40 protein-coding genes and 1 riboswitch are annotated in these 57,671 nt (G+C 45.0%); of the genes, 12 read left to right on the forward strand and 28 right to left on the reverse strand.

Going from position 1 to position 57,671, the window contains the following annotated elements; translation table 11 throughout:
* Positions 1–554 precede the first annotated feature (554 nt).
* From HQ39_RS07535 to HQ39_RS09285, 11 genes are all read right to left on the reverse strand, one after another.
* Positions 555–4,649: a cobaltochelatase subunit CobN gene (locus tag HQ39_RS07535; protein ID WP_036865162.1), complete on the reverse strand. Its 4,095-nt coding sequence runs from the start codon at positions 4,647–4,649 to the stop codon at positions 555–557.
* 212 nt (positions 4,650–4,861) lie between these two features.
* Positions 4,862–6,169: a DUF4374 domain-containing protein gene (locus HQ39_RS07540; protein WP_036865165.1), complete on the reverse strand. Its 1,308-nt coding sequence runs from the start codon at positions 6,167–6,169 to the stop codon at positions 4,862–4,864.
* Positions 6,170–6,208: 39 nt separating this feature from the next.
* Positions 6,209–8,608 carry a TonB-dependent receptor gene (locus tag HQ39_RS07545; protein WP_160216118.1) on the reverse strand — a complete coding sequence of 800 codons (2,400 nt, stop codon included), beginning with the start codon at positions 8,606–8,608 and terminating at the stop codon, positions 6,209–6,211.
* A 439-nt stretch (positions 8,609–9,047) separates the two neighbouring features.
* A riboswitch (cobalamin riboswitch) is annotated at positions 9,048–9,294 on the reverse strand.
* A gap of 111 nt (positions 9,295–9,405) precedes the next feature.
* A complete protein-coding gene (locus tag HQ39_RS07550) occupies positions 9,406–11,367 on the reverse strand; it encodes a DUF4954 family protein (protein ID WP_036865170.1) in 1,962 nt (653 codons plus the stop codon).
* A 740-nt stretch (positions 11,368–12,107) separates the two neighbouring features.
* Complete coding sequence (locus HQ39_RS07555; RefSeq protein WP_052079534.1) at positions 12,108–12,542, reverse strand: GtrA family protein; 435 nt, start codon at positions 12,540–12,542, stop codon at positions 12,108–12,110.
* Between the two features lie 3 nt (positions 12,543–12,545).
* On the reverse strand, positions 12,546–14,807 hold the full coding sequence (locus tag HQ39_RS07560) for a GH92 family glycosyl hydrolase (RefSeq protein WP_036865171.1): 2,262 nt from the start codon (positions 14,805–14,807) through the stop codon (positions 12,546–12,548).
* Positions 14,808–16,058, reverse strand: coding sequence for an ABC transporter permease (locus HQ39_RS07565; protein WP_036865174.1), 1,251 nt, complete (start codon positions 16,056–16,058; stop codon positions 14,808–14,810).
* Between the two features lie 101 nt (positions 16,059–16,159).
* Entirely contained in the window at positions 16,160–17,380 is a 1,221-nt protein-coding gene (locus HQ39_RS07570) for a tetratricopeptide repeat protein (RefSeq protein ID WP_036865176.1), read from the reverse strand.
* An 88-nt stretch (positions 17,381–17,468) separates the two neighbouring features.
* Positions 17,469–19,985 carry a DNA gyrase subunit A gene (gyrA, locus tag HQ39_RS07575; protein WP_036865178.1) on the reverse strand — a complete coding sequence of 839 codons (2,517 nt, stop codon included), beginning with the start codon at positions 19,983–19,985 and terminating at the stop codon, positions 17,469–17,471.
* Between the two features lie 436 nt (positions 19,986–20,421).
* Positions 20,422–23,055: a carboxypeptidase-like regulatory domain-containing protein gene (locus HQ39_RS07580; RefSeq protein ID WP_036865179.1), complete on the reverse strand. Its 2,634-nt coding sequence runs from the start codon at positions 23,053–23,055 to the stop codon at positions 20,422–20,424.
* 36 nt (positions 23,056–23,091) lie between these two features.
* Positions 23,092–23,928, reverse strand: a complete 837-nt coding sequence (locus tag HQ39_RS09285) for a GLPGLI family protein (protein ID WP_052079535.1) — start codon at positions 23,926–23,928, stop codon at positions 23,092–23,094.
* A 558-nt stretch (positions 23,929–24,486) separates the two neighbouring features.
* On the opposite strand from HQ39_RS09285, the gene HQ39_RS07590 reads away from it, so the two are divergent.
* Positions 24,487–25,515, forward strand: coding sequence for a patatin-like phospholipase family protein (locus HQ39_RS07590; protein ID WP_036865181.1), 1,029 nt, complete (start codon positions 24,487–24,489; stop codon positions 25,513–25,515).
* 54 nt (positions 25,516–25,569) lie between these two features.
* Here the strand turns inward: HQ39_RS07590 and HQ39_RS07595 are convergent, their stop codons facing one another.
* The 5 genes from HQ39_RS07595 to HQ39_RS07615 all read right to left on the reverse strand — a co-directional run bounded on the left by HQ39_RS07595 (position 25,570) and on the right by HQ39_RS07615 (position 30,798).
* Positions 25,570–26,160, reverse strand: coding sequence for a histidine phosphatase family protein (locus HQ39_RS07595; protein ID WP_052079536.1), 591 nt, complete (start codon positions 26,158–26,160; stop codon positions 25,570–25,572).
* Positions 26,161–26,175: 15 nt separating this feature from the next.
* Entirely contained in the window at positions 26,176–26,991 is an 816-nt protein-coding gene (locus tag HQ39_RS07600; RefSeq protein ID WP_036789231.1) for an ABC transporter ATP-binding protein, read from the reverse strand.
* A gap of 25 nt (positions 26,992–27,016) precedes the next feature.
* Positions 27,017–27,826: a nucleoside triphosphate pyrophosphohydrolase gene (gene mazG, locus HQ39_RS07605; protein ID WP_036845400.1), complete on the reverse strand. Its 810-nt coding sequence runs from the start codon at positions 27,824–27,826 to the stop codon at positions 27,017–27,019.
* Positions 27,827–27,838: 12 nt separating this feature from the next.
* On the reverse strand, positions 27,839–29,758 hold the full coding sequence (locus tag HQ39_RS07610) for a cytochrome c biogenesis protein CcdA (RefSeq protein ID WP_410524598.1): 1,920 nt from the start codon (positions 29,756–29,758) through the stop codon (positions 27,839–27,841).
* A gap of 92 nt (positions 29,759–29,850) precedes the next feature.
* A complete protein-coding gene (locus HQ39_RS07615; RefSeq protein ID WP_052079537.1) occupies positions 29,851–30,798 on the reverse strand; it encodes a pseudouridine synthase in 948 nt (315 codons plus the stop codon).
* Positions 30,799–31,675: 877 nt separating this feature from the next.
* Here HQ39_RS07615 and HQ39_RS07620 point away from each other — a divergent pair.
* The 7 genes from HQ39_RS07620 (at position 31,676) to HQ39_RS07650 (ending at position 37,843) form a co-directional block, all read left to right on the forward strand.
* On the forward strand, positions 31,676–32,536 hold the full coding sequence (locus HQ39_RS07620; RefSeq protein WP_081965413.1) for a phytoene/squalene synthase family protein: 861 nt from the start codon (positions 31,676–31,678) through the stop codon (positions 32,534–32,536).
* Positions 32,533–33,096: an isopentenyl-diphosphate Delta-isomerase gene (gene idi / locus HQ39_RS07625; protein WP_036865186.1), complete on the forward strand. Its 564-nt coding sequence runs from the start codon at positions 32,533–32,535 to the stop codon at positions 33,094–33,096. The genes HQ39_RS07620 and idi overlap by 4 nt, the downstream gene beginning before the upstream one ends.
* A 139-nt stretch (positions 33,097–33,235) precedes the next feature.
* Positions 33,236–33,874: a carotenoid biosynthesis protein gene (locus HQ39_RS07630; RefSeq protein WP_081965414.1), complete on the forward strand. Its 639-nt coding sequence runs from the start codon at positions 33,236–33,238 to the stop codon at positions 33,872–33,874.
* 1 nt (position 33,875) lies between these two features.
* Positions 33,876–34,493 carry a lysophospholipid acyltransferase family protein gene (locus HQ39_RS07635; protein WP_036865188.1) on the forward strand — a complete coding sequence of 206 codons (618 nt, stop codon included), beginning with the start codon at positions 33,876–33,878 and terminating at the stop codon, positions 34,491–34,493.
* Positions 34,490–35,599, forward strand: a complete 1,110-nt coding sequence (locus tag HQ39_RS07640) for a glycosyltransferase (protein ID WP_036865189.1) — start codon at positions 34,490–34,492, stop codon at positions 35,597–35,599. The genes HQ39_RS07635 and HQ39_RS07640 overlap by 4 nt, the downstream gene beginning before the upstream one ends.
* A 13-nt stretch (positions 35,600–35,612) precedes the next feature.
* The gene (locus HQ39_RS07645) at positions 35,613–36,356 is read left to right on the forward strand and encodes a hypothetical protein (protein WP_036865191.1); all 744 of its coding nucleotides are present in this window, start codon (positions 35,613–35,615) and stop codon (positions 36,354–36,356) included.
* Positions 36,353–37,843 carry a phytoene desaturase family protein gene (locus HQ39_RS07650; RefSeq protein ID WP_036865193.1) on the forward strand — a complete coding sequence of 497 codons (1,491 nt, stop codon included), beginning with the start codon at positions 36,353–36,355 and terminating at the stop codon, positions 37,841–37,843. Before HQ39_RS07645 ends, HQ39_RS07650 begins: the two co-directional genes overlap by 4 nt.
* Before the next feature lie 346 nt (positions 37,844–38,189).
* Here HQ39_RS07650 and HQ39_RS07655 read toward each other — a convergent pair whose 3' ends face one another.
* Positions 38,190–38,804 (reverse strand): DUF417 family protein, encoded by a 615-nt coding sequence (locus tag HQ39_RS07655; RefSeq protein WP_152565540.1) that lies wholly within the window; start codon positions 38,802–38,804, stop codon positions 38,190–38,192.
* Positions 38,805–38,954: 150 nt separating this feature from the next.
* Entirely contained in the window at positions 38,955–39,794 is an 840-nt protein-coding gene (locus HQ39_RS07660) for a helix-turn-helix domain-containing protein (RefSeq protein ID WP_081965415.1), read from the reverse strand.
* A 261-nt stretch (positions 39,795–40,055) separates the two neighbouring features.
* On the opposite strand from HQ39_RS07660, the gene HQ39_RS07665 reads away from it, so the two are divergent.
* The 4 genes from HQ39_RS07665 to HQ39_RS07680 all read left to right on the forward strand — a co-directional run bounded on the left by HQ39_RS07665 (position 40,056) and on the right by HQ39_RS07680 (position 45,109).
* The gene (locus tag HQ39_RS07665; protein WP_036865195.1) at positions 40,056–41,147 is read left to right on the forward strand and encodes a hypothetical protein; all 1,092 of its coding nucleotides are present in this window, start codon (positions 40,056–40,058) and stop codon (positions 41,145–41,147) included.
* A 157-nt stretch (positions 41,148–41,304) separates the two neighbouring features.
* A complete protein-coding gene (locus HQ39_RS07670) occupies positions 41,305–41,844 on the forward strand; it encodes a pyruvoyl-dependent arginine decarboxylase (RefSeq protein WP_036789254.1) in 540 nt (179 codons plus the stop codon).
* Positions 41,845–41,987: 143 nt separating this feature from the next.
* Positions 41,988–42,827, forward strand: a complete 840-nt coding sequence (gene nfo / locus HQ39_RS07675) for a deoxyribonuclease IV (RefSeq protein WP_036865198.1) — start codon at positions 41,988–41,990, stop codon at positions 42,825–42,827.
* A gap of 14 nt (positions 42,828–42,841) precedes the next feature.
* Positions 42,842–45,109 (forward strand): GH92 family glycosyl hydrolase, encoded by a 2,268-nt coding sequence (locus HQ39_RS07680; protein ID WP_036865200.1) that lies wholly within the window; start codon positions 42,842–42,844, stop codon positions 45,107–45,109.
* 4 nt (positions 45,110–45,113) lie between these two features.
* Here the strand turns inward: HQ39_RS07680 and HQ39_RS07685 are convergent, their stop codons facing one another.
* The 10 genes from HQ39_RS07685 to rsmH all read right to left on the reverse strand — a co-directional run bounded on the left by HQ39_RS07685 (position 45,114) and on the right by rsmH (position 57,511).
* On the reverse strand, positions 45,114–45,866 hold the full coding sequence (locus HQ39_RS07685) for a cell division protein FtsQ/DivIB (RefSeq protein ID WP_036865202.1): 753 nt from the start codon (positions 45,864–45,866) through the stop codon (positions 45,114–45,116).
* A gap of 6 nt (positions 45,867–45,872) precedes the next feature.
* A complete protein-coding gene (murC, locus tag HQ39_RS07690; RefSeq protein WP_036865204.1) occupies positions 45,873–47,291 on the reverse strand; it encodes a UDP-N-acetylmuramate--L-alanine ligase in 1,419 nt (472 codons plus the stop codon).
* Positions 47,288–48,403, reverse strand: a complete 1,116-nt coding sequence (gene murG, locus HQ39_RS07695; protein ID WP_036865206.1) for an undecaprenyldiphospho-muramoylpentapeptide beta-N-acetylglucosaminyltransferase — start codon at positions 48,401–48,403, stop codon at positions 47,288–47,290. The genes murC and murG overlap by 4 nt, the downstream gene beginning before the upstream one ends.
* The gene (locus HQ39_RS07700) at positions 48,400–49,728 is read right to left on the reverse strand and encodes an FtsW/RodA/SpoVE family cell cycle protein (RefSeq protein WP_036865208.1); all 1,329 of its coding nucleotides are present in this window, start codon (positions 49,726–49,728) and stop codon (positions 48,400–48,402) included. Before HQ39_RS07700 ends, murG begins: the two co-directional genes overlap by 4 nt.
* Before the next feature lie 9 nt (positions 49,729–49,737).
* Positions 49,738–51,102, reverse strand: a complete 1,365-nt coding sequence (gene murD / locus HQ39_RS07705; protein WP_036865210.1) for a UDP-N-acetylmuramoyl-L-alanine--D-glutamate ligase — start codon at positions 51,100–51,102, stop codon at positions 49,738–49,740.
* Complete coding sequence (gene mraY, locus HQ39_RS07710) at positions 51,099–52,361, reverse strand: phospho-N-acetylmuramoyl-pentapeptide-transferase (protein WP_036865212.1); 1,263 nt, start codon at positions 52,359–52,361, stop codon at positions 51,099–51,101. Before mraY ends, murD begins: the two co-directional genes overlap by 4 nt.
* 33 nt (positions 52,362–52,394) lie before the next feature.
* On the reverse strand, positions 52,395–53,852 hold the full coding sequence (locus HQ39_RS07715; RefSeq protein ID WP_036865213.1) for a UDP-N-acetylmuramoyl-L-alanyl-D-glutamate--2,6-diaminopimelate ligase: 1,458 nt from the start codon (positions 53,850–53,852) through the stop codon (positions 52,395–52,397).
* Between the two features lie 63 nt (positions 53,853–53,915).
* A complete protein-coding gene (locus HQ39_RS07720; protein ID WP_052079539.1) occupies positions 53,916–56,156 on the reverse strand; it encodes a penicillin-binding protein in 2,241 nt (746 codons plus the stop codon).
* Between the two features lie 27 nt (positions 56,157–56,183).
* The gene (locus tag HQ39_RS07725) at positions 56,184–56,522 is read right to left on the reverse strand and encodes an FtsL-like putative cell division protein (protein ID WP_036789272.1); all 339 of its coding nucleotides are present in this window, start codon (positions 56,520–56,522) and stop codon (positions 56,184–56,186) included.
* A gap of 32 nt (positions 56,523–56,554) precedes the next feature.
* Entirely contained in the window at positions 56,555–57,511 is a 957-nt protein-coding gene (rsmH, locus tag HQ39_RS07730; protein ID WP_036865215.1) for a 16S rRNA (cytosine(1402)-N(4))-methyltransferase RsmH, read from the reverse strand.
* Positions 57,512–57,671: the final 160 nt, after the last annotated feature.

Below are 57,671 nucleotides of genomic sequence, written 5' to 3' on the forward strand. Positions count from 1 at the left end.
AAAATTTTCATGCGGACGAAAAAATATCTGCGTGCGCAGAAAAAGTATTTTCTTTAGCATAAGAGTTGTGGCGATCCGGGCATAAAAATATATTTTCATAGGCAGGAAAATATATTTTTATACGAATGGGAAATATTTTTTATGCTTGCGGACATATTTTTGGCTGCGCACAAAAATATATTTTTGTGCGAATGGGAGGAGGTTTTTGTGCGGAAAGGAGGAGGTTTTTGTGCGAAAGAGAGGAGATTTTTGTGCGAAAGGGAGAAGATTTTTGTGCGAATGGGAGGAGGTTTTGTGCGAATGGGAGGAGATTTTTGTGCGTATGGAAGGGATTTTTTGTGCGTATGGAGATTTTTTTCACGGGTATGAAAGTTTTTCTCTCTCGGCAGGCAGTTTTTTTTGACTTGCGCCGAGGTGTAAGTTTTGTCCGTTTTCAGGGTATGACGGTTGGGCTTTTCATGGGATCTTTCGGGAGAAAAAAAAGAGACCTCGAAGGGGTCTGTTCGAGGTCTCTTTGGGGTTCGGATCGGCTCGGTGCCGCTCTCGGATGTTGCTTATCGGCGTCTTTTCTTTATCACGACAAGAATAAAGAAGAAGAGCAGGATGGCTCCGATGGCGATGACGATGCTGTTGGTGAGGATGGTCTTTGTGTCCGAGAGGTGAGAGTGGGTGAGGTTTTCTCGTTGCAGCCGGACACTCTCTTTGTCTGCTTCGGGAACGGCGGCGGCATTTTTCATCTTGGAGAGCGCGTTGTTGTAGCTCTTTGCCTCGTCCGGACGGAGCTGTTGTGCAATATACTCCTGCAGCTTGGGGTTGGTGGCAGAGAATCCGCTGCCGGCGGATCCGAACTCTTTGACCAACCCGGCATGCAGCTCTGCAAGATGCGCCACCTTGTCCGGCGAGGCTTTCCACATACCCTTGCGGCTGCTTTCGAGCATGATGGCTGTGATCTCTTGGAATGATGCCGGATTTATCTCTTTGAAAAACTCGTTCGTGCCGAGATTGTGAACATCTTTCACGTACATCTCGTACATCTCGTCCCATAGTTCGTTGTCTATCACATCGGGCTTGGTGGCACTCCAGCCGAATGTGTTGGAGACGACATCGAGCACGCCTTGAGCACTGCTCGCACCGCCTTTGAGGGTCTCTTTCACGAAGTTCGGATTGAGTATGGTGGCACGTGCTTCCACTCCGATGGCTTCTTTCAACTCCTGTATGCGGATGTTGTTGCGGTTGCGATAGTCGGCAAAGACAGCGTCCGGATCTTTCCCCGTCACGCTGCGGATGGCTGCGTTGATCCCTCCCATGAACTCATAGACATGATCGAGGCTCAACGCTCCCCAGGTATTGTTCTGACGAGGCTGAACCACCAGATCGGCATCATGCAGCACAGCCCTGAAGAGGTGTTCGTTGAATGCTCCCCACTCCTCCTCTGTTCCATACATTGCTCCCATATTGTTGATATAGGCATTGGCGATCTCCTCATCGGAAGACCAGCGATCGCTACTTGCAATGACCTCCTTGATCTTGGTGCCGTACATGCCATTGAGTCCTCCGAAGACGCGCTTGGTGGAAAGCTCCCGTGCCTCTTGCGGAGAGACGCCCTGCTCCACCAACAGACGCTCGACCTCGACGGAAGAAGACTTCACCTTGTTTTCATAGCCTTCATCCTTGGCTTCGGCTGCCATCTCCACCGCACGAGTGATATACATCAGACGAGATGCGGCAAGGTCGCGGAACTGTCCGGATGTCTGTACCACTATGTCTATACGGGGACGTCCAAGCTCGGAAGCAGGAATGAGCCTGAGATCCGTTACCCGTCCGTGAGAGTCCCTCACAGGCTCCACGCCCAACATATAAAGAGCCTGGGCAATGGTAGTACCTTCGCTTTCGATAAACTCTCCGCTCCAGAACGTGAAGCTCACCTTCCTCGGATAGTCTCCGTGCTGTTTCTTGTATCGGGCAAGAGTGGCATTGACCAGAGAGATACCATCTTCCCAAGCCTTCTCGGTGGGAGTGGCTTCGGCATTCACGGAGTAGAGATTCCTGCCCGTCGGGACGGCAGACGGATTGGCGATGGCATCACCTCCGGAAGAGGGAGCATTGTATCCGCCGGCAAGAGCATTCAATACTCCTTTTAGCTCGGCTTCGGGACTCTCTTCCAATGCGTTCTTATACTTTGTCACATCGTAGAGAGTACGCTCCGCCTCAACAATGGCAAAAGCTTTCTCTCTCTCCTCCTTAGTATGTTGGCGCACCTCTTTCGGCATACGTCCTCCCCCCATTGCTCGCTTGGGCGGTGCCAATAGTGTATGTGCCTCACGGATTTCAGCCGGAGAGACTCCGATAACACTGCTAACGAAAAGAGAATCGACAGCTCTGCCGGAAAGGATCTGCCGAACGACCGACTTTGCAGGAGCGAGATAATGCTCCGTAAAATAGACGTTGCTGCGGAGCTTTTCCGTATCCACCTTGCCGGAGAGGCGGTCTATGCGTGCAATACTGTAAGCAATGGGATCCGCACTCATCGCCATGACGGTGGTAAGAATCTTCTCTTTGGAATAAGGTACGCCGGTGATGTACAGCTCGCCATTTACTTTCTCATTGGCAATCTCCTCGGCAAAGTTGTCTATCTGCTCTATCTCTTCCTGAGTATAAGGCTTGGCAGGAATGCTGTCCAAACGGAGGTAGCGGTGTATTCCAAGTGCCATGGCACTCTCTTTTACCGCTATCGAAGCTTTGTCTTTAGGATCGGGGGACTTGAAGTAAGCGCGTATCTTGCCTTGAAGATCCGCCAGCTGCCCTCTCGTATTGCTCTCCATGAACGGCGGCATAAGGTATGAGGTTATGGCTGCGTAGGTGCGGCGTTTGGCTATGATGCACTCTCCGATGTTTGCTATGGTGTAGTAATAGAAGTGGGGAACTGAGCCGATAAGACGATCACTCCAGTCTGCACTGCTGAGAGCAACCTGCTTCTCCGGTGTAAATTCAAGGCTGCCATGTGTACCGAAATGCAAAACAGCATCTGCCTTGAAGCCATGCTGCATCCAGAGGTATGAGGCAATATAAGGGTGTGGAGGTGGAGACTTTGCTCCGTGAACGATGGCAAACGCATCGTCGCCCACGGCTGCCATTGGTTGTGGAAGCAGCGCAACGTTTCCAAAGTCGAGTCTAGCCACTGCAATGGCAGGCTCTCCATCTGCTTCAGTACTCATATAGCTTCCCGGAGCTTCGCCGTAAAGGTCTGTTACTTCTTTGTACTTCTCCGGGAATATGGAGCTTTTCACCCACTCTTCATAGAGAGACTTTTTGATGAGAGCCGGATTGCCCTTTTGGAGAAACTCCTGCTGTACTCCCTCTGCATAAGGATCAAGGATAACGCCTTGAGACATGAGCATTCGTCCAAGCTCTTCCGGTGTTTCGGGAAGATTCTCTACCTTATACCCCTCTGCTCTCAAACGCAAAAGGAGATTGTGAAGAGATGGAATGGTTTCGAGGGACTGCGCTAAAAGTGTCTGCTGTCCGGCTCCTTTGAAGAAGTAGATGGCGAGCTTCTTTTCTGAGTTTTTCTTGCCCTTGAGAGCTATTGTCCGGGAGACAATATCGGTAAAAGTGCGAAGTCTGTCCGGTATGGTTTTGAAGAGATAAAAGCCTTCTCTGTTTTTCTCCTGTGCAATCAGAGCATAAGGGTAAACAGCTCCGTCTATCTCCGGCATCACCACTCCCTGTCCCAATATACCGCCAACGAGTCCCATCGGATTAGCCATCCAATCTTCTTCCAACTCCAAGCTGGTAAGAGGTGTAAACAGTGGGATATTGGTCTCTTTGAGCCACTCTACCACTTCGTCCCCTTCTCCCATGGAAAGACGACCCATTGCCGTGTAAATGACAGCATCAGGATTGGCAGACTTTAGCATCTCCAGCCTTTTGTCTTTGGCAAAAATAGGATAGACATTATGCCCTGCGTTTCTCATGGAGACGATGATGCTGTCGAGGTGTTGCTTGTTTCCTCTGAAAGGATTGTGCAAGCCGATGACGAGAGCCACTCGCTTTGCACCCTCTTTGTACAAGCCTTTTTTCCTGGTGTAGGCATCGTACTCGTCTATCGTAAAGAAGTGCACACCCTCTTCAAGATCAAAGAAAACTTCCTCTATACTCTCGGTAGGCGGTTCAGGATCCGTGACTCGGAAACTCTTTCGGTCTATATACTTCCGGACATAGCTTGCCATGTTTTGGTAATTGACCATGTTTCCCGCAGAGAGATAAGCCGAAATGGTAGCACAGTGAATACTATCCATGCTGCACATTTCGTTCCTGCTATCGGTGGAAGCGTGCATAATGATAGGGACACCCTTACTTGCCAAACGTTGCAAAGCATCACGCTCCTCCGCAGAAAGCCGAAGCCCCATACCATTGCAGATGATAAAGTCGTACCCTTTAAGCTTGTCCACATCCTCCTGCTCGTAAGCATCGAAGTGTATCATCGGGTTTTTATTCGACAAAGCTATATCCGTCGCCCTGTATGTCTTGAATGCGTAAAGAGCTATACGGGTAGGAGAGAGATACCTTGCCCAGATGAACCAACCGGCTGCAACAAAAAGAAGCAAAACCACCGAAGTTATCAGAGAGATCTTTACTGTTGACTTCATATTGTAATCTGTAAAGAAAAAAGTATTAGCTACGCATCATATCCGTAGCAAAAAGTAATTATATGGGAGTAAATGTATGGATTATCTCCTTCAAAAAGAAAAAAGACACCATGTCATCCTCTTTATTCTTTCCACGACTGTTTTCACAGCCGGAAATCTAAAAGCAAAGATGACATGGTATCTCCTATTGATGATGTGTTAAATAAAGGATCTTACTCCTTTGTGAGCTTATAAAGGCGTACGGGGCGGTATTGATTCTTCACACTCATGACCTTCTCTACCTTACCTGCCTTATCTACGGAGTAAAGTCCGTTGAACTTACCTTCTTCTCTGTTTGGTACGCAGACAAACAGCTTACCATCTACCACGCTGAAGACATTCATACGTGAAGAGATATTGGATGCCGGTATAGGAAGTTGTTTGTAGGTCATTGTTGCCGGATCGAGTTCGTAATACTCCATCTCTATCTTATCTGTATTTTTTGTTCCAAACCTGTAGTCGGTTTTGGAAATATGAAGATAGATCTTTTCGTTATAAGCAATCATAGATTGTGCTATGCGATGGTTGCCGAATGTTTTTTGAATATCGAACTCCCAGTTGTCATCAAACTCGGTAGCTCCCGCCTTTATGCGGAAAACTTTCGAGTCTCCTTGAACTCCTCGTCCATTCCATCCCCAAGAGAGGTAGTAGATATTACCCTTTTCGTCTATGCTTGTAGGTGAGTTTTCTGCCTGCACAATACCCACGTTGCGAACACCTTTATAAGAAATAATCTTCTCTACCTTTTTAGTGGCAATATCGGCAACAGCTACATAATAACTGTCGTACTCTTCGCCAATTTCGTTGAAAGACTTACCATTGAGAAATACCACGCTGACAAAGAGCTTACCTGCTCTTGCATCTATCGAGAATGAGCCGGTACGAACAAGGTTATTCCCTTTTTCGTCCACATACTTGGCATCCGGCTTGAATGCTTTGATAGCTTCATTAAAGTCTATTTCACCTGTCAGCTGCATGGTGTAAGGGTTGAAAATGCTTATTACCCTTGGCTTGTCTTCTCTGCTGTAAAATGCAGTGTTTTTATCCAAAAAGCCAAGGCGCTTAGGGTAAAAGCTTCCTTTCACTATCGTCAAGCTCTCATCTATCACAACTTCCTTCTTGTCATTGAGAGTCAAACGGAATACACCGGGAGTGGCAGACATCCCTTTTTTATCCTTTGCCATGGCAAAGAAATACTTTCCCAATGAGTGGTGCCCTGCGGAGGTGGAAGGATCCGAGTTGGTAAACAGATCTGTTTTAGCTATGAGATCATAAGTCTCTGTCGTACCCAACACTTTTGTCGGATCAAACGCATAGAAGCGGGTAATGTCCGCATTGGATGCATCCTCTGCCGATAAAATGTACGGAATAGCTTCTTGCTCGTCTCCATTGTTCGGTTTGTCCGGACCTTGGGTATTACAAGCGGTAAATGCAAAAAGGCACATGGTTAGAAGTGCCAAAGAAATTTTCCTAAAGTTCATCATAATGTGTGTTTAATTTTAATGTGGTTGTATATCTATTCATCTTATCAGATAGACCATCTTAGCCCAAATACTTCGTCCGGCATTCTGCATCTTGAAATGGTTATACACCTCTCTGTCGAAGAGGTTACGTATTTCCAAACCCAGTTTGATACGATGCTTTCTGATTTCGGTATCGTAAGATGCTCCAATGGTATGTACATGTTGATTGGGAATAATTCTGTTCGTATTGATCTTAGACTCTCCGAAAAGACCCAGAAATCCATCCGGTTCAAAACGTCGCTCTATAAAATCGAGATAATATTGGTGTACATAGCTGTACTGCCAGTATGTTTTCAGGGTATTGTTCCGCTTTCCAAAAAGACTTTTGAACGCATACTCTATCCCAAGATTGGCATAGAAAAATGGTGTATTGCTTATTCTCGCATCTTTGTAGTGATTATCATTCTGCACATTGTTCATGGATCCATTGTATCGGAACTCGTTGTAGGTCAGATTCCCATGCACTTTTACTGCATCAAATAACCTGATATATCCATCCATTTCCAAGCCAAAACCTTTGACACTCTGTAAATTTAAGAACTGTCCTTGATATTGGTTGATCTCCTTCATCTTGATAAGATTTTCCGTATGCCTGAAATAGGAGTTCAACTCAAAATTATACTGTCCCGGCTTGTGCCACTTCAGACCGATGTTGAAATTCTTACTCTGTTCCGGGGCAAGCTTGAGATTGGGTACTATAAATGAATTATCTCCAAAGATCTCCGCCCTGTCCGGCATCCGGTAGGTCTTTTCAAAAGATGATCTTAATAGGAATCTCGGTGTAATATCATACTTTCCGGAAAGAGAAAGACTCACTCCTTTATTAAATACGGCAGGTTCGTTATAGGTATCATCATGCGTTTGAGCCGTGATGAGTTTGGCTTGAAGTATCGTATTTAGCCTTCCATTCCACCATGTTCCAGAGTGTCCCAGTCCGGTGATTAAACGATCGTAACGATACTTACCCAAGTATGAAGGAGCGTCATAATCATCTCTGATAAATCGGACATGATTGTACATCACATTCAGTGTCAGGTTTTGTTCCGAAGTGAGAGCAAGATTCAGAAGAGATCTTAGTATGGTATTGTAGCTGTTACTCTCCAGTCCCACTTTACCCGGTATGGATTTCTGCCCTCCCGACATCTCTCCACTGGAAGCAACGCCCTTATGCGGAACTCCGCGCCAATCGTAATAGGTGTTTCTCAGAGTATCCACCATATTGTTGTTGATATGGCTATAAACTCCGAACAGGGTAGCATTGAGCTTGCCTTCAAACAGGCTCTTACGATAGGTCAAAGAGGGTATCAGTTTGGCATGCTCTCTTCTAAAGGCCTGTCCATAAGGCTGATTGCGTGTAGTAAAGTCATTCTGAATATCGTGGTGTAGACCGAAAGATGTCAGCCTGAACTGTATCAGATCCGCCCAACTTAGCTGTTCCACATTCACAAATCCTTCCGCATGGTACTGCTTGAATCCATTATGAAAAAGTCTTGCCTCTATAAGCATATTTCGTCCGGTGGCCTCATCCGTGATGGGAAGATTTTTTACCGGATAGTCGTTCTTAGCCAAATTGCCGAAAGCATACACTCCAACGGAGATATGCCTGCCCATTCTTCTCATGGCATTAAGAGTCGCAATATTGGAACCAAAGCTACCTATATTATAAGACAACTCGACTTCCGAGCTTTGAGGGGTCTTACTGACCAGATTGATAGCCCCTCCGAGGGCATCTATCCCTATTTCGGTTGGTAGCACACCCTTATAAACCTCTATGCGCTCTACGGCATTGACCGGAATTTTTGTGAGTCCGAAGCTGGAGCCGAGGTAGTCTATCGGGATACCGTCCCGCATCAGTTTTATAGACCTGCCACTGAAACCATTGATGGTGATCTCATTTCTTGCCCCGACATCTCCCGTATTACGAAGACGCACTCCGGGACTTGCATTAAGAAGATTCTGGATATTCGTTGCCTTTTCGTGGAATTGAGAGACATCTATCACTTCGGTTTTTATGGGATCCAATCTCAAACGATCCGTCTTGCGAACAGCAGTAACGGCAACCTCTCCCAATACTCCTGTCTTGGTGTTGAAGTAGAAGTGTTGCAGTTTATTGGTCTGCCCTACGGTTACCACAGCTTTTTCCCTATCTCCTCCAGGCAGTTGAGCCACAACGGTATAAGTACCGGGAACGACAGGAGAGAAGATATATCTGCCGGATTTATTGGTCTTCACCTGTTTTCCCACAGGTTCAAGCCGGACATCTATACCCTTCGTAGGATTACCATCAAGATACACCACACCGTGCAGAGCTACGGATTTACCCTGCGCCAAAAGAGGTAAAGCAAAAAAAATAGCGACCAGCACCGGTAACACTAAAGCCAAATATCTTTTTGTCATACTGTCATTCATACCAAACCATATACCCACACGCAATCCTGCAAACTAAGAGAAGTCGGGATTAGGCGTTGTGGAGCCAAATCCTCGACCTTCTCTTATTCTGTTTTCGAGGTATAAACCTCTTCTTTACGAGCTGCTCCTTCCTGTCAAAAGAACCAACTACACGTACAAATAATTAACGACTAAAAAAAGGGGGCCTACAAGGAGTATCACACTTGTTGTAGGCACCCGCGACTAAAGAAGTAGAAAAATAATTGAATGACCGTTAGTGTTGGTCCATCAATGGTGTATATATGAATTACGTGTGCGTATATAAAAAATTATCCCCGACGGACTAACCACAGCCTATCGGGGACCAACACTAACATTATCAAACAAAAAACTACTGTTTCTTATGCGTAACTATGTCTTTGTTTGATGTAGGCCCGTCTCCCGCAGGTGTCCATCAGTCGTAAAAGGCAGGTCTTCTGACTCTCTACACTCCATTTGCATCCTTCCCAGAGATAGCCTCGTCTCGAACGTCTTTACGTTTCAGGCATCTACCAGTGGTTTCTCTGCAAACTGTGATGCTATCCGAAGATAAAACATCAAGTAGATTACAGCAGCGGGTACTGTTCCGGATTCTCACCGGATTCCCTTTTAATCAATTGAGAGTTCCCAATTGAACCATCTACGTTGCAAATATACGATAGATATTTTAATTCTGCAACCCCTCTCCTTCTTTTTTATCCGACACACTGTTTTTCCTTACTAAAAGAAGGATATAAAGAGGGTTCATAGAGCATTTACACTACTATTCACAAGGATTTAAGCCGTTGGATGGTCTCGTTTCCCAAAGCTTCTTTTCGCCGGATATGGTCTAATACTTCCTGCACAAAAGGATTATCCTCCACGCTGCTCTCCCCTCTTTCGGCATCCGGGACAGAAGAGAAATATATGCGTGAAGCGATATTGTACTCTTTACAGGCATCCGCATAGAGCATTCTATCCAAAGAGAGAACCGCCTGCATCCACTCCTCCACCACTTTTATCAGGAACGGCACGGTGAGCACCTCCTTTTCCGAGAGTCCGTACCACTCTCTGAGCAGATTGTAAGACCAGTCCCACTCCAGATCATAATAGGAAGCGTGCAGATGCTCAAAAGCCCTATTGAGATCCGCAGGCGTTTTATAGAGACCACTGCGAATATTTTCCAATATCTCCTGCACCAATCTTTGAGGAGCTATCAGTCCGCAAAGATCCACCCATTCGCCCAGCCCGGTATCATGATCCGGCTTCAGCACCTCATCTACCTCCGCTCCATTTTTCGGGATACGCTCCTGCAACCGTTGTATAAGGGAGTTTCCGATAAACTTTACAATACCCATGCGATAAGCTTCGAGCCCTTTTTCCAGAGCAGCCGAGCGAATATTTATATTCCTATATATATAGGTCTTGCCATGCTCACCGATGTAGCTTCTCAGTTCACTCAGTTTCCGATGACCATTTACCATTTTAGAAATGGTGTACGGACTGAGAAGATTAAAGTTGATACAGTCCAACCGCCCCTCCTGTTCCCGTTTGTCTCGTGCAGGCCACTTCTTTGCATCGCGGATTGTACCCACACTTCTAAGGTTGGCACCGGGGACAAGATAGGTTTCATCGTTGTTCTCTATCACATAAGAAAAGGGGAAGTCTGACGTATCGACGTGGTGCACGTGTCGCCCCATAATGAGACTGAAAGGACCTATACGCGATGGCCAAAGGATGTAAGAGTCGCTCGTCGTTTTGGATCCACGCTCTATCACGCCCTGATGAATAGGACCAAGCTTATACAAGTGATTGCTCTGGTTGGAGCCCGAGCCGGCATTAAGGAAAGAGACATGCCCGGCTATAAGCAGACTGCTCTTGTGCATAGAGACCGTGTAAGGCCCTGCAAACACAGCGCACGACTCGCCATTTTCGAGCTGACAATTGGCAAAGAAAAGAGAGTCATGTGCGGAATAAAGGTGATCTATCCGGGTACTCTGCCCTATGAAACAGCGTTGTATCGTGGCCCCTCCGCTCATACTCGAACCCGAAGAGGCTATAAACTCTTTTGCCATAACACTGTGTCCGATATAGACGGGTGCATCCGGTCTGCTGTTCACACTGCACTCCTCCACATACGTGGCACCTTCTATCACTGCTCCGGCTCCGATGCGGGCATTCAGGATACTCCCCGTATGCTTGATCCGGACACCATCTTCTATCTTCCCTCTACTGCTCCGCCGTTGTGCTGCATAGGTTGCGAACAGCTCGTGAAGCCGGCTGCGAAGCAGACTGTCTCTCGTTGCCGTCACCGCCATCAGGTAAGCCGTGTGGGAGGTGAGCAGATCACACAAAATCACCTCCGTTCCTCCCGTTTCCCTGAGCACACTCACAGGCAAGCCGTTCCCGAAAGAGCTCTCCCCTTTCATGGCTATGATATTGACATTCTTTATCGTCACATCATTACCTATATCGTACTTGGAGATACACTCATGCACGTTTTCTATACAGACTCTGTCTCCTATGGTGCAGTCGTGAATAAGGGCATTGCGGATACCATTCGGGATATGGAAACCATGTTCGGAAGATCTAAACCCGGACAGATCCCCTATCCGACACTCCCCGATAAAGGTTACACTCCGACAGCGATCCGGCAAAAAGTTCTCCGATACCGTAATCTTATCCCAATCCTCCGAAGTACATCCATTCCGCAACAGCACTTCTATCTCACTCTGTGTAAGATGCCTCATAGCTTTCTCTGTTTATATCTTGTTCGGAGCACTTGTTTTACCGATACTCTTCATCGGTAAGACTCTCCGAAAAATGGTTTGGCAGTCCTGCAACAAAGATATTAAAGCGGAATGTAAAGTACAAAAAACTACTCATCCAGATCCTGAATAAAAAGGAACCTCAGAGGAACTTTTATATAAAAATGAAGGCTCGAAAAACTTTCCGGACAGGGCGAAAAAATTTTTGCCTGCTCGTCAGAAAAGAGGAGATAAAATCATAAACATATGAATAACAATCAGATACTAAAAATCTCAAATTCGGAAAAAATTTTTCCTTCGTCCGTTTCATCGCCCTTTTTCGCGTTAATAGAGGTGAATTTTATCCCGATCTCGTGTAAACATTTCCTAATAAAGAAAAGCTCCTAAAAACCATCATCTTGCGCTCAAAAACAGGTAAAAATCTCACTATCAACACTATGAATAAAATTTCTAAACGTGTTAAGTGAATCCGGTAAACGTGTTTAATGAAATCAATAAACGTGTTTACTGAAAAATTAAACACGTTAAGCCGAAACGTTTAGTACGTTCACTCTTTTTTCTCAATAATACAGCCAATAAATGTAAACAAAAAGACCCCAAATTAACATTTTGCTCACCCTCTCAAAACAAGAGGAGAGAGCGAAAAAATCAATCGGGGTTTTGGAGGTGTTTTTCGGGATGGAATATATAAAAATCGCTATGCAGTTTTTCTTTCAAATTCACTACTCCATTCTCCGAGAATAGGTAATGAATTTGTTCAATAAGAAATTGAAAGTCGTGAAGACACCCATAGAGGCCAGCTGATTCACGAAAATATATTTCGGCGTAACGAGTCTGATGAGATCACACCAAGCCTCCCACGCATTGAAGGAGTGGAATGCAAAAAACTGTATGACGTAACAGAAGCCGAAAATGGAAACGAAAGAGACAAGCCTCTTTACACTCATCCGGCTGGAGAAAGTCCATCGGCTGTTCCAGATAAATCCATTGATAAGCCCGGCCAAATAGCCCAATGCATTGGCTATGGAGGGCGACCAGATCAGAATTTCCTGAACAATCCAGATGACTCCGGCTGTTAGGACAGTATTAGACGCCCCTACAACACTATACTTGAGTAGCTGGGCAAAGAAAGGTCTGTGAAGTATGGTTTTTCCCATCTCTTATTTAGGCATTTTGAATGATGGCGGAGGAGTCTCTGTACCCCATGTATAGTTGGGTTCAGGTCCCATTGTAAACTCAAGTGTACCGCCATCGGCTATATCTTCATGTGTAAACCATGGCTGCAAAAGCGGACGTCCATTCAGGCGCACACTCTTGATGTATTTGTTCTTCAAGGAGGCACTTCTGGCATGAATGACCAGCTTTTTCCCGATACTCAAAGAGACTTCGGCATACTTGACCATGGGCGTACCTATGACATAGACCGGAAGACCGACCGGCATAGGATAAAAGCCCAACATGGAGAAGACAATGAAAGCAGACATACCGCCCCCGTCTTCATCTCCCGGCATTCCCATGAGATCGTTTCTGAACCATTCGTGTATGATGGTGCGGATAAGTTTTTGTGTTCTCCACGGCTGACCTGCATAGTTGTAGAGGTAAGGAACATGGAGAGACGGCTCGTTGGACATGGAGAACTGCCCTATGTTGGCGGTGTGATCGGGGAGACGATGGAAAAAGTTGAACTTCCATCCCGTCATCGGAGTCTGTAATGTGCTGTCGAGAGCAGCAATCATCCGATCTTTTCCTCCCATCAGGTCTATAAGGTCTGCCACATTAAAAGGAAGATCCCAGCGGTACACCCATCCGTTATTCTCGCCATAATAGGCACGCGCACCCTGTCCTCCGGAAAATGTATAGTCGAACGGCATGATAAAGTCGCCGTTCTGATCTTTGGGGTGAAAGAAGTTGGTGGCAGGATTGAAGACATTTCTGTATCCGAGAGAAAGGCGATAGTGCTCTTCCGCTTCCTCTGTCTTGCCGAGCATTTCCGCTATCCGTCCAAGGCACCAATAGTCATAAGCCGTACCCAAGGTTACGGCAATCGCCTGCCTGTTTTCCCATGAATGCACCTCCGGAGCACTTTCTTTCACTCCTTCGGGTAGTGCCGGGAAGTAGCCATGCTGCCTATAAAACGCATCCAGTTCGCCTGCCGGCTTATCGCTCCAAGGAGCAAGAGTCTTCTCTTGTATCGCTTTGCGTGCAGCCTCATACCCTTTGCCAAGATCGAAATCATTGAGTCCTTTGGCATAAGCATCCGCCAAAACCGCCACACCATGGTTACTGTTCATCCGTCTGCTATCTCCCGTTATTTCCGGGAATGTCGCAAGCCAACCGTTGGAGTCCTCATCGGACATTCTGAGAAAACTGCGTATCATCTGCAGCTCCTTTACCGGATCGATCAACAGACGCAGAGGGTGTGTGGCTCTGTAAGTGTCCCAGATCCAATCGTCCGTATAATACGGACTGCCGTGATCGGGATGCACTTGTTTATCGACACCGGAATAGTAGTAGCCATCCTCTGAAATATTGATCATTCTCTCGTATGTGCGATAGAGAGAAGTATAGAAAAGACGAGCTTCGTTCTCGCTTTCTGCTGTGATCTTAATCTTTTCCAATGCTTCGTTCCAAATGGCTCGTCCTCTCTTTTCAAGCGGACGACTCTCAAAGGAGACGATCTCACGCTGTAAGTTTTTCCGTGCCTGTTCGTGAGAGATATAGGAAACCCCATAACGCATACACAGCTTGTTGCCGACCGGTTTGTGGAAAGTAAGAGCTACGGCAGAGCGTCTCCCCTCTTCTATCCCCTGATAGTTTGCGATATTGGTGTTGAACTCAGCATAGATGTAGAGTGTCGTGATGCTGTCCTGAAGCACTTGCGTTCCCTGTATGGCGTGCTCACAAGTCTGCTCGAATCTTCCACTGTGAGACATTAAAGAGAGATAGATATCTTCCCTTTCCTTTGGAAGTGAGAAAGTGTATAGCGCAGACTGATGAGATGGAACGAACCCAACCTCTATGTTCTCTTGTCCCAACTCCAAAGCAACCTGATAGCTATACGGCTTGCACTCCTCTCTATCGTAGGTATAAAGGACAGGGCGAACGGAAAGATGCGGTTCGTCCAGTGTCGGAGAGAGTGAGTATGCCACCGCTCCACGGTGAGAGGTGAGCATGAGTGGTAGTCCCTCGAAAGTAAGATCGGTATAGTCCGACCGGTTTGGCGTCATCCGCATCATGCTATTGGGCAGATGCACCATAGGATAGGTAGGAATAAGGAGATGGCTGATATTACCCATATATGGATTGACGTAGTCCACAGGATCGTGTTGTACTTCTTCTACTCTTTCTCCTGTATTACAAGAGAAAACAGATAAAGAGAAGACAGAGAGCAGAAGCAGAGATATGAAACAAGAGGTTTTCATTTAGTCGAAACGTATGCCCTTTGAGGGTTTGATGTTGATGATGATTGTTGTAGGAAGATATACGATCAGATACAGCACCAAAAGAGAAATAATATTTGGCAATATGAGATTGTACCAGTTGATCTCTACCGGAACGTATGACATATAATACTGTGTGGAGTCCAGCTTCAGAATAGAAAAGCGAAGCTGCAAAAAAGCTAAAAGAAGAGCAAAGATATTACCGGCTAAAACACCCAACAGTATAATACGAAGACCTACGGTGTGGAAAATCTTCCGAAGAGTCCGGTTTCTCATTCCTACTGCTTTGAGTGTGGAGATAGCCTGAACCTTATCCAGTATAAGGACTATAATGCCTGAAACCATCGTGGTAGCGGCAACAAAAATCAGAAGAGAGAAGATTATGAGAATGTTTGTATCCAGAATCTGCAACCAGCCGAACATTACCGGATTGAGGTCTTCTGCCCTTAAAAGAGAGATGAGTTCTCCTTTCTGTGCGATCTGTTCCAGTACTGTGTTGTAAACATGAGCCTCTACGTCCGTTCCGGTATAAGCGGAAGATGCCACAATTTTAAGCCCTCCGTAGCTGTTCCGGTCCCATTCAAGAATGCCTCTTATGACATCTATCTGCGTCAGTCCGAATGAGTTGTCAAAGTCGGGAAGCCCGGTATCGAAACTCTCTAAGAGGCGAAACGGCCGAACCTTAAAGCCCATATCGGTGTGGAAGAATGCACGGACCGTATCTCCCGGTTGCTTATTCAGTTGGGCAAGAGTCTTTGACGAGAGAGAAAGAGTAGGATATCCTCCACTCCGCAGAGCCGTCTCTACCTCTTTCGGATGAGCATAACGATAAAACGACTCCGCAACAAAAAGGCTGTCTACACCCGTAAATGCGATGCCGACATAAGATGAGTCCGTCTTTATGATACCCGTATGAGTACAAAAACCTGTGGCATAGCCGTCCAGCTCCGATGCTTTTACGGAGAGAGACGAGAGTGCGACAGGAGAAGCCTGAAAAGGTATCGTATTTTGAGAGTAGGCATTCTGCGAGCTGAGTATCTGCACAGAGCCTGTTACTCCCGTGAGTTTACTCTCCAATTCATGCTTGAAGCCGGATATGATAAACCCGGACACGAGTATCACTCCTAACCCCAAAGCTATACCCATAGCCGATAACACAGCTATGGGAGAGATACCGCGACCATCTGTCTTTCGTATAAATCGGGCAGAAAACAGGGAGGTAAGATAGCTCATCTACTTATCTATTACGACTTCACAGATATAAAAAAGCAGCTCCAAACAATAGGAATATCATTCAGAGCTGCTTTCTGTTTTATAGCAGTATTTTATTCAAATTATTCGCCCAATTTCTTAGAGATTTCTGCAACTTTAGCGTCATTACCCAAGTTGTAGTAGATACCTCTCAAAGCCATCAGGTATTGTGTGCTATCCGGTTCGAGTTCTACCGCTTTCTCAAAGTATGGAAGTGCTTTCTTGAATAGTTCTATCGCTTCAGCGTCATACTTCTTTGCATCTGCAGGAGAAACTCCGGATTCTGTTGTTTTTGCTTTAAGAGCCACAGCTCTATTGTAATATACTCTACCTGTATCTATGATACTTTCGGAGTGATTAGGATCTATCGACAATGCCTTTTGGAAGTACTCCAATGCCTTGTCGGAGTCTTGCTTACCTTGGTCATAAACCTTTCCAAGAACGTTGATCAGCTCAACATTTTGAGGGTCGTTTTGGATCGCCTTGGTCAAATATTCTATTGCCTCATCGTTCTTACCGCTTTGGATATAGCTGTTGATCAAGTTGAATGTAAAGAACTTTTCCTTCGGGAATATCTTTGCACCCTCAAGGATGGTACGTTGATAACCTACGCTGTCTTGAGCTTTTTTGTATGCTTCAGCCAAGAGTTGGTAAACATCGCTTCTTCTATAATCTTCTCCCTTGATAGCTTCGTACTCTTCGATAGCCAACTTAGGGTCTACGCTCTGTGCAGCAAAAGCCTTGAAAAAAGCCACCTGCATACTCACACTATCCTGCTTGGCAATAGGTGTATCCTCGAACATAGGAAGGCTCTTAATATCCATATAGATCTTGAAGAATGGATATGCCTCCGCGTTCTTTTGCTGATTGAGATAGTACGAACCGGCATTGATATAGAAGCCGTGATTGTCTTGAAGAGCAGACTTGATACCTTTCTCATAGCGTTTCTTCACTTTGCCCTTTTCGTTTGGCATCGCATCCAGTTCGCCGGCTTTCATATAAAGAGCATACATATCTCTCAATCCATTATAGAATGCAAGCTCATCGTATGGTTGCTGAAGAGCCATCTTCACTTTCTCGCCCTCTACCACTGTTTTCTCTACCTCTCCGGCAACAAACCATGCAAAGGCACTGTTCTTTGTTTCTTCATTTTCGAGTGTCGGCTTGATAAGCTGGCGAGCTTCCTTGATATTAGGTTTGTCCGACTTAATAAGTCGTTGCACTTGCTTTACCACCTTCTCTTGTCCCAACGCGGGAATCGCAAAAGCTGCACTCAAAATGGCTATTACTAATGTCTTTTTCATTATCAATTGAATTTTTGATACTGGGTTAACGAATACATTCTTTCGCCCAAATATAGCGATTTATCTTGTATCCCTATCTTTTTAACATTTATTCTTCTGTTTCAATCTGCTCTTCGGAGTCCGTCTCTTCGTACTCTTCTTCTCTCTCTGCCTCCACAACGGTAACGGATGCAATCTCATCGCCGTTGCTTTGAAGATTGATCAGCTTGACGCCTTGAGTGTTTCGGCTAAGCATTGAAATGCTGTCCACGGAGATCCGAATAACGATACCGGACTTATTGATTATCATCAAATCATTATCATCCGTTACATTCTTCATGCTCACAAGCTTTCCGGTCTTAGGTGTAACCTTTAGTGTGAGTACCCCCTTGGTGCCCCTGTTGGTTTGGCGATAATCTTCTATCACGGAGCGTTTTCCGAATCCGTTCTCCGAGACAACGAGTATAGACTCGCTCTCAGGATGCTTCACGCATATCGCCCCAACCACATGATCTTCTCCGTCATCATCGAGACGAATACCTCTTACCCCTATGCTGTTACGACCGAGAGACGGTCTTACGTGCTCCTCATGGAAGCGAACCGCTTTACCGTTACGGCTTGCAAGAAGGAACTGACAATCTCCGTTTGAAAGCAGTACGGATACTACCTTGTCGTCTTCCACCAACTTTATGGCAATGATACCGTTTGCTCTTGGTCTTGAGAACGCCTCAAGGGAAGTCTTACGCACCGTTCCGTTCTGCGTTACAAAGGTAATGTAGTGAGAACGAACAAAGTCCACATCCGTTGTAAGGTGCTTTACTCTTATGCAGGCACTGATCTTGTCATCCGGATCAATATTGAGAAGATTCTGCACGGCTCTTCCTTTTGCTTGTCGAGAACCTTCCGGAATCTCATACACAGGCAGCCAGAAGCACTTTCCTTTCTCTGTAAAGAAGAGCATTGTGGCGTGCATGGAGGCGGAATAGATATATTCCACGAAATCTTCATCTCTTGTCTCAGAGCCTTTAGCCCCGACACCGCCTCTGCCTTGCTGGCGAAATGCCGCCAGCGGAGTACGCTTGATATATCCGAGATGGGATAAAGTGATCACCATCTCTTCGTCCGCATAGAAATCTTCCGGATTGAAGTTTGTGCCCGAAGAGTAGTCTATAATGGAGCGTCTGTTGTCGCCAAACTTCTCACGCACTTCAATCAGCTCATCCGAAATCACTCCGTAGCAAGTGTCATCGTCTGTCAATATCTTATTGAACCACTCGATCTGTTTCTTGATCTCCTCATACTCCTCATGCAGCTTCTCCAACTCCATTCCGGTAAGCTGTCCCAAACGCATCTCGACAATGTTACGCGCCTGTATTTGAGACAGACCGAAGCGAGCCATAAGCCTTTCCATCGCCTCTGTCTGACGGGAAGAAGCCTTGATGATAGCCACTACTTCGTCTATGTTATCGGTAGCGATGATACGCCCTTCAAGGATATGCAGTCTGTCCTCTGCACGTTTAAGATCGAAGCGAGTCCTACGAATCACCACCTCATGGCGATGCTTCACAAACTCACCAATAATATCCTTCAACGTCAACAGCTGCGGACGGCCATTCACAAGCGCAATGCTGTTGATGCTGAACGAGCTTTGAAGCGGAGTATATTTGTATAATTGATTCAGAATAACATTCGCATTCGCATCCCTCTTTATAGATATTACGATGCGTGTACCGTTCTTGTTGCTGGTCTCATCTGCTATATCCGATATACCGTCTATCTTTTTCTGAGCCGCGAGTTCGGATATATGTCGTACAAGTTCGGCTTTGTTCACAAGGTACGGAAGCTCGTTTATCACGATCTGTTCATGTTGTGCTTCCGTCTCTATCTCTGCTTTTCCTCGTATCACTATCCTGCCACGACCGGTCTCATAGGCTTCCACCACTCCGTCATAGCCGTAGATGACACCTCCGGTCGGAAAATCGGGAGCTTTGATATGCTCCATCAGCTCCTTTATGGTTATGTCTCCACGCTTCTCTATATAGGCAAGTGCTCCGTTGATAGACTCTGTAAGGTTGTGAGGAGCCATATTGGTAGCCATACCGACGGCGATACCCTGACCTCCATTCACCAAAAGATTCGGGAAACGAGTAGGCAAAACAGAAGGCTCTTTGCTGCTATCGTCATAGTTGTTCTGGAAATCTACCGTATCCTTATTGATATCCGCGAGCATCTGCATCGCCAAAGAGTGAAGACGTGCTTCCGTATACCTCATCGCTGCAGGCGAATCACCATCCACAGAACCAAAGTTGCCATGAGGATCCACCAGCTGATAACGCACCGAAAAGTCTTGAGCAAGTCTCACCAAAGCCATATATATGGAAGAGTCTCCATGCGGGTGATACTTACCCATAACATCTCCCACGATACGGGCACACTTCTTATAAGGTTTATCGGGTGTATTTCCGAGTTCGTTCATCCCATAGAGTATTCTTCTATGTACGGGCTTAAAGCCGTCTCTCACATCCGGTAAAGCTCGGCTCACGATCACGGACATGGCGTAGTCTATATAAGCAGACTTCATCTGCTCTTCGACATTCACCTTGATGATTTTGTCTATATGCTCCACTGATTGTATCTTGTGTTTGTTTTTATTCTTGCAGGCCGTCTCGCTCCTTGATATTGAGCAGCGAAGATAGCCCACCCTTTGTTTATCGTGTAAAGATACAAAAAATCCAACAGAGAACGCGCTTTTTTCTACTCACGACAGCCTCTTAAAATCTTCTAAATTCTCCCCTATCTGCCCCTCTTTTCTGCTCTCATTTTTCTATTTAACCTGTTCACAAAACAGATTGATCCTATATAAAAACATGGCTAAAGCCTTAAAATGTTGGAAAGCAGGGGCTGGTTTGCAGAGATCAAGGCTTGATGCGTGGCATTCAAGGCTTGATTTCCACAAATCGAAGCTCGAATGACACTTCTTAATACGGTAAGAGAAAGAAGTAAAGCTATTCGGAGAAACTTGTGAACGTGTTTACCACATCCACGATGGGCTGTAACCGGGATCACCAACTGAATCGAATACCGGCTTCCAAGGTAAACGGTCTGAGAGAATATCTCATGGAGCGAATCATGAGATCCGAGTAAAACTGCCGGACAAGCTCTTTTTCTCGTCCCAGATTTCGCCCTTCAAACCACATTTCCCAGAACTCTTTCTTATATCTTAATCCAATGGAAATATCAAAATTGTTCTCTAATTGGTCTGTCTCAGAGGTAAGAGCGAGATACTTGACAATGCCATAGAGCTGCAAAGGGTCGGTTACAGAATAATCCACGAAAAACTCCGCTCCCATATCAAAACGCCTTCTCCGACCCTCCGACTGTTGGTATATCTTCATATCGGAAACAGAAAGATCCGCATCCAACCGGAAAGAGAGATTTTTTAATGGGAAATAGTAGATTTCAGGGCTGAGATTTACCCTTCCGGACATTACGTTCAAAACTTCGTTGTTGAATAGTACATCGTTGTGGCTAAGTAGAACTCCTCCGTTCAATTTTAAGGTCAGTCCGGCATCAAAGAATGTTTTCCCTATATCTCCCGAAAGCGTATACATCTGGTCGGTAGAGCCTTTTCGGGAGTGTACGGATACTACTTCATTCATATTCTCATCCACAGAAAGAGATGAGAGTGTGTTCTTCAAAACAATGGAGTATCCGGCAGAAGCATTGAGGAAAAAGGCGTTGCCCGGATTCTTATAATTCCATGTCAGCGAAGTGTTACCTCGCCATTCGGACATATCCAAGCCTGTTCCCGAAGTATGCAGATACCTGTGAGTGCGGATTATTGGAGCGGAGAGATACCTGTTTATCCCTGTCAGAGACTTGTTTAAGCCGGCATTTATCCTCCACGTATTAGAAGAAGAGGGGGTAAGATGCACATTCATATTCCCTCCCACAGCCCAATCGGAAGCCATGGGAAGCGATTTGCCCAACCGGTTCTTCGGATTGCTCAAACGATACCGGAAAGGCAAAGTGAATGAAAATCTGCTCTTGATACCATTAAAAGATATTTTCGGAGTAAGCCTTGCATCTGTTTCAAACCCCTCAAAGTCGTTCTCCATTTTATCTCCATTGGTGTATTCTCCGATGGTGTGAATACGGGAAGAGTGAGCGGCAATACCTCCGGAGAGATCCAGAACAAACTTCTGCCTGAAGATCCAAGCCCACCCGGAGCTGATCTTAAAGTTCAAATCCCGGTCGTTTATCTTCTGATCGGCATACTTTTCTTTCTTTGAAAAGATTTCCAACAGGTAGTCGGGCATGGATTTATAGCCGATGGTCGAGTAGATGGAAAAGACTCCATCGCCCAACTTCTTATCTACCTTCGTGGTGTTGTACACATTATAGATATTGGCTTTGCTGTTTTCGAGAAAATAGAGACCCTTGGAAGAGTTGATTTCTGCCCCGCTTTTTCGTCTGCCCCAAAACAGCTTGGTGCCCGATGAAAGGTAAAGAGACGGGGAGTTATGATCGTATTCCACTCCCATCATGGACGAATGCTCCGGCAAAGAGACTGCTATATCTTCTGTGAGAGTAGCATTGGCATCTTTCCCTTTCTTACTTATGTACTCGATTTTCTCCTGCGACTTATACCCATAATCGGATCCATTGTATTGGGCATTCAGCTTTAGGGTCGTGTATGTCCCTGTTTTGAAGAGCGTATTACCGGATGCAAAACCGGAGCGTCCTCGTTCATATCTCTCCTTATCCACAGGCGGTCTTGAGTATGGTAGCTTAAAGGCAGTAGCTGCAACATTTCCGACATCGGGGCTTAAGAAGTCCGTCTGCTCTGCCACATACTCTCGCCCGAAAGTGTTACCCTTACCTACCAAAAGCGTTTGACTCTTCCGATGAAAAGACATTGCCGTAACAGCGCCTCCGTATTCTGCCTTCTTTCCACTCAATCCTCCTATTGCTTCGGCAATCCCTAACCAATGACCGAATGCTTTTTGCTTTAGACGGATATTGAGAGCAGCCTTGTCGGACGGATCCGTATCCTTTTTTACCCTGATGGGTTGGTGGTTCTCGTACACTTGAATAGAAGCTACATCTTCCGGTCTGATATTTTTAGTTGCAAGAGCATATCGCCCTCCCAGAAGATCCAGATCCTCTATGTAGAATTTGCTGATCTCTTTTCCATTATACTTTATCTCCCCTGAAGGCTCGACACTGATACCGGGCAAACGTTTAAGGACACTCTCTAAGGTTCGATCCACTTTGCGTGCAATCTGTCCGACGCTGTACGTTATGGTGTCTCCGCTCTGCCTTATCGGGTTGCTCTTTACGGTAACATCCGGCAGCACAAGACGCTCTTCGCGAAGCCGGAAGTCTACTTCAATGGAGCTTTTATCCCTCCAGTCCGGTTTTATGCTCTCTTTGTTGTACCCCAACAAACCGCACTCCAAGATATAGTCTTCAGATTCCGGTTTATGAGAGAGCATATACTCCCCTTTCTCATTTGTGAATGTATAGGCTATCGTCCTATATTTCCCGGTGCCATCGCCCCTTTTAAGCCTTACCGCAGCCCGAAGAATGGGTTTGCCGGTCGCATTGTCCGTAACCGTTCCAGATATTCTGACCTGCGCAGATAAAGCTCCACAAGAGAAAAGAAGCAGAGAAAATAGAAAAAGGGATCTCATAAAGTAAGATTTTGGTACTCTTATATTTCAGAGCTTTTACTCATCTTCCAGCTCCAAATAGACGTGATCTTTTTTCGGCTGTTTGGCAAAAGTGCCACCTTTAGATGAGTTTGGTAAAGACTGATAATAAGCGACAGGGTTGCTGTGGTATGCTTTGAGTTGCTTTTGAAATCTGGGATAAGTGGTCTTGGCAGGCTTGGAAAACTTATCCTTGTAGACGATACCGCCATCGGACTTCCGTACACCAAATGCCTGAAAAGCCAGTTGTCCTGTCCTATCCACAGCTTCTAGTATCAATCCCGGCAGCCCGTTTAGCTTCCAGGGACCATCTGCAACATCCAGCTCTTCTGTGTACCAAACATCCCAGATCCGCCCTCGGAAAGTGCCTTCTGCCTTTTTGCAGTTGTAACCGAGTATGTTTTTCTCGCCATCCAGTATCTTCCAACGGATCTTTCCCAGCGGTTCTTCAAAAGAAAAAGGATTATAACTTACAGCCTGCACTACTTCCATTTCGTTCTTATAGTAGTATTTATAAACTTTTGCAGTCTTAAGAGATGGCCTGTTATAATCGAATGTCGTCTTCCATACAAAATCTTGAGGACCTTCAACCATCTTCATTTTAATAAAAACGGAATCGGAACGGTAATAGCCGTAACGCATATAAGCCGAGACCTTATCCCCGATAATCAGAATATCTTCACTCTTTTCTATAACAGAGTGATCCGCTGCTTCCGGTCGAGAAAACTCGTACAACACCTCCAGCTTTGCGAAATCCAACGTATCGGGCCAAACGGCTCGTGAAAGACGGCGATTTTGAGCAGTAACTCCTGCAAAAAGGAATAGTAGTGCAAATGATATGGTTAAAATTCTCATAGTTAATCTCTTTTCTCTTATTCCGAGTAATAATTCATTCAATTCATGCAGCCCCAAGCTACATAAAAATTCCTAATAAAAGCCACGAATATCTTGACAGATGTTTTTTCTCCAACTTACATTTATGAGGAATAAATAGTAAAATACCGGCAGATAAACCGAATATGCTTTCCTGAAAATTCCTCTTCTTAATTACAGAATAGCTCTTCCTAAAAAGAATGAACCTGCTCACAAAACAGATTGATCCTATATAAAAGTATGGCTAAAGCCTTAAAATGTTGGAAATCAGGGCTTGGTTTACAAACATCAAGGCTTGAAGTGTGGTTTTCAAGCCGTGAAATGTGGGACTCAAGCCTTGATTTCCACCAATCGAAGCTCAAATGATACTTCTTAATACGATAAGAGAAAGAAGTAAACACGTCAAACGGATCTTTTGGACAGGGTAAGAGAGAAAAAGAGTGGTGTATTCATAAAAAGTGTGTACATTTAAGAAGTGAAAAAACTGACCAACCGTCAAGTGAGGAACTGTAATATCTAATTTTAGAACAACAAGTAACTATGAAGTCAAAAGAGTACTTTTTTAAGAATTTAGTGTTTGAAGGAGGAGGCGTAAAAGGAATATCTTACGTGGGAGCTCTTGAAGTATTGGAGCGAGAAGGCATTTATCAAAACATCGAACGCATTGCCGGGACTTCCGCAGGGGCTATCGTGGCGGTTCTGCTTGGCGTGGGATATACTCCCAAGGAGCTTAAGAAGATCCTGTGGGACCTTAATTTCAACAGCTTCATGGACGATTCTTGGGGCATTATTCAAGATAGCCACAGACTGATCAACGAGTTCGGCTGGTACAAAGGAGACTTTTTCCGTTCATGGATTGGCAATCTCATCGCTAAAAAGTTGGGCAACAGCGAAGCGACTTTTGATGATCTGAAACACTCGCTTAAAGAGTTGAACACAAAAGAGATCTATCTTATCGGAGCCAATCTATCCACAGGTTTTTCGGAAATCTTTTCGCATGAACACACGCCGAAATTCTGTATAGCGGATGCGGCACGTATATCCATGTCTATCCCTCTCTTCTTTGCCGGCAAGCGGAGTATGCGGGGAGACCTCTATGTGGACGGTGGTCTGCTGGAGAACTATCCGGTAAAAATCTTCGACAGACGCAAGTATGTCCAATCGAATTGGAACAGAACGGACTACTACGAAAAGATAAATGAGAATCTGAAAGAGCGGAGCAGGAAGATCTCAGAGTACGTTTATAACAAACAGACATTGGGATTCCGTCTCGACAGCAAGGAGAAAGTTGCGATGTTTAGAGACCAGGCAGAGCCTCCGAAAAGGGAGATAAAAAACTTCTGGGATTATACTCTGGCTCTGCTGGGTACGCTGATAGATGCGCAGGATAATGTGCACCTTCACTGCGACGACTGGCAAAGAACCATCTACATAGACACTTTGGGCGTGAAGGCTACGGACTTTGCGATCAAGGAGGATAAGAAGAAAGAGTTGTTGCAGTCGGGCATCACCTACACAGAGGAGTATCTCAAGTGGTACAACAACAACGATCCGAAAGCCAATAAGTAGGCATCGTCCGGCAAAAAAGCAGGACAGCAGAGCCCCATAAACGACAAGAGGAGATCAACTCTCCTCTTGTTTTATGTGGTCTGTATTGTTCCACATTTTTATTATAAACCCATTGTCTTTTACTTCGACTATTCCCAACGATGTATTGGCTATCTCCGTAGTACTCTCCAACATGGTAAGAGAAGAGCCGTTGAGCAGACACCAAAGCACCTTGATGGTGAAGCCGTGGGAGATAAGCAGGACTTTCTCCTCCGCTCCCCGGTATCGCCGGCTGATTTCGGAGATAAAGTCCGAGAGTCTTTCCGTTATGGCTTCCGGTGTTTCCGTCTCCGGAGGTGGGGCGAAGGTGGAAAAGTCTTTGGGAAAAGCTTGTCCCTGAAACGACCCGAAGTAGCGTTCTCGCAACCTCTTATCCGAATAGAGAGAAGCCTTACCCCGATGAAAGGAGTGGATAAGCTCTGCCGTGTGGTGCGCCCGACCCAGATCGCTGGTATAGATAGCAGAGAAAGGTATTTCCGCCACTCGCTTTCCCACCGCTTTTGCTTCTTCTATTCCTTTGGGTGAAAGTGTCCCGTCCAGCTGCCCCTGGCATATATTCCGGGCATTTTCGAGGGTTTCTCCGTGTCTGATAATGTAGAGTTCCATCTTCAGTACTGGCAGTTATGATCGCTCCGCACTTTTGAGATAGCGTGCGGATATGGGAAGAATAATAGGTTTGCCCGATACGGGATTGCTGCTGACCACTACAACGGTATCGAAAACCGCTTCGATATTTTCATACGTAAGCACATCGTGAGGACGACCTTGGGCATAAGGTCTGCCACGCTTCATCATCAGGATATAGTCGCAATACTCCGCAGCCATGGAGAGATCGTGCAGGATCATAAGGACGGTGAGCTTCTCCCTCTCGTTCAACTCCTGCAACAGATTCATGAATGCCATCTGATGCCTGATGTCGAGATGGGCTGTGGGTTCGTCCAAAAGCAGTACGGTGGGCTGCTGTGCGAGTGCAGAGGCAATGCTAAGCATCTGTTGTTCTCCTCCGCTAAGCTCTTTCATGTTCTTGTTACGGAGATGAGTGGTTTGGGTCAGCTCCATATAGTGCTCCGCCAAAGCTATATCCTCCTTTTTATCGAAGAACTGATAGCGGTCTCTGTATGGGAGTCGCCCCATCAGCACATACTCTTGTGCTGTGAGATCCACGGGATCTCTAAACTGCGTTACTATCGCCATCTCTCTGGCTTTATCCTTCAAGGAAAAGGAAGAGAGGTCTCTGCCGTTGATCTCCACCGTGCCTCTTTTCAGAGGGAGCGTGCCGGAAATTCCTTTGAAAAGCGTTGTCTTGCCCGAACCATTGGCTCCCACTATCCCGGCAAAAGCACCCTCTTCCAAAGAGAGAGATACTCCTGCGGTTTCAAAGCCGGTACTGTAGCCACAGGTAACATCTTTAAGCGAGAAAAGTGGGGTATTCGACATGACGGAAGAACGTTAAAAGAGGTGTTTACGACTCTGTTTCGGGAATCTGCTTTGCCTCTTCCCACCAGACATCCATCTCTTCCAAAGAGAGGTCTTTAAGCTCCACGCCATGCGCCTTGGCTTGCTTCTCTATGTGAGTAAAACGATGGATAAACTTTCTATTGGTGGCTTCGAGAGCATTGTCCGGATTGAGTCCCCACAGACGAGACATATTGATGATGCTGAAAAGGAGATCGCCAACCTCGGCTTCCAGCTCCGCAGAGGGCTTTCCTTCCGATGAACGGAATGCCTCTTCCACTTCTGCCAGCTCCTCTTTCACTTTGGCAAAAACATCTGTACGATTGTTCCAATCGAATCCGACATTGCGAGCCTTGTCCTGTATTCTGTATGCCTTGATCATGGAAGGCAGACTTCGAGGCACGCCGGAGAGTACAGTCTTGTTTCCACCCTTTTCTTTCTGTTTGAGTTTCTCCCAATTGCTCTCCACTTCAGCAGCGTTGTCCACGCTCTTATCCCCGAAGATGTGAGGATGTCTGAAGATCAACTTGTCCACCAAAGCGTCGCACACTTCGACAATATCAAACTCACCATCCTCTTCACCTATCTTCGCATAGAAAGCGACATGCAGTAAGACGTCTCCGAGTTCCTTTTTAAGCTCTGCCATATTACGAGAAAGGAGCGCATCCGAAAGCTCGAATACCTCCTCTATCGTATTTGTCCTGAGAGACTCATAAGTTTGTTCCCGATCCCACGGGCACTTTGCCCGCAGGATGTCGAGAATATTCAGCACCCGTCCGAGAGCTTGCTGCTTCTCTTCGGGAGTATGTTTAGTCATATGTCATTAAGATTACTTGTTTCGTTCTTTGAACTCTCGCTTACCGGATTCCAAGAAATCCAAATACTTCGCAACGTCTTCATCGTATGCGTAAGATGGTGCAAGAGGTTTGCCTTGAGCGTCCAACAAGACGTAATAAGGCTGTGAGTTGGTTCCGAACTTAACGCGTTGCAGATAGCTCCACTTCTCTCCGATGCTCTTGAGTTTGCGCTCCTTACCATTTTCGGTAACGATCATCGGTTCAGGGAGATTGGTCTTGTCGTCCACGATAAGTGTAATGAGAACGTAGTCGTTATCTATAACGCTCTTCACTTTAGGGTCTGTCCAAACGGCTGCTTCCATCTTACGACAGTTCACACAACCGAAACCGGAAAAGTCTATCATTACCGGCTTATTGTGTTTAGCCGCATAGGCCATACCTGTTTCGTAGTCGTCAAACTCTGCATGTACCTCTGCTTCATAAAGATTAAAGTCTTGAGTGTATAGCGGAGGAGCGAATGCACTGACCGCTTTTAGAGGTGCACCCCACAAGCCGGGTACCATATACATCGCAAAAGCAAAGGATATGGTGGCCATGAGAAGGCGAGGAACGGATATGCGTTTCACTTCGGAATCGTGCGGTAGAGTGATCTTACCCAACAAGTACATACCAAGAAGGGCGAAGATGATAATCCATAGAGAAACGAACACTTCTCTATCGAGGATGCCCCAACCGTATGCAAGGTCTGCCACGGAAAGGAACTTCAATGCCAATGCAAGTTCAAGGAAACCGAGAACAACCTTTACGCTGTTGAGCCAACCACCGCTCTTCGGCATGCTTTGAAGCATATTTGGGAACACGGCAAAGAGTCCGAACGGAATGGACAACGCCAATGCAAAACCAAACATACCCACTGCAGGTCCTACGGCATTACCGATGGTGGCAGCCTGTACAAGCAGTGTCCCGATGATAGGACCGGTACAAGAGAAAGAGACCAACACAAGCGTGAAAGACATGAAGAAGATACTCAACAAACCTGTTGTGGCATCCGCCTTTGCATCCAACTTATTGGTCCAGGATTGTGGAAGTGTCAGCTCGAACATTCCGAAGAACGAAACCGCAAACACAACCAGTAGCAAGAAGAAGATAATATTGAATACGGCACTTGTCGAAAGGTCGTTAAGCGCGCTTGCTCCAAAGATTGAAGTGATGGTCAATCCGAGAAGAAGATAGATAACGATGATGGAAAGGCCATAAGTGATAGCGTCTTTGATGGCTTTCTTACGATCTTTGGTTCTTTTGAGGAAGAAGCTCACGGTCATCGGTATCATAGGCCAGACACATGGTGTAAGGAGTGCCACCAAACCGCCAAGGAATCCAAATATAAATATTCTCCAAAGAGATGTATCCGTTGTTCTGGACAGAGTGGTATCTCCAAACGATTTCAACTCCTCCACAACCGGCTTCCACAGGTCGCCGATAACGGTATCTTCGCTTTTTTCAGCAGAAGCCGCCTCTGTGTTGGCAGATTCACCTTCCGCTCCGGATATTACCGGACTACCTTTTTCAAAGTTAAATTCCACTCTTTCGGGCGGCAAACAGCTCTCATCATTACAAGCCATGAAGAACACTTCCCCGCTTACCTTGTAGTTTTCAGGGTCTTCGACATTTAGCTCTTGCGTGAACGTAACCTCATCGGCATACCAACGAAGGTTCATCTCGAAGTTTTTATCAAAAACATCCAACGGCTTTCTGTCCGGTGCTACCTCTCCTGAGAGGGTCATTCCAGCGAGGGTATCAAACAGAAATTCTGTTGACGAAGGACCGCCTTCAGGTAGATTCATGTCGTACACGTGCCATCCACTCTTCATCTTTGCAGTGAAGGAGATACGCGCCTTGCCGTCTGCAATGTCCGAGATAGAGATATCCCACTTTACGGCATCAGTAATCATCTGCCCCAATGCTGTATTTACCAAGAGCAGGGCAAGGGAAAAGAATAGGAATACTTTTTTCATAAAGATAATTTAGAACGGTATTTATAGGTCTATATTTGGTTGTCGGACTGTCTGTTTTTCAGATAACCGAACAGATGCGTGGGGAAAGAGCGTTTCAAAGAGATCCGTTTGCCGGTTTTGGGATGCGTGAAAACCAATGAGATCTGCTCCAACGCTATTCTGTCTTTAAGCGTGAACGGAGAAGAGTTTCTCTTGTCTCCCATGATCACCAATCCTTTGTTTGCCAAGACCTGACGCAGAGAGAAGATCCGTCCAAGAGAGGCATTCAGCCGGACGACACTGCTTTCGCCATCGGTCCGAAGCAGAGAAAGCTCCACCACGGATGCGTTTCGCTCTCTGGTTTCACTCTTACTCTTCTGTTTCTTGGAGCTATCCTCTTTGTTTCTTGCAAGTGTAGAGATCTGCATCTTATTCTCGGCAGGCACGCCTCCCACTGCGGCAACAAAGATCTGTTCCTGCACAATCTTGTTCCAAGATGAGATGATAAGCTCTTTCGCTTGCAACCCTTTGGCAAAGACCACAATGCCGGAAGTCTCTCTGTCTAGCCTGTTCACCATAAAGAGCTTTGCATCCGGATCGTACTTCTTGTAGTGGTTGCTAAGCAGGCGGATAGCCGTGCGATCTCCATACTTACCGGTGGTGTCCACCGTATACTGCCCGTAGAGCTTCTCGATGACCACGTAGTCCGAGTCTTCCCAAAGAATTTTGATTTTGGGATGATTGAACTCCTCCGGCTGAGAGACCCTCGAAATCTGAACCAAATCTCCCGGAGAGAGCAGATGCGTTGCCTGAGAGACGTACTCTCCATTTACCAACACACGCTTGCTCGAAAGCAGCTGCTTGGCAGAGCTACGCGAGCGAGAAGAAATCTGTACAAGGTATGGCAACAGCTCCATTGCCTCTCGCACATGATAAGTCTCCTGAATAGGATTTCCTTTCAAAGTGGGTGTTTTTCTCTTGTCTCCGGGTGTATTCATAGACTCCGATATTTTAAGAATACAAAAATAGAGAAAACTATTGACACCTTTGGTATGTGATACCTAAAATGTGTCCTTGAAGAAGAGATTTTAGGAGGGAGTTTTTATATAAAAATGGTCTCGCAAAAAATCTCCGAATCAGCCTTTCGGACGAGTCCCGAAGCGAGGCAGGAAAGAGTAGAAAAATCGGAACAGCAAGAGTATCAAACGGATATAGATTTTCTCGAATTCCGAAAAAATTTTTTCTCTGTGCGCTTCATCGCCCTCTCTTAGGTTAAACAATGTAAAATCTAACACACCTGACTGTAAATATATACTAATAGGGAAATCGCCACAAAAACGACCTTTTTACGAAGAAAACAGCTAAACACCTCAAAATCAGCACAGAAGCAAAAAATTCTAAACACGTTAACCGAATCCGGTAAACGTGTTCAATGAAATCACTAAACGTGTTTACTGAAAAATTAAACACGTTAAGCCGAAAGAATATGCTCGTTTACTGTTTGGGCTTAACAGCTATCAAAATTAGTGTTAATAGAATGGCTCTGATTTAACAGTTCGGTCCTGCTCTGAAAAGAGAGGGTCTGAACAAAATAGAGAGAGCCATAAGCCGATGTATGGAATGTATAAAAATCGCCTTTCAAAAGGCAGTCAAAAAGAAGCAAAATCGGTCTCCAAAATCTCTTGACACTACTCTGTTTCAGGCAACACGTTTTTAGTCTGAGATTTGCTTTTGAAAACTCTTTTTCAGGATATGGTCAAGGTATAATGAAAATGGAATGATTTTTTTTTATCTTTGAGAAAAAGGAATTGCAGGAGAGGCTTAATATGGTCTTCGGGTATCCTTTTCAATTGTAGTATAAACACGTCCGACACTATGAAGACAACCAATGCCTCCAACTATCGTAAGTACCGCATCTGCTCGTTTGAAATGAGTCGTGGTCTGACGAAAATGTATAGCACATCATTCTATTCGGCTTCCAATCTTTTCTCCAAAGATATACGTCCTGCCATACACAGCATCTACGGTTTTGTTCGTATAGCCGATGAGATCGTGGACACCTTTCACGAGCACAACCAAAAGGAGTTGTTGGATCTCTTCGAAGAGTCTTATCATCTGGCACACAAGTATGGCATCAGCACGAATCCTATCCTTTATGCTTTTCAGCTGACGGTAAAGCAGTTCGGTATTCCGGAAGAACACATACAGGCATTCTTGGCGAGTATGCGTGCAGATCTCGAAAAGAAGGAGTACAAGACAGCAGAAGAGACGGCAAAGTACATCTACGGTTCGGCGGATGTCGTGGGTCTGATGTGTCTGAAAGTCTTTTGCAAGGGGGACGAGAAGCTGTTCAAGGAGTTGGAGCAACCGGCCATGAAGTTGGGTTCGGCATTTCAGAAGGTCAACTTTCTCAGGGATCTGAAAGACGACTGTTTCGGATTGGGGCGCACTTATTTCCCAAATCTCCGCATAGAGAGTTTCGATGAAGCCACGAAGATGGAGCTTGTAAAAGAGATCGAACAAGAGTTCGACGAAGCCTACAAAGGCATACAGAAGCTCCCGGAAGATGCCCGGCTTGCCGTCCTCACCGCATATAAATATTACAAAGGCTTGCTCAACAAGATAAAGAAAACCCCTGCGGACAAACTTCTTCAGACAAGGATCCGTGTCCCGGACTATCAGAAAGGGCTGCTTTTACTCTCTGCAATCATCAAAAACCGAATAAACATTCTATGACTTCAAACAATACAGCAGATATGGTGGTCCTTGTGGACGCGGGCGACAACACGCTCGGCACCATGGAAAAGATGGAAGCACACCGCAAGGGAGTGCTGCACAGAGCGGTATCCATACTGGTCTTTAACACCCGAAAAGAGTGGCTTCTGCATCGGAGAGCCCGGGAAAAATATCACGCCGGAGGGCTTTGGACCAATGCCTGTTGTACGCATCCGTTCCTGGAAGAGAGCTACGAAGATGCCGCTTGCAGGCGTATGATGGAAGAGATGGGGATAGAAGTGGAAGCGAAGAGACTTGTCCGGCTGTTCGACTTTACCTATACTGCATTGTTCGACAACGGGCTCACCGAACACGAATATGACCGAGTCTTTGCCTACATAACCGATACAGAGCCGGTTCCGAACCCTGATGAGGTCATGGATTGGAAGTACTCGTCCCAAGAGACATTAGACTCGGACATCCGCAACAATCCCGATCTTTACACCCCTTGGTTCAGGATCATTTACCAAAAAGCCATGGAGCATTCGGACAAGATAGAGGGCTGTTTCGGGAGAGGATAATTACCAATCAAAAAACGATAATTACTAAACTGAAAAACGATAATTACTAAACCAAAGAATGGTAATTACCATTTTCGGGAACGATAAGCGAAACAGAAAAACAAGATATTTACAATCACTTCAGCAACCATAACAACCGATGCAAAAACATAAAAAAGCAGATTGGCTAATCATGGCTCTCATCGCCATCTTCTACATCTTCGGTGCGCTCCAATTGGCTAACCCCGAAACCCGAACCCTATATACCGGGATGACACCTTGGGTTCTGCTCTTCTCCGTACTATTCCTGGGGCTGTACGACAAAACCCCTAAAAGATCCGGGCTGCTGCTCTTCTCCCTCATCGTAGCAGTACTCAGCTTCGGCGTCGAAGTATGGGGAGTGGCAACGGGAGATGTGTTCGGAAACTACTCTTACGGCAGTGAACTGGGGGTAAAGATAGCCGAAACACCTCTGCTCATCGGTCTCAACTGGGTGCTGCTACTCTATCTGAGTGCAGCCATATCAAGCTTCCTGCCACGAAACATCCTCTCTTGGATCATCTTGCCATCTATACTCATGGTCGGCTACGATATGGTTATGGAGCAGGTGGCACCACGTATGGACATGTGGTCGTGGGGCGGTGATGTAATCCCTGTTCAGAACTATCTCGTATGGGGAGTGCTTGCTCTGCTGTTTCATACCCTGAGATACGTGATGAATATCACTGTCCGCAACAGAATGGCACTGTTTCTCTTCACCATCCAAGTCCTGTTCTTCCTCATCATTCTTATCGCATAATATGCTCGAAGCCCGACATCATCCCATCGTCTATCCCTTTTTTCAGTACTACACGGAGTACCTCATCCGGAGAAGATTCCATGCTGCCAAGATCATCGGGACATTCACGGACAGAGAGTTGCCTGTATTGCTCATAGCCAATCATATCGGATGGTGGGACGGCTTTTGGGCAATGTACCTGAAACGGAAAGTGTTCAAGCGAAAATTCTACTTCATGATGCAGGAAGATCAGCTGCTACGCTACCGCTTCTTCAACCGCACCGGAGCATTCTCCGTCAATAAAGGCAGCAGGGAAGTGATCCGTTCTCTGGAATACGCCACACGGTTGCTCGAAGAAAAAGAGAATATGCTGCTGATCTATCCGCAAGGGAAACTGCAGTCCCTTTACCTATCCGAGTTCTCTTTTCAAAAGGGCATCGAACGCATCCTAAAAGATAAAAGAGAAAGCGTACAGGTGATCTTCTCCGCCAACCTTATAGATTATCTCGCCCATCCTAAGCCTACGGTAACGATGTATATAGAAGAGTTTGCCGGAGAGATGAGCCTCGACACTTTGGAAAGAGAGTATAACAGATTTTATGCCGACTGTCTCTCCCGACAGCTCCACACGGAAGAATGATCGAGTATATCGCATACGCCGTTTTCGGATTCGCTCTGCTGAGATTCCTGATAGCATCCCTCAACATGCTCTTCCTCGAAACTCTGCCCAAACATCCACGCATCGGAGAGGCAGAGAGAGGGAAAGTCTCCATCCTTATACCTGCTCGCAACGAAGCCGACAACATCTCACACCTTCTCTCCGACCTTAAAAGAGTAAACGATGAAAGCATCCGAGAGATCATCATATTGGACGATCAGTCCGAAGACAACACTGCCGAGATCGTCTCTCATTACTGCCGGGACGATGCCCGTCTGCGTCTGATCTCCTCCTCATCGCTACCCGAAGGATGGCTTGGAAAGAATCATGCCTGCCACTCTCTCGCCAAAGAAGCCGAAGGAGACTTCTTCCTCTTCCTCGATGCCGATGTTCGAATAGAGCCGGGATTCGTAGACAGAGCCATGGCATACTGTCAAAAGAAAAAGACAGACCTCTTCACCGTCTTTCCTACACAGGATATGGAGACATGGGCAGAGAAAGTTTCCGTTCCCAATATGCACATCATTCTGCTCACGTTGCTGTTTCTGCCGTTTGTGAGACTCTCATGCTTCTCATCGCTATCGGCGGCAAACGGACAGTGTATGCTCTTCAGACGAAACGCTTATCAAGCACTCCTCCCCCACTATACCTATCGCCACAGCAAAGCGGAAGATATTGAGATCGCCCGATATTTCAAGAGAAAACGGCGCAAAGTGGCGTGTCTTACCGGAATAAAAAGCATCCACTGCAAGATGTACAGCGATCTTCAAGGAGCACTGGACGGTTTTTCCAAGAATGTTACCTACTTCTTCGGCGGAGCTAATGCCTATCCCCCCGCTCTGCTGTTCTGGTCTGTAACCACCTTCGGTATCGTTCCACTTCTGCTCTCATCCTCACCTATCTTTGCGCTGTACTATATCGGAATCGTAATTGTTACGCGGCTGATGGTCTCTCTGACTGCCAAACAGTCTTCCTTCTACAATATACTGCTCATCATTCCTCAGCAGATCATGCTTGGAGCATTCATTCTGAAATCGTGGATCAATAAGCGACGCCGGGAGTTCAGATGGAAAGGTCGTACTCTATAAACAGCTCAAACAGATGAAACACTTCACTCTACTATTCCTCCTGCTGCTCTTCCCTCTTCCTCTTTTGCTATCTGCATCGGAAAAGGAGAGCATCTACAATGCATACATATATAATAATATGGACTCGTGGAAACGCATCATAGACCGAATGCATGCCATTAAAGAGAAAAACACAGAGCAGGAACTGGAGCTTCTCAACTTTGAATACGGCTACATCGGATGGTGTATAGGCAATAAGAAAAACAGCCTTGCCAAAACCTATATGAAGAGGATGGAAGAGAGAATGAATATGCTCAAGAGCCGGCAGGTACGCCCTGCTCTGATGCTTGCATACGAGTCCGCCTATCTCGGATACCAGGTAGGACTGAACAAGTTCAAGGCTCCGTTCTTGGGACAAAAGAGTATATCGGCTGCCGAAAAGTCTGTAAAACAAGACCCCGACAATGCTTTCGGATACGTGCAGCTTGGCAATATAGACTTCTATCGCCCTGCGCTCTTCGGTGGTTCCAAGCCCAATGCTCTCAAGCACTACCTCACGGCAGAGCGGCTATACCTCTCGCAGAAAGGAAGCAGTGCAGAAATCAAAGACTGGAATCTGCTTGCACTTTGGATACAAATAGCCCAAACCTATGACGCACTGGATGATGTCAAACGAGCAGACGAATACTACAAAAAGATATTGATGGCAGAACCAAACTTCAAATGGGTTAAGGATGAGCTCTACTCCAAATTCAAACAAAAGCACAACATATCATGAATAAGAAAGTAACGATTATAGGCACAGGTCTTGGTGGCTTGGCGAGCGGACTCCTACTCTCCAAAAGAGGCTTCCAAGTGTCTTTCATTGAGAAAAACAGCGAGCCGGGAGGACGTCTGAACCGGATTCGGAAAGATGGTTTTACCTTCGACACCGGTCCCAGCTTCTTTAGTATGTCTTATGTATTCAAGGAGTTTCTGGACAAGTGCGGTGTAGAGCTGCCTTTTGAATTTGTAGAACTCGATCCGCTCTATTCGGTAAACTTCCGAGGAGATGATAAGACCTATCACCTATACAAGGATATAAAACGACTTGCCGAGCAGTTCGAGGAAGTGGAGCCGGACTTTGAGAACAAAATGAGACGGTATCTCAAGAAATCGAAAGCGCTGTTTGAAGACACATTTGATATTGTCATCCGCAACAACTTCGACAATATGTTCGACTACATCACCACGTTGATGCAGGTCAATCCACGCCATATACCGGTTCTTCTCAAAACATTCTGGCAGCATGTTACAGAGCATTTCTCCTCAAAGGAGGCACGTCAGATCATCTCTCTGGTAGCGTTCTTCCTCGGTCGCACGCCTTTCGACACCATGGCGATATACAGCCTTCTCTCCCACACAGAGTTTTGCCATGATGGCTATTACAATGTAAAAGGAGGGATGTACAACATCGTGCAGGGGCTGGTATCGGAGCTGGAAAAGGCAGGAGCCACATTCCGATTTGATACAGAGATTAAAGATGTCTCTTTCGATGGCGACAGGCTCACAGCCGTGATAGACGGAAAGGGCAACAGATACGAGTCCGACATTTTTCTTTGCAACGCAGACGCCGCTCTGTTCAGAGGAAGAGTGTTGCACCGAAAAGCGTACAGCGAGCAAAAGCTGGCTCAAAAAGAGTGGACCATGGGCTATCTGACGTTCTACATCGGTATTAAAGGAAAGCTGCCCCGGCTCGATCAGCACAACTACTATCTCGGCACAAACTATGAGGAGTATGCACACAATATCCTCAAAGATCCCGATACGCTGCAAAAGCCATACTACTACGTCAATGTCATATCCAAGCACAACGACAGCTGTGCCCCCGAAGGATGCGAGAGCCTGTTCTTTGTATGTCCCGTACCCAACCTGCAATACAAAAAAGATTGGAGCGATAGAGATGAGATCGTGGACAGCATCCTTGAGGACTTCTCCAAGAGAATAGGAGAAGATATACCCTCTATGGTGGTGTCGCGTACCATCTATACACCTAAGGAGTGGGAGGAGAGATTCAACCTCTATCAAGGTAGCGGTCTGGGGCTATCCCACAAGATGATGCAGATAGGCGGATTCCGCCCGGCGAATTTTGATGAAAAGTTGTTCAATCTGTTCTACGTAGGAGCTTCCACGATACCGGGTGCCGGACTGCCGATGGCTGTTATCAGCGCAGATTTGGCTTGCCGGCGGATAGAAGCTTTTGCAAACGAACAAAAGGGCAAGTAGTTTGGCTCTGTCTCCATCAAGGCTTTCATAATTCGTCTATAAGGGAATAAAAAAGCACCTTAACGGCTATAAAACTCTGCTTAAACAGATTCAAAACCAAGCATCAAGACTTGAATGGCAAGAATCAAACTTTGAAAAGTACCTATCAAGGCATGATCTCTGCAGATCGCGCCTTGATGCCATAAAAGATACAGGATAAAAGCATCTTTTATACCTGTTCAAAAAATCTTGCGAATACGTTTAATCTAAAAAGAGAGTATATCCGGGTATTCCATGATATACAAAGCAGGGTGTGCCATACCGGTATGACACACCCTGTTTCGGTATAGAAACCGGAGATTGAAAGTTATCGTTTCACGATTCTGCGAGCTGCATCCCAAGCCACGAGCAGTCCGCCGGCACTCATGATAATGTCCTTGATCACGAGCCGTCCTACACCCGACAAGTATGGAAAGCCATAATGGGGCGTCGGTAAGTCTCCACCCAGATTGGGAACCCAAGACTCCGGCGTGGTTATAAGGAACGAAAGCGTAACGATGGACATACCAAAGGTGAGTAATCCTCCTATCAACCCGACCTTGGGAAGCCAAATACCCAGGAGGACAGAAAGCCCGATAAGCACAATCATCGTACCAAGGCCATAAGAGAAAGGATATGTACCGTTAGCCTTGTGCCAGTCTATATTCTTCTGCACCATCTTTCCTTCCGGATTTTTATGCAGTGTGTATTCCTTGACCATCTCTCCCTTATCATTCTCTACATAAGTATTGGACTTTGTGTAGAAGAAACTCATGAAAGGGCTGTTGCTTACAAAGTGCACGATACCATCGGCTTCGTATTGGCAAGCTTTAAGCCCTCCGATCCACGCCATAACCACAAAGATGGATATACGCATGAAGTTAAAGAATGGGCGCTCCAGGTTCAGAATAATTTTCCCGGATGTCTGAAAGATCTGTTCCATCAACTTTTTCATATCAACTTATTCATTTTACTATTTACACTGCAAAGTTCCGGCTTTTCAACAACGCAGGGAATGGATAAACATGATATTAACATGGATAGATTTGACACCCATCCGGTAAAAAGCCATACGAAAAAGATTTTCCGGTATTCAGTGAGGAGGTTGAGGAGGAGTAATGATGGTGATACCGACTTCATCCCTGAAGTGCTTCGGCGAAAGTCCTGTTGCCTTTTTGAAGTAACGGCTGAAGTAAAACTCGTCTTGGAAGTTCAGCATCAGTGCAATCTCTTTTATGCTCTTGTCCGTAAGGTGAAGAAGCCTTTTGGCAGCAATGATAACCCTGTCTTGTATCAGCTGTGTAGGACTTTTTCCAAACACCTGCTTGCTCTTCCGACTCAATACTTCGGGAGAGACACCCACTTCACGGGCATAAAAAAGCACTCTCCTCTCCTCCAGATGATGCTTCTCCAAGAGCTGCTCGAACAGGAGTGCCTGTCTGTCCGTAACACTGTTCAGCTGCCCCTCCAAAGCATCTTTCTGTCTGCTGCACAAGGCAAGCAGAAGTTGGAGATAGGTTTTGATGATAGAGGAAGTAAAGGGAAGCTCCTCTTTGTCCCGGTGCTGCTCTTCTGCAATCCGGTCTGTCAGCTCGTAAAGATAGCGCAGCAAGGAGGGCGAAACTGTTACGTAGGGTTTCAGATAGGCGTTGTTGAACAACAATCCATTGCAAGCCACCTCATATTTATGGTACTCGATGCAGTAGAAATCGCTATGAAAAGAGAGTTGTCGATAGCTCTCAGGGAGCTTTGACCACACCAAACTCTGGTAAGGTGAGAGGAATAACACCGTGTTGGCTTCCGCTTCGTAGCCCGTTCCATCCACTATAAATGTAGCCCCCTGCTCCAGAAAAACAATGGTGTAAAGAGAGGAAGTAAAACTACTTTCCGGGATATTCGGCGGAAAATCTTGTATAGAGATTAACTGAGACATAGATCTGCTTGATATATATTATATTCCAACCTCTGATGGCAAAGATAACAACTCCCGACAAACTTTTCCCGTAAAGGTTCCGGATATTACATATTTTGTACGGATAAGCACTCCCCGATCCCAATCATATACATCGAATACAACAATTTGAGCATAAAAGTATAATAGAAAGGAATATTTAAGTACCTTAGCAAACCGGATGAAAGGAGTTACTCACCTTTCCTTAATAGTACAAATTATGAAATAACAGATTTGACAGGTATGATGAAATCTTTTTGGATAAGTGTAATACTACTGGTATTATCGGTTGCTACGATGAAAGCTCAAAACAGCAGATTCAACTCGTTTGCTCATAACGAAAGCATCGCCTACTGCATCACCTCCAAAGGTACACCCAATAACATTGTCCGTCTTGACAACAACTGGGAGATACTTCTCGCTTTAAGAGAGCCTCACACCATTAAAGCATTGGATTCGATCAATGTTAAGTTCACGTACAGTCAGCTGCAACTGCTTGCAGATTGGAAGTTGATCCGAAACAACAAAAACAAATTCCAAACCAATATAATAATATTGGACAGCCTGCAAACCCTCAAACTGCGCAACCATTCTAAGGAGCTATCGGAGGCTTTGGCAGGTAAAATCGGGAAAGATGTTGCCGATTTTGTGAAGCTGTTGAAGAGTGAAGGAAGAGAGCGGAACTCGTACAGCATCCTTTTCTCTTATGTTATTGATGGACTGGTATGGAAGTGTTTGGAGGAGAGAGGAGCTATCAGAAAAAAAGAACTCTCCATGAAAGAACCCTTGTGGAGCGGTGAGTTTTGGACGCTTTATCCTAAAAGAGATTTTTACTGCGGTACTAATACTCTGTCAAGCAAGGGTTACTCGCTCAAAATCAACTGGAGTGAGGGTGCTTTTTCAAGGATAAGACCTTTTATCTCAAATACCCGACAACTGGATCTTCTCTTGAGAGACTTTGAGAAAAATGGGAAAATCACGGAAGAGAACACCATTGCCGTATTTTCCAAGTTTAATTTATTCAATGAATCCGGGCATATAACCGTACCAATCCTTGAGGAAAACGATAAGAACTCACTCTATCTTGAGTCAAAGAAAATAGCCGACAGCATTGCGGATTTTCTGGAGCAATCTTTGGATATAGAGCTGTTGCGGAAAGAGTTTGGATTCGCAGACAAGTCGCAAGCAATCGTCATCCTGTATCACGAAATACTTTGGGATCTGCTTGCGGAGCTGGAAAACAAAAAGATAATCACCAAACCGACTATTTTTATAGCTCCGGATACTGCCAAGGATGAAAATGTTTCGGATCTGATCTTCTTCGTGAAAAGATAAGCGGATGAATGATGTTTCCTTTCTTCCCGAAACCAACTATTCGAGATATAAATATTATTGTGTACCTTTGCAAGGCGTAGTGAACAGGCGTATGTTCACGAACACAAAGTATTTAGGATAGATAAACAGAGAAAAGGAAATAACACGATTAGAACAGATGAGTAAGATTGTAGGAAACTTAATCCCCAACACATTCTTCATCACTAAGGGTAGTGGAGAATCGGATCTGGAACTACACGCAGGGTCATACCACATGGCGCTTTACGATGCAGGTATTTCAGACTTTAACATTATGGTTTACTCTTCCGTACTTCCTGCTACGGCAAGGTTGGTAACAATGGATGAGATAGACCTTCCTCCTTTCGGCTCGGAGCTGAAAACCATCATGTCCGTGTCTCACGGTATGCAAGATGAGTTCGTTTCTGCCGGAGTGGTGTACGCATGGATGTATAAGGATGAAAACTTTGACGAAAAGATCGGCGGTCTTGTGTGCGAAGTGAGCGGAAGGTATCGTATAGAAGAGCTTGAAGCTCGTCTTATCCGTGTAATAAATGACCTGCACGAAAAGACTTACTCCCAATACTATCTTGGCGAACTAAACTTTATCACAGAAGGTATCACCATAGAAAAGAGATATGGTACTGCCCTTGCCGGACTTTGCTTTATAGACTTTGTCCAGCCTGAAGTAAAGAAATAACGGTTTCCCAAGTAAGGGAAGAAGATCGACATATAAAATTCACAAGAAAGGGAGATCGTGCTGTAAAGTATTGTCTCTCTTTTCTGTTTTTTCAAGGGGATCTTGTTACAATCGCACTTATTCTCAAACACAGACAATAAACAATGAAATATATAGGAGCACATGTAAGTGCCAGCGGAGGAGTGGAAAATGCTCCGGTGAATGCACATCAGATAGGAGCAAATACTTTTGCCCTGTTCACCAAAAATCAGAGACAGTGGGTGGCAAACCCTCTTACAGATAAAAGCATCCACCTGTTCAAGGAGAGATGCCGCGAGTATGGCTTTGATCTGAGTAAAATACTACCTCACAACAGCTACCTTACCAATATGGGCAGTCCGGAAGAAGATATGCGACTGAAAAGCAAAAATGCGTTTCTGGATGAGATGCAACGGTGTGAGCAGCTGGGTCTGAACCTGCTTAACTTCCACCCCGGAAGCCATCTGAACAAAATATCAGAAGAGGAATGCCTGCTGAATATTGCTCATAGCATCAACGATGTTCTGGCTGAGACCTCTTCCTGTATAGCTGTTCTGGAAAATACCGCAGGGCAAGGCTCTAACATGGGATACAGATTTTCTCATCTGGCATACATTATAGAACATGTCGAGAATAAAGAGAGGATAGGAGTGTGTCTGGATACAGCTCACCTGTTGGCTTCGGGGTATGAAATCCGGAACAAGGAAGCCTACGAGGCTATGTGGAAAGAGTTTGAGGAGACTATCGGTTTGCAATATCTTCGAGGCATTCACCTGAATGACTCTATGAAGGATCTCGGCACTCGTGTGGACAGACACCACAGCTTGGGCAAAGGAGTAATGGGATTGGATTTATACTCCTATGTAATGAAAGATTCGAGACTGGATAACATCCCTATTATCCTCGAAACACCCGATGATACCATCTGGGCAGAAGAGATTGCTTACCTGCGTTCATTAGAATAGAGACACCAAAAGTTATGAAAGAGAGTCGTAGATATTTTGTACAGCTGCTACTGTGCTGCTTTTTTGTATCCGGCGTCGTAGCACAAGAACCTATTAAATGGGTTAATACTCTTATAGGAACTTCCAACTACGGAACAACCAATCCGGGAGCACAGCATCCCCACGGACTTATGAACATCACACCTTTCAATGTGATGGGTGGAGAGGGAATTAATAAGTTTGAAAAGGACAGTATGTGGTGGAGCACTCCGTTCAGCTCAAACAATAGTTTTCTTACCGGTTTCGCCCAAGTAAATCTTAGCGGTGTAGGATGTCCGGACTTAGGCTCTCTTCTTTTGATGCCGACAACCGGTGAGTTGGTATTCGATCCGGTAAAGTATGGATCGGTAATGGAAGAGCAGGTGAACCAACCGGGATATTATGCCGTAACACTTGCCAAATATGCCATCCGTGCAGAGGTTACAGCGACAGAACGTACCTCTATGGCGCGCTTTCATTTCCCTGCCGGGAAAGCAAATATCCTGCTAAACCTCGGAGAGGGACTAACGAATGAGAGTGGAGCCATAGCGAGATTTAAGGATCAGCAGACCATAACAGGAAGTAAGCTGGTCGGTTCTTTCTGCTATCATCATGATGCTGTATTCCGTCTCTATTTTGCAATGAGAGTAGAGAGAACTCCCGTAAAACATGGCTTCTGGAAACTTCAACGCTTCTTGCCGATAGACCTGGCTTGGGATAAATATACAGGGCAGTACAAACCTTATGAGGGCTTTACCCAAGAAATGTCCGGAGATAATATAGGTGTGTTCTTCTCTTACGATGTAGAAGAGCCTACCACAATCACTGTCCGAACCGGTGTCTCTATGGTGAGTGAAGAGGAAGCGATGAAAAATCTCGAAGCAGAGCAACCTGACGGGATCTCTTTTGAAACCATCGTGAGCGGTGCTCAAAAGAAATGGAATAAAGAGCTCTCGAAGATAAGAGTGAAAGGGGACAGCGAAGAAGACAAGATAGTATTCTACTCTGCTCTTTACCATACGCTAATCCATCCTAATATTGCGCAGGATGTTTCCGGGTCTTACAACAAGATGGAAACTCTTGAAAAGATTACACTACCACAAGGAAAGAAGAGATATACGGTATTCTCCCTATGGGATACTTTCCGAACAGTGCATCCTCTCTACTGTATTTTGGATCCTAAGAAGCAGTTGGAGATGATTGATGTGATGCTGGATATGTACAAAGAGAATGGTTATCTTCCGAAATGGGAGCTATACAGCCGTGAGACTTTCACAATGGATGGGGACCCTGCAGCCATTGTAATCAACGACACATGGCAACGCGGACTGAGAAACTTTGATACAAATCTGGCATTGGAGGCGATAAAACGCTCCGCCTTGGATGTTTCTAAAGAGAACAAAGTGCGTCCGAATATAGAGCTGTATGTCAAACATGGATATGTTCCGAACCAAAAGAAGCACGACAACTGTGTCTCACAGTCTTTGGAGTATTATCTCTCAGACTTTAATGCGGCTCAGTTTGCTCTTTCCATGGGAGACAAAGAGACTTACAAAACCCTTATTGCAAGAGCAAAAAGCTATACCAAGCTCTTCTCCAAAGAGTACAACTGCTTCAGACCAAGAATGCAAGATGGCTCTTTCATGACACCTTTCGATCCAAGAATTGGCAGAGACTTTCAAGAAAATACCGGCTACCACGAAGGATCGGCATGGAACTATAACTTCTACGTTCCATTTGACATCAAAAATCTGGCAAAGATGATGGGTGGAGAAAGGGTGTTTACCCAAAAACTGGATGAGACCTTCGCAAAAGGATACTATGACATGGCTAACGAGCCGGATATTGATAATGCTTATCTCTACTGCTATTTCCCTAAGTATGCTTATAGGACACAGGAGATGATTCCCGCTCTGCTGGATAAGTATTTTACGACAGCACCGGGCGGTCTTCCCGGCAATGATGATACGGGAACAATGTCTGCCTGGGCTATTTTCTCAATGCTTGGATTCTATCCTGTTTCTGCAGGAACACCTATATATGCTCTTACGGCTCCGAGATTTGATGAGGTGGTTATCGAGTTGGATCAAGAGTACTATCCGCATGCTTCACTCACGATAGAGGCAAAAAAAGAATCGCCTCAATCTAAGTACATTGAAGCGATTCTATTAGATGGAAAGCCTTATAAGAAAGGGTATATCATCTCACATAAGGAACTGTTTAGTGCTGAAAGATTGACATTTGTACTGAGAGACAGGAGGTAATAAATCATTCCCCTCTCTTGGTACAAACAATCTGATTTCTATACGAAAGATTGACAACGGAGTATTTATTCACTCCGGTACGCGGAAGTATCTTTTCGTAGAAGATATCGACCTTGCCAAGCTGTTCGTCAAAGTCTATCTTAGGACTGATACAGAATACAAACTCCCCTACTCTGGGATAGAGATAGATCTCTTTCTCTGAAACGACGTGTATAGAGCCGAAGAAGTTTCTCCATTTTTTATGCTCCTCAAGATAGTGAGCAAGATCGAGAAGATAGGTCTGCGCTGTTTTCTCCGAAATATTTCCGGTAACCACGGGAACGTAAGCAGCTCCCTTTCTATTGGGGAAAATAATGCCTTCGGTATCAATATATGATGCTTTCTCCCCGTAATAGAGAGCCATCAAAGGTTGTCTCTCTTCCAGCTCAATCTGCAAAGAGTGAGACTGAGGTGCAACATAGGCTGTTGCAGACTTGATATATGGGCTTTTTTCTATGAGTTCCTGTTCGAGTTTTCGGGTATCTACACTGCGAAGCACAGTATCCTTAATACTCAAATTCAGAAGAGAAAGCACATCAGTAGGGGTTACGAATGCCCGTTCTGCCTCATGAGAGATTTCCACAGATGTTTTACTTGGGATTATTTTATTGCCATCCTCATATTTTTGAGGAGATGCAACCAAATAGGACGCAACAAATGCAGCGCACATAAGAAGTACACCAAGTATGACAACAATATGCTTGAGTCTCTGCTTCATGGAGGTCTAAGGTAGTGCTTTTTTCTGTTTTTGGATGAGATATTCTTTAACCTCCGGTACCAATAACTCTATATCTCCCGCTCCAAGCATGAGATAGACATCTGCCGGAAAACGATCCAATGTCTTCGTCAACTCCGACTTGGAGCAAGAGGTCGCAATAACATTGGGAGAGATATGCTCCAAAATAAGTTCGGATGTAATTCCGGGCATAGGCTCTTCTCTTGCCGGATAGATGGGAAGGAGAACAACTTGTGCCTCTTGAGAAAGAGCTTCGGCAAATTCTTTATAAAAATCTGCCGTACGGCTGTAAAGGTGTGGTTGAAAAATTGCCGTGAGTCTGCTATCGGGATAAAGGACTCTCACGGAACGAATACTTGCCGCTATCTCTTCGGGATGGTGTGCATAATCGTCAATAAGGACAAAGCCCCCTTCTCCCCCGGAAAGCACTCGCTCAAATCGGCGATGAACTCCCTTAAATGAGGAGAGATTCAAACGGAGTTCTGCTTCACTTTTCCCACATAAGTGAGCTACCGCGAGGGCTGCCGTTGCATTTTCCACATTGATTTCAATAGGAACACCAATGTGCATCTCCCGGTAAACACCTCCGGGGAAATGGAAGTCAAAGTATAGCTCACCGGATCTAAACTGTAAATTATTACTATAAAAATCTGCCTGCTCATTCTTAGCATAGGTGTAGAACTGAGCACCTTCGCGTAAGCGAGGTGTACAGGTTGCATGCTTGTGCATGACTAACCCTCCCTTAGGCGAAACAAGGGAAGTAAAATGCGAGAAGGCCTCCAAATATGCTTCTTCCGTGCCATAGATATCCAAGTGATCCGGACTGGTAGATGTAATGATGGCATAGTGAGGATGAAGGGTATGAAACGATCGGTCATACTCATCTGCCTCGGCAACTGTAAAAGAAGCATCTGCGTCCAAGAGAAGATTGCTGTTATAGTTGAGAGAAATTCCTCCAAGGAAAGCATTCACACCGACATGTTCAGATGGTATCACTGTTTCTGCCATAAGACAAGCCAAGATGGTAGAAGTGGTGGTCTTGCCATGTGTTCCGGCAACGCAAAGAGCCTTAGAACGAGACGTAATCTCTCCCAAAGCCTGAGAACGTTTGTATAATTTGATCCCTTTATTTCTGTAATAAGACATCACGGAAGCATCAGTCGGGACAGCCGGAGTGTAGATAACGTAGGTATCTTCCGAGCGAAAAGCTTCGGGTATAAAGTCTGAATTGTCATCATAAAAAACTTCCGCACCTTCTGCGACAAGAGCACGTGTGATATGGCTCTCTGTTCTGTCGTATCCTCCTACTTTGAATCCGTGAAGAAGAAAATATCGTGCAATAGCACTCATCCCAATTCCTCCTATTCCAATGAAGAAAATTGGAGTATAAGTCTCTTTTATATTCATTCTCGCAATATCTTTTCCAAAATATCTACTATTTGTTCTGCTGCATTTACTCTGCCCAATGGACGGACATTTTCAGACAGTGTACGACACTTTTCGTGATCATCCAAAAGAGAAAGAGCCGTGGGGATAAGAGATGTTGAGCAGTCCGCATCCTTAACCATCAATGCCGCATTCTTCTGAACCAAAGCCATGGCATTATGTGTCTGATGATCTTCGGCAACATTTGGAGACGGGACTAAGATAGATGCGAGTCCCAATGCCGAAATTTCGGATATACTACTTGCCCCGGCTCGTGAAATGACGACAGTAGCCAAAGCATAAGCTTTCTCCATTTCGTAAATAAATTTGCGTGCCACAATGTTAGAAGGCGATCCGTGTGCTTTAAGCGCAGCCTCTACTTTTTTGAAATATGCCGCCCCTGTCTGCCACAATACTTGTATGTCTGTACGTTTGGCAAGCATATCTATCTTTGCAATCACTCCCTGATTCATGCTCAATGCCCCAAGGCTGCCTCCAATAATAAGCAGTGTCGGTTTATCAGGAGATAAGCCAAAAGCTTCAGCACAAACTTCTTTAGCCGGAAGTTGATTCGTCAAACTTGCTCTGATCGGATTCCCTGTAAAGTGTATTGGAGCTTTTGGAAAAAATCTCTTCATATTGTCATAAGCGACAAAGACAGCCTTTGCTTTCTTTCCAACAATCTTATTCGTAACTCCGGCATAAGAGTTTTGCTCCTGCACCAAAGTTGTTATGCCAAGACGTTGGGCTGCTATTAAAGTAGGGGCACTGGCATATCCTCCCACTCCTATTACGGCTTGAGGCTTAATCTCTTTGATGGCTCCTTTTACCATTCTTAGGCTTTTGAGGAGACGGTAAAATACTTTGATATTTTTCCAAACCTTCTTCCTTTGCAATCCCATTATAGGAAGGAGAAGTATCTCATAACCGGCATTAGGAACTTTTTCCTCTTCCATTCGTCCTTTTGCCCCCACAAACAGAATCTTACAAGAGGGATAACGTCTCTTTATTTCGTCTGCAATAGAGATAGCGGGAAAGATATGCCCTCCTGTACCTCCGCCACTGATAATGATATTCTTTAGCTCTTTACTCATGATTTTCTATGTTTATGGTATCCGGTATTTTCGTCATCATAATAGGATGCATCAGTTATGGGAACTTCCGGTATAACTTCTGTGTTAATGGCTATTGGGGTTTCTGCCCCGGACATTTGAGCAATGGCTTCTTCTTGTTGCTCTTCAAGCTCTCTACTTGCAGATAAAATGAGGGCAAAATAGATGGATGTTACAAGATAAGATGATCCTCCTTTGCTGATAAAAGGAAGGGTCTGTCCTGTAACAGGCATGATTCCTACATTTACCATCATGTGTATGAGAGCTTGAGTACATATAATTATACCAATCCCTATGACTAAGAATTTAGGGTAGAACAATTTTAGTCTGCTGGCCAGCTTCCCAATATAAAAGAGAAGCCAAATATAAAGAGCGATACATAGGAGCCCGGCAATAAGCCCATACTCTTCGAGGATAATTACAAATATAAAATCGGAGAAAGGCTGAGGCAAGACAAGACGAGACTCGCTATTTCCGGGACCAACACCTGTTACTCCTCCTTTTACAATAGCAATATTGGCTTGTATCCGTTGAAAGTCTTTTCCTTCATCTTCGTTCTCTTTTTCGGTCGCGTTCTTACCGATAAAGCTCTCTATCCGCGCTTTCCCTGTACCAAAGCGTCCCGGAATCTTATTTACAACATCCATCGGAAGAATTAGCAATAAACAGACAAGTAAAGCTACTCCTGCAAACATTCCTATGGTTGCTTTTATGAAGGTTCGCTTATGTACCTTTCCCAAGAAGCAGAGAATATAGGCAGTCATACCAAGAAGAAGCCCGCTGGAGATATTCTGAAGAAAAATAGGAATACAGATAGCTCCGGTCGCCAATGCAATATGTATAAAGGAACGTTTGCTGGCATACTCTTCGACAGAAAGCTTGAACGCAATATAGTTGATGAGGCAAAGGCGTGCCACCTCTGAGGTTTGAAACTCAAAACCTAAGATACTGAGCCACCTCTTTCCTCCATTACGCTCAATACCCATAAATTGGGTAAGAAGAAGTAGCACAATACCCAAAATAAGCCCAAACAGAGCGAACTTACGCCACAACTTCGTTGGAATATGAGAAAAGACCACACAAACAACAAGCGCCATGATCATAAGAGCAACGTGCTTAAGCATAGGAGCAAAAACAGAAGAATCATGAGCAAATGCCTCATTGGAAATGGCAGAATAGACGCTCAACAGAGACATGACCATCAGAAGAGCAATGATCATCCAAAGGGTCTTGTCTCCGGCAAATAGTTTCTTTTGATGAGAAAAATGAGTGTCCGGCAATCGATCTTTAGCTTCAAGTGTTGTCATAGCACTACTTCATAATAAGGTTTTTACAGCTTCCTTAAAACGGTCTCCTCTATCCTCATAATTCTTGAATAGATCAAAACTTGCACAACAAGGAGAGAGCAAAACCGTATTAGCACCGCACTCTTTTGCCATTTCATGTGCTCTTCTGACCGTGTCTTCCACATCCTCCGATACCACATAAGGAATACCGAGAGAGCCTAACTGCTGCTCCAATTTCTGATAATCCTTTGTCATAAATATAAGACCAAGAGAAGTTCTTTTTACCTCCTCTGCTATTGTAGTATAGTCATTACCTTTGTCTGTTCCTCCGAGTATCAATATGATATCTTTATCCGCCATGGCTCCAAGAGCATACTTCGTTGCATCTATATTGGTGGCTTTAGAGTCATTGATGTAGTGGACAGACCCCACAATCCCGGCATCTTCCATACGATGCGGAACACTCTTAAATGTTCTCAAAGCCTCTTTCAAAGCAAAAAGATCTACTCCGGCATGCAGAGTTGCTACTATTGCTGCCATTATATTACAGTAGTTGTGTACACCTTTTAGACTCAATTCTGATAGTTTGAACGAAAAACGTCCCTGAGGCAAAGCCACCAAAATATCATCCTCTCTTAGTGCAGCAAAGTAAAGATCTGCTTCCGGTTGTTGAGTATAAAACTTAAATCTTGCCACTTCGGATGAGATGGGATAACGCACAAGTAATTTTCTGATCTCCTCATCTTCACCAAAATAGATAGCAAGACCATCTGAAGCAAGATTGCAAAAAACCTTTCCCTTTGCATCGGCATATTTCTCTATATCATAATCATACCTATCAAGATGATCGGGCGTAATATTCAAAATAATAGAAACATAAGGAGAGAATGTCGGCATATCTTCCAATTGAAAGCTGGAAAGCTCTACCACATAAATATCTCTTCGGGAATCTTCCTGCGCATATCTGGAAAGGGCAAAACCAATATTACCGGATTCGACAGCATCCCAACCGGCAGACCTTAATACATGAGCAATAAGAGAAGTAGTCGTAGTCTTTCCATTGCTTCCGGTTACGGCGATAAAATTTGCGCCCTCCATATGGCGCGCAGCAAACTCTATTTCTGATATTACTTCACATCCATTCTCTCTTAATTGTAAAATTATTGGAGCTGTTTGTGGAATACCCGGACTTTTTACCGCGATTGTTGCATCGCTTATATTTTCCCAAGTGTGTCCTCCTTCCTCGAAAAGTATTCCAGCAGAGTTTAGAGACTCCTTAACTTCAGTCGGTATATTATTCTTATCCGAGACAAAGACTTCGTATCCCTTCTTTTTCGCTAAAAGAGCAGCTTGTAGTCCACTCTCTCCGGCTCCTAAAACGACAATCTTCTTCATCTCAACTTCAAAGTTATGATAGTTAATATAGCAAGTATAGCACCTATTAGCCAAAATCTTGTTACAATCTTTGCTTCAGGAATAGGTGTAATAGGTTTTTGTATTATAGCATCTATCCCCTCGTCCCCCGGTTTCTGAAAGTGATGATGTAGTGGAGCCATCTTGAAGATCCGCTTACCCACTCCTTGTTTTTTCTTTGTGTATTTATAATAATATCTCTGCAATATAACGGATAGATTTTCTACAACAAATATTCCACAAAGGATGGGCAAAAGAAGTTCTTTCCTTATAACTATTGCATAAACAGCTATTATACCTCCGATGGTAAGACTTCCTGTATCCCCCATAAATACTTGTGCAGGATAAGAATTGTACCAAAGAAATCCCATCGTTGCTCCCACAAATGAGGCTGCAAATACCACTAACTCCTCTGCTCCGGGAATAAACATGACATTCAAATATTCGGCAAAAGTGAGGTGAGATGAGACATAGGCAAGAATACCCAATGCCATTCCCATAAAAGCCGAAGAACCTGCTGCAAGTCCATCCAATCCATCAGTCATGTTAGCTCCATTGGAGACAGCTGTTACAATGAAGATACAAGCAATAATAAAAATGAGAAAAGTCAACATCTCCTTATGCCTGTTGAAACCCGAAACAAACCAGCTATAATCGAAATTATTTTCCTTGACGAACGGAATTGTTGTTGTGGTGGATTTCTCCGGAACAAGATTATAGGTTACAGTTATCTCTTGTGTTTCTTGGTGTCTTACCTCATGATTTTCCAAAATGACTACACTCGGACTCATGAATAGAACAACGGCAACAATAGTACCGAGTCCTACCTGTGCAATGATTTTATACCTGCCTCTCAAGCCCTCTTTATTCTTCTTGACAAGCTTAATATAATCATCTATAAATCCTAAAACACCCAGCCAAAGAGTGGTAAGAATCATCAGTATGATGTATACATTATTAAGCTTGGCAAAAAGAAGTACCGGTATAAGTAGAGACACGATGATGATAATCCCTCCCATAGAAGGTGTTCCTGCCTTACTCTTTTCTCCCTCTAAGTCCAATGGACGGATGATTTCCCCCAATTGCAGCAGTTGAAGTCGAGCTATAATTTTTTTCCCAACGATGGTTGCCAGCAACAAAGCCAAGACAAAAGCGATGCCGGAACGAGTTGTAACATAAGAAAAAGCATTGATTCCCGGCACTTGCAAAGATTGCAGATAGTCTATCAGATAAGTAAGCATAAGGATTAAGAATGGAAATAAAGCATTAGACCTTTACATGGATTTATAGCAGTCAAGAACCTCCTCTACATCATCAAAATGGTACTTTACGCCACGTATTTCCTGGTAATTTTCATGTCCCTTACCGGCGATAAGAACAACATCTCCTTTCTTCGCCAACATACATGCCGTCTTAATAGCCTGCTTTCTATCTTCAATGGTCAGTACTTGGGCTTTTTCATTTGGAAGCAGCCCGCTTTCCATCTCTTTAAGAATTTGCATTGGCTCTTCATCTCTCGGATTATCAGAAGTCAAGATAAGCTTGCTACTCCACTTTGCTCCTACTGCCGCCATGATAGGACGCTTCTCTTTATCCCGATTTCCGCCACAGCCAACGACTGTAATCAGCTCTCCTTTGCCTTGTACCAAGTCGGAAACCGTATGTAACACATTTTCTAAAGCATCAGGCGTGTGAGCATAGTCTACAACGGCCACAAATCCTCTCGGAGACATTATGGTCTGAAATCTGCCATTAACCGGTATCAGACTACTCATAACGGGAAGTAGAACCTCCTTCTCGACACCCAAGAGTCTTGCAGCTCCATACACCGCCATAAGATTATATCCGTTGAAATCTCCTACGAAATGAGTAAAAATCTCTGCGCCGTCCATGAGCATTTCGGTGCCATCCAAATGCTTTTCTATAATCTTTCCCTTAAAAGTAGAATCGGTCTTGAGCCCATAAGTATAAACAGATGTTTTGGCATTTTGTACCATCACCATACCATTTCTATCATCCACATTGGTCAGGGCAAACGCATCTTGAGACAACTGATCAAAAAATCCCTGTTTGGCTCTGAGATAATTATCGAATGTCAAGTGATAGTCCAGATGATCATGCGTAAGGTTCGTAAATATACCACCGGCAAATGTTGTCCCTCCTATTCTGTGTTGAACCACAGCATGAGAAGAGACCTCCATAAATGCGTAGCTACATCCCTCCTCCACCATTCTGTGCAAGAAGTATTGAAGAGTAAGAGCATCGGGAGTTGTACGAACAGCTTCTATCTGCTCATCTCCTATTCTGACACAAACCGTAGAAAGCAAGCCGACCTTATACCCCAACTTTCTGAACACCTCATACAGTAGTGTCGCAGTAGTTGTCTTTCCATTTGTTCCGGTAACTCCTACCAGCTTTATCTTATCAGACGGATGTCCGTAAAAATTGGCAGCTACCATTCCCACAACAACATCGGTATGTTCTGTGCGGATAATGGCAATCTCTTCCGGCAGATCATATTCGGGAAGTTCTTCACACAAGATTGCCACAGCTCCCTTTTCTACTGCTTGACAAATAAAGTCGTGTCCATCCGAAATAGTTCCACGGATAGCAACAAAAAGATCTCCCGAATTTACCTTTCTTGAGTCGGATTGTATTCCTTTAATCTCTATATGCCCCACATCCGCCAATTGCTCATGAGGAATTCCCTTAAATAGTTGCTGAATTGTCATATATTGGTATCTGTTCTTTTAATTATTCAAAACTAAGCACTTCAAGAAAATCTGCTTGACCTGCTAATGCAGTCTTATGAAGAGTTGTGCGCCCGGCTTTATTTTCTGTCCTGCCGGAATGGACTGTGCCACCACTTTAGATCCATGATTGCCTACGGATACTTTCAAGCCACAAGACTGTGCAAGATAAATGGCATCCATTGGCATCATGCCTATTAAAGAAGGCATCCGATCCTCTGCAATATTAACCTCTTGAGGGAAAGAGTTTCCTAAACTATCTCTTCCATACTTGATCCAGTTGGAAACCTCTCCATCTGCTTTCTCGATACTATTCTTATCTATCACAAACTTCCAAGCCTTCTCCACTACATCGCCTCTTCCACCATGTATCGGCATACGGAATGTAGCCAGAGAGTCGGGAGTTATATCGTTCAGTTCCGCATACATCGTAGTGGCATGGATCTGTTCGGCGATAGACTTTACCACCGGACCACAGACAGCACCTGCTCCCAGCCTGGTTTGTGGTCTGCTTATCACCACAATTATACTGTATTTAGGTTCAGACGAAGGAAAGTATCCGGCAAAAGTTACATTCTTACCTCTTCCATATCCTCCACGTCCCTCGGAAATATAAGCCGTTCCAGTCTTTCCGGATATTTCTACGGAGTTAGACAGAGCAGATTTTGCCGTTCCTTCGGTTACCACTTCTCTGAGCATCTGCTGTATCTGTCGCAGAGTCTTTTCACTTGCCATACGCTCCTTTACAACCGTAGGCTCTGTACGCTTCAGCACCTCTTCATCCCTCACGATTTTTCTTACCAGATACGGCTGCATGACCTTTCCGTTATTGGCTATACCATTGTAAAAGCGTAGCATATATATAGGAGGTATCTGTGTCTCGTACCCGAAAGATATCCATGCGATGGAGGTTTTATCCCAATTTTTCGCCTCTTTTATAAAAGGTTTTGCCGTACCGGGAATTTCCAGAGAGATCGGTTCAAGCAAAGACATCTTTACCAGTCGGTCTCGAAATGCTTTATAGTCGTTCCCATATCCTCTTGTTACAGCCTTGGCAACACCAACATTGGAAGAAAACCAGACAGACTGCGCCAAAGTAATATCTCCGTATCCCCCGCGATCTTTGTTGTGGTCCATAACAACCCTTTTATTGAAGAGCCATGTTCCATTGCCTACATCTATCATATCATCGGGAGATCCATGTCCATCTTCCAGCACAGCCATTACGGAAGGCACTTTAATTGTGGAGCCTGGTTCCAAAAGATCCCTTAAAGCATGATTGACAGTCTCTGCATACTCTCCGTTGCTCTTTCTGTCGAGGTTGGACATCGCCTTTATCTCTCCTGTGGCAACCTCCATAATCACGGCGGTTCCCCATAGAGCATCAAACTCCTTCACTTTCTCCAATAGAGCCCGCTCCGTTATGTCCTGAATATTGACATCTATGGTTGTATGTATATCGCATCCGTTTACAGGTTTTTTCTTTACCGGATAGACCCATTGTCCGCTTACTCTTTTTTTAGCATTGATACCCGGCACTCCACACAACAGAGAGTCGTACTCCAACTCCAATCCGCTACTACCATGCGACAATCCTGTCGAATCTGTTTCAGAACGCAGAAAACCCACCGTCCGAGAAGCCATATTACCATAAGGTCTCTCTCGTCTAATCACCGGTTCATCTATGATTCCACTGACGTTTCTATTCCGAATATTGAAATATGGAGCTGCAGCAAGCTGTTGTCGTTCCAGGTGTGAGATCTCTTTGGGAATGATACGCTGAGTACGGCGTTTACCCTTTCGTCCTTCGGCGTAAGCCTTCATCAAGTACTCCTTATACTGCCTTACACTTTTATCTCCCAGTATTCCGGAAAGATACCAAGCCATAGAGTCCACATTTGCCTTGAATATGGAGTCCTTAAATCCGGCAGCCTTAAAGTCTATGCTTACCTTGTATCTTGGTACACTTACAGCCATGGCAGTATTCATAGCCGAGTAGATATTTCCCCGTGTAGGAAGTACCGATACATCCGGTTGCTGGTGAATTTTATCTTTCTCCAGCCAGATTTGTCGCTCTGTTGTGGTTACAACAAGAGCTTTTACAATGACTCCGAAACCCACACAGACCATCAACCAAGCGTAAAGATGATAGAAGTTTTTCAGAAACTTCTTCCGTTGCTTCTGTACAACGATCTTATCTTCTTCACTTGATCGACCTCCTGCCACCTTTTGGCGGCTCTCTTTATCTCGGATCCTGTTCCGAAACTCTTTTGGACTATCGCTCATCTGTCTGGGGCTCTATATTGAAGATCTCTAATCTATATATATGGGTGGCGTATCCGGAGAGGATATTTCGAGTTCGGCACTCTTCACTCTCTCCTCTATAACGGTGATGCGTCTGTTCTGAACAAGAGTAGAGTTCACCGATATTCGCTCCATTTTAAGCTCCTTCACTTCCTTTTTCAGCTTTTCGAGCCTTCTCTGAAAGCCCATAGACGTATATGATGCGGTGATGGAGATAAAAGAAGAGAGAACGACGGCTATGGCATACTTCGTAGTGCGTGGCGTCCAGCGGTTTGCCACCCACGTTCCATCAAGAAAGCCGAAAAAAGTACTTCTTGATCTGTTCTCCTTGCCACTCTTGCTACTCATAAATTTTCAGTTATAAAATCTTGAAACCGTCTCTACTCCTCTATGTTCGGCATACCTACACGCAGTTTTGCACTGCGAGAACGAGGATTCCTGTCTATTTCCTCAGCAGAAGGCAACACGGCTTTCTTGAACAAGGGGCGCATTGGAGAGAGTACATTTCCATACATATCCACCTCTCTTGTCCCCTCCATGTTGCCATAGCGGAAAAAGTTCTTCACCGGTCTGTCCTCCAGAGAGTGATAGGTAATGATTGCTATCCGTCCATCATCTGCAAGAAGCTCTCTTGAATACCTCAACAGATCTTTCAGAGCTCCCATCTCATCGTTCAACTCTATCCGAAGAGCCTGAAAAAGCTTTGCCAGACTCTTCTTATCGTTCTCCCGGAAAAGAGATGGAGAGAGTATGCCTATAAGGTCATTCACTGTTCGTAAAGGCAAACCTTTCTCAATCGCTTGCTTTATAGTCTTGGCTATACGATACGGCTGATTCAGCTCCCCGTAGTTTCTAAAAATCAAAGCCAACTCCTCTTCCGTTACAGAAAGTAGAAGATCCGCAGCGGTCTGTTTCTGTTGAGCATTCATCCGCATATCCAATGGAGCATCAAATCGGAAGCTGAAACCTCTGTCCGGATCATCGAAATGATGAGAAGAGACACCCAAATCCGCCAATATGCCATCCACTTTCTCCACTCCGATATAAGCGAGATAGTGGCGAAGATACCGGAAATTCCCATGCACGAAAAGCATTCGCTCTTCTCCCTCCGGGATATTCCGAATAGCATCTGCATCCTGATCCACAGCAATAAGCCTGCCTTTAGAGGAGAGTCGCTCCACGATGGCTTTGCTGTGTCCTCCTCCTCCGAATGTACAGTCGACATAGATACCATCCGGTTTTATGTTCAACGCATCCAGTGTTTCATCCAGAAGCACCGGTACATGATAGCTTTCCGCTACCTTGATATTTGGAGTGGAGTTTGGTGTTTTACGCATTTCTTCGATGCAAAATATTGGGGGTAAAGCTGAAATCAAAGGTACAGATTATAGTTCAAATAAAAAACAGGTTTTTAGAAAGAAATCCACAAGAAAAGCTCATCACTTTTCATCGATCGTTCGAGTGTGATGCAAAACCCGGAGGTTTCTTTATTTTTCC

It is taken from the genome of Porphyromonas sp. COT-108 OH2963 (assembly GCF_000768895.1).
GTDB lineage: Bacteria > Bacteroidota > Bacteroidia > Bacteroidales > Porphyromonadaceae > Porphyromonas_A > Porphyromonas_A canoris.

What these genes read in the sequence shown, in the direction of transcription:
- HQ39_RS07535 (WP_036865162.1), bottom strand. Translation starts at nt 4,649, where the DNA reads ATGAAGTCAACAGTAAAGATCTCTCTGATAACTTCGGTGGTTTTGCTT.
- HQ39_RS07540 (WP_036865165.1), bottom strand. Translation starts at nt 6,169, where the DNA reads ATGAACTTTAGGAAAATTTCTTTGGCACTTCTAACCATGTGCCTTTTT.
- HQ39_RS07545 (WP_160216118.1), bottom strand. Translation starts at nt 8,608, where the DNA reads ATGACAAAAAGATATTTGGCTTTAGTGTTACCGGTGCTGGTCGCTATT.
- HQ39_RS07550 (WP_036865170.1), bottom strand. Translation starts at nt 11,367, where the DNA reads ATGAGGCATCTTACACAGAGTGAGATAGAAGTGCTGTTGCGGAATGGA.
- HQ39_RS07555 (WP_052079534.1), bottom strand. Translation starts at nt 12,542, where the DNA reads ATGGGAAAAACCATACTTCACAGACCTTTCTTTGCCCAGCTACTCAAG.
- HQ39_RS07560 (WP_036865171.1), bottom strand. Translation starts at nt 14,807, where the DNA reads ATGAAAACCTCTTGTTTCATATCTCTGCTTCTGCTCTCTGTCTTCTCT.
- HQ39_RS07565 (WP_036865174.1), bottom strand. Translation starts at nt 16,058, where the DNA reads ATGAGCTATCTTACCTCCCTGTTTTCTGCCCGATTTATACGAAAGACA.
- HQ39_RS07570 (WP_036865176.1), bottom strand. Translation starts at nt 17,380, where the DNA reads ATGAAAAAGACATTAGTAATAGCCATTTTGAGTGCAGCTTTTGCGATT.
- HQ39_RS07580 (WP_036865179.1), bottom strand. Translation starts at nt 23,055, where the DNA reads ATGAGATCCCTTTTTCTATTTTCTCTGCTTCTTTTCTCTTGTGGAGCT.
- HQ39_RS09285 (WP_052079535.1), bottom strand. Translation starts at nt 23,928, where the DNA reads ATGAGAATTTTAACCATATCATTTGCACTACTATTCCTTTTTGCAGGA.
- HQ39_RS07590 (WP_036865181.1), top strand. Translation starts at nt 24,487, where the DNA reads ATGAAGTCAAAAGAGTACTTTTTTAAGAATTTAGTGTTTGAAGGAGGA.
- HQ39_RS07595 (WP_052079536.1), bottom strand. Translation starts at nt 26,160, where the DNA reads ATGGAACTCTACATTATCAGACACGGAGAAACCCTCGAAAATGCCCGG.
- HQ39_RS07600 (WP_036789231.1), bottom strand. Translation starts at nt 26,991, where the DNA reads ATGTCGAATACCCCACTTTTCTCGCTTAAAGATGTTACCTGTGGCTAC.
- mazG (WP_036845400.1), bottom strand. Translation starts at nt 27,826, where the DNA reads ATGACTAAACATACTCCCGAAGAGAAGCAGCAAGCTCTCGGACGGGTG.
- HQ39_RS07610 (WP_410524598.1), bottom strand. Translation starts at nt 29,758, where the DNA reads ATGATTACTGATGCCGTAAAGTGGGATATCTCTATCTCGGACATTGCA.
- HQ39_RS07615 (WP_052079537.1), bottom strand. Translation starts at nt 30,798, where the DNA reads ATGAATACACCCGGAGACAAGAGAAAAACACCCACTTTGAAAGGAAAT.
- HQ39_RS07620 (WP_081965413.1), top strand. Translation starts at nt 31,676, where the DNA reads ATGAAGACAACCAATGCCTCCAACTATCGTAAGTACCGCATCTGCTCG.
- idi (WP_036865186.1), top strand. Translation starts at nt 32,533, where the DNA reads ATGACTTCAAACAATACAGCAGATATGGTGGTCCTTGTGGACGCGGGC.
- HQ39_RS07630 (WP_081965414.1), top strand. Translation starts at nt 33,236, where the DNA reads ATGCAAAAACATAAAAAAGCAGATTGGCTAATCATGGCTCTCATCGCC.
- HQ39_RS07635 (WP_036865188.1), top strand. Translation starts at nt 33,876, where the DNA reads ATGCTCGAAGCCCGACATCATCCCATCGTCTATCCCTTTTTTCAGTAC.
- HQ39_RS07640 (WP_036865189.1), top strand. Translation starts at nt 34,490, where the DNA reads ATGATCGAGTATATCGCATACGCCGTTTTCGGATTCGCTCTGCTGAGA.
- HQ39_RS07645 (WP_036865191.1), top strand. Translation starts at nt 35,613, where the DNA reads ATGAAACACTTCACTCTACTATTCCTCCTGCTGCTCTTCCCTCTTCCT.
- HQ39_RS07650 (WP_036865193.1), top strand. Translation starts at nt 36,353, where the DNA reads ATGAATAAGAAAGTAACGATTATAGGCACAGGTCTTGGTGGCTTGGCG.
- HQ39_RS07655 (WP_152565540.1), bottom strand. Translation starts at nt 38,804, where the DNA reads ATGGAACAGATCTTTCAGACATCCGGGAAAATTATTCTGAACCTGGAG.
- HQ39_RS07660 (WP_081965415.1), bottom strand. Translation starts at nt 39,794, where the DNA reads ATGTCTCAGTTAATCTCTATACAAGATTTTCCGCCGAATATCCCGGAA.
- HQ39_RS07665 (WP_036865195.1), top strand. Translation starts at nt 40,056, where the DNA reads ATGATGAAATCTTTTTGGATAAGTGTAATACTACTGGTATTATCGGTT.
- HQ39_RS07670 (WP_036789254.1), top strand. Translation starts at nt 41,305, where the DNA reads ATGAGTAAGATTGTAGGAAACTTAATCCCCAACACATTCTTCATCACT.
- nfo (WP_036865198.1), top strand. Translation starts at nt 41,988, where the DNA reads ATGAAATATATAGGAGCACATGTAAGTGCCAGCGGAGGAGTGGAAAAT.
- HQ39_RS07680 (WP_036865200.1), top strand. Translation starts at nt 42,842, where the DNA reads ATGAAAGAGAGTCGTAGATATTTTGTACAGCTGCTACTGTGCTGCTTT.
- HQ39_RS07685 (WP_036865202.1), bottom strand. Translation starts at nt 45,866, where the DNA reads ATGAAGCAGAGACTCAAGCATATTGTTGTCATACTTGGTGTACTTCTT.
- murC (WP_036865204.1), bottom strand. Translation starts at nt 47,291, where the DNA reads ATGAATATAAAAGAGACTTATACTCCAATTTTCTTCATTGGAATAGGA.
- murG (WP_036865206.1), bottom strand. Translation starts at nt 48,403, where the DNA reads ATGAGTAAAGAGCTAAAGAATATCATTATCAGTGGCGGAGGTACAGGA.
- HQ39_RS07700 (WP_036865208.1), bottom strand. Translation starts at nt 49,728, where the DNA reads ATGACAACACTTGAAGCTAAAGATCGATTGCCGGACACTCATTTTTCT.
- murD (WP_036865210.1), bottom strand. Translation starts at nt 51,102, where the DNA reads ATGAAGAAGATTGTCGTTTTAGGAGCCGGAGAGAGTGGACTACAAGCT.
- mraY (WP_036865212.1), bottom strand. Translation starts at nt 52,361, where the DNA reads ATGCTTACTTATCTGATAGACTATCTGCAATCTTTGCAAGTGCCGGGA.
- HQ39_RS07715 (WP_036865213.1), bottom strand. Translation starts at nt 53,852, where the DNA reads ATGACAATTCAGCAACTATTTAAGGGAATTCCTCATGAGCAATTGGCG.
- HQ39_RS07720 (WP_052079539.1), bottom strand. Translation starts at nt 56,156, where the DNA reads ATGAGCGATAGTCCAAAAGAGTTTCGGAACAGGATCCGAGATAAAGAG.
- HQ39_RS07725 (WP_036789272.1), bottom strand. Translation starts at nt 56,522, where the DNA reads ATGAGTAGCAAGAGTGGCAAGGAGAACAGATCAAGAAGTACTTTTTTC.
- rsmH (WP_036865215.1), bottom strand. Translation starts at nt 57,511, where the DNA reads ATGCGTAAAACACCAAACTCCACTCCAAATATCAAGGTAGCGGAAAGC.